Source organism: Pacificibacter marinus (genome assembly GCF_018860665.1).
Classification (GTDB): Bacteria; Pseudomonadota; Alphaproteobacteria; order Rhodobacterales; family Rhodobacteraceae; genus Celeribacter; species Celeribacter marinus_A.
Genome location: NZ_JAHKPK010000018.1, coordinates 170,337 through 228,007, shown reverse-complemented (window position 1 = coordinate 228,007; position 57,671 = coordinate 170,337). Strand labels below are relative to the sequence as shown.

Here is a 57,671-nt window from a genome sequence, read left to right as displayed (position 1 = left end):
TTTCGCGGGTGATTTCACCAGGGCAGCGGATCGCAAGGCCCGGACCAGGGAAAGGGTGACGCCCGATAAAGGAGGCAGGCAGACCAAGCTCAAGACCCAATGCGCGCACTTCGTCTTTGAACAATTCGCGCAGTGGCTCAACCAGTTTGAGGCCCATTTTTTCTGGCAAACCGCCCACATTGTGGTGCGATTTGATGGTCACACTTGGGCCACCAGAGAAAGACACAGATTCGATCACATCAGGGTAAAGCGTGCCTTGGGCCAAGAACTCTGCGCCCTCAATGCCATTGGCGTATTTTTGGAACACGTCAATGAACAGCTTGCCGATGATCTTGCGCTTGGTTTCAGGATCAGAGACGCCATCCAATTCGCCAAGGAATAGATCGGACTCATCCGCATGGATCAATTTGATGTTGTAATTGTCGCGGAACATTTTCACGACTTCCGCCGCTTCATTCAGGCGCAGCAAGCCGTGGTCCACAAACACACATGTCAATTGCTCGCCGATGGCTTCGTGCAGCAAAATCGCCGTGACCGAGCTGTCAACACCACCGGAAAGGCCACAAATAACCTGTTTGTCGCCAACCTGTTCGCGAATGGCTGCGATGGCTTGGTCTTTATAGCCCGCCATCGTCCAATCGCCGGTGAAGCCCGCGAGCTTGACGAAGTTTTCATAGAGTTTCGCGCCATTGGGCGTGTGGTGCACTTCGGGGTGGAATTGCACAGCATAGAAATGACGGCTGGCATCGGCAATGATGGCGCAAGGCGCGTTTGGCGAGGTGCCATAGACTTCGAAACCGGGGGCGATTTGTGACACATGGTCGCCGTGCGACATCCAGACCTGCTCTTTGCCATTTGCAAACCAGCCGTCCAAAAGATCGAGTTTGTGATCATTCGGGGTGACAAAGGCACGACCAAATTCCGCAGTGCCATGGCCGCTTTCGACCTTGCCGCCAAGCTGTTCCATCATGGTCTGCTGACCATAACAGATGCCCAAAATCGGCACGCCCATGTCGAACAGGCTTTGCGGTGCGCGGGGGCTGCCCTCGCGCGTGACGCTGTCTGGGCCACCAGACAAGATCACAGCTTTTGGCGCGAAATCGGCCAAAAATGCGTCTGTGACATTCTGATAGGGGTGAATTTCGCAATAGACATTGGATTCACGCAAACGACGCGCAATCAGCTGCGTCACTTGGGAGCCAAAGTCGATAATGAGGAGGCGGTCATGGGATGTGCTGGTCATAGTCCAGCGTTTAGGCTCAGTTGCGCTTTGAGGCAAGATGGTTTGAACACCCAAGCGTGAGTTTTGCCACTCGTGGCGTAGAAAAATCCCCCAAACAGCATGTTTGAGGGACTTAAGCGCGGCTCTAGATGAAATTTCTGTCTGCTCTACACCGCTTGGGGGCCGCGTGGTAACAGGCGGGCCTCGGCCATCAGGGCGATCAGAACTTCGATATGACGCGCGACGCTCTACCCCGCATCACCTTTTTTGCGGGTTGCTTCAAAATGAGCTTCTTTTTCGATCAAGCCGTCGATGACGCGGGCAGGGGCGAGACACGTGGATGTGCCCATAACGCGTTTGAGGTCACGTGTACGGTTGTAGTCGGTCAATCCAAACCGTGCGGCGCGGATCAACAAGCTTGGGCGGCGTAGGGATGCGAGAACTGTGTTGATATCTGTCATGGGTCTCTCCTTGGTATGTGGGCTGTGCCGTGGGGCGCAGCGTTGATTGCGGCGTTCATGTTGAATTTCGGCCGTATGAAGAGAGATAAGCACAACCTAAACGTGTGTTGCGTATTGTTTCCAAAATGCGAACGGTCTGTTCCTGCACCATTTATGAAATGTGGCGAAAGTAAGACTAAGGCGTGACAATTAACTTTTAGGTAATCAATGCAACCCAAGGTTGTTTAGAGATTCGATACAATTTTAAGTAAAAATTATGATTGTTTCCGAATTAGAAACTTTGGAGCACGATCTGTTGGTTCTGGAGCAGAGACATCAGGCTTAGGTCTGCGGGGAGAGAATGTTGGAATACGGTAACAGTATAGGCAAAACAAAGGGCGCTTTGCCCAATTGGGTGCCACAAGAAGCCAAGCGGTATCTGGATCATACCGAACACGGTCAAACCATTCGTGCTTTGGCTCGTAACGGCGGCTGCGCGCCCTCTACGGTCATGCGCCAAGTGCGCAAAATCGAATTGAAACGCGATGATCCACTGATTGATGAAGCTCTAAGTTCGCTCGGTCAGTACTCCACGATGCCCCCGTCATCCGACACCCCAGCGCGGCCTCTCATAAGATCGAAGGACACATCAGCTATGAGCAAATTTACAAACTTTTCGGACACTGAAGCAGCGACGCCCCCCGATGACGCGACGATTGAACGCGAGGCGCGCCGTATTTTGCGCCGTTTAAGTGAACCGGGGGCCTGTTTGGCCGTGGCTAAAGATATGGAAAAGGCCGTTGTCGTTCGCGATTTACCTGATGGGCGCACGACACGTACGGCTGTCTTGGATAGACCTATCGCGCAAGCTATGGCTCTTAAAGACTGGATATCGGCGCAAGAAAAAGGCAAAATCACCCGCTATACGATTACCTCTGCGGGGCGTGCCGCGCTGAAGCGTCTTGTCGCGGCGCATGAGAGTGCGCAGGCTGGATTTGCAGAAGCGCAGTCCAGTTTTGGCACGGCACAGCGTGTTTGGGCTGTCAAAGATATGGCTGGCGCGCAGACAGATAAGCCAAAACGTATGCGCTACAATGCGGCCGAGAGCTCTGTGATGACTCTGTCGCGGCGCCGCGATAAAGATGGTGAAATGTTCCTTAGTCCCGAACTTGTGGCCGCAGCCGAGCGTTTGCGCGAAGATTTTGAACTGGCGCAGATGAGTCCGCGTGCGACCAAAAACTGGGATCGGTTTTTAACGGAAGGCACGCGCAGTCCTTTTAATGGCGATGCGTCGGGCTTTGGTCCTGATGCTGCTAAAGCCCGTGTGGCTGCGGCTTTGATGGATTTGGGCCCCGGACTTGGCGATGTGGCGCTGCGCTGTTGTTGCTATTTGGAAGGTATGGAGAAGGCCGAGAAACGCATGGGCTGGTCTGCGCGCTCTGGCAAGGTGGTGCTGCGGATCGCATTGCAACGTCTTAAACGTCATTTTGATGAGGCTGGGTATTCAAACCTTATTGGGTAATGGCCTTATTGGTTAATGCTATCTGTCTAAAACCTGAGAGAAAACGCCCCTCGCTTGCGCAGTGAGGGGCGTTTTATGTTTAGGTCGGGCGCAAATTATGCGTTGTCGATTTCATCCAGCGCGCCGCGCACGCCAGCTTCATAGGCAGGGTGCACTTTGCCAAGCACTTCGAACCAACGCTCACGCACGGATGTGGAGCAAGGGGCCATCGCGCCGGCCATGGTCATGTGAAGACGCGAGCGTTCTTCATCGCCGATCACTTCGGCGTAGAGTTTGCGCGGCTGCACGTAGTCCGCATCTTCCATTTCAACCACATATTTATCCGCGTCGCCTGAGATTTTCAGCGGGGGCTCGGCCACGCTTGGATCAGCTTTGGCGCTGGATTCATATTGGTTGGGCTCATAGTAAGCCTCTGGGTGGCCTGTGTTTGGCGCGTTAAAGTTCATCGCGCCGTCCTTATGGTAGTGATGCACAGGGCATTTGGGCGCATTGGCTGGCAAAGATTCATAATGCGTGCCAAGGCGGTAACGATGCGCATCAGCGTAAGAAAACACACGCGCTTGCAACATTTTGTCAGGGCTAAAGCCGATGCCTGGGATTTTATTTGATGGCGAATAGGCCGCATTTTCAATCATTTGGAAGTAGTTGTCTGGGTTTTTGTTGAATTCCAACATGCCCACTGGGATCAATGGAAAATCGTCATGCGGCCAGACTTTGGTCAGATCAAACGGGTTGAAATCCTGCTTTTCAGCGTCTTCTTCGTTCATCACCTGAATGTTAAGTTCCCATTTCGGGAAATTGCCAGCTTCAATCGCGCCATACAAATCTTCTTGGTAGCTTTCGCGCGTCTTAGCAATCAGGTTTTCCGCCTCATCGTTCATGTAGTTCTTGATGCCTTGCTGATTGCGGAAGTGGAATTTCACCCAAACGCGCGACCCGTCGGCATTCCACATGGAATATGTATGTGATCCGTAGCCGTGCATGTGCATCGGGTTCACAGGGATGCCGCGATCAGACATCAAAATGGTCACTTGATGCACGGATTCAGGATGAGCGGCCCAGAAATCAAACATCGCTTCAGGAGAGCGCAGATTGCTTTTCGGGTGACGTTTTTGTGTGCGGATGAAGTCAGGGAATTTGAATGCATCGCGGATAAAAAAGATTGGCGTGTTGTTGCCAACAACGTCCCAGTTGCCTTCTTCGGTGTAGAATTTCACCGAAAAGCCACGCACATCACGTTCGGCATCCGCCGCGCCAAGTTCGCCCGCAACGGTGGACCACCGTGACAGGATTTCACAGGTGTTGCCCACTTTTGAAAACAACTTCGCTGTGGTGTAGTTCGAAATGTCATGGGTGACTGTGAACGTTCCTTGTGCGCCCCAACCTTTGGCGTGAACCACACGCTCAGGAATGCGCTCGCGGTTTTGATGGGCCAGCTTTTCAATCAACTGGTAATCATCAAGCATTACAGGGCCGCGCGGGCCTGCGGTTTTTGAGGTGTCGTTGTGCGAAACGGGCGCACCCGCTGTAGTGGTCAAACGTTTGGTCATTTTCATCTCCCTATTGGTTTGAAATCGGTTCGTTTGTTGATGTGACCATCATGGCAGAGCTTATTTATAAAATAAAATTGTATAAAACGATTATGTGTATTAGATTTTCTAATTGATTTAGGTTGAACGATCGCAAGGGCTGGGCAGAATGCTGACATTGAAACAGATGCGTTACTTTGTGGCGCTGGCTGAGACGCGTTCATTTTCCACCGCTGCTGAGCGGGTGCATGTTACGCAATCTGCTTTATCGCAGCAAATCAAAGAGATGGAGGTAAGCCTTGATGTTCAGCTTGTGGAGCGTTTGCCGCGCGATATGCGCCTGACCCGCGCGGGGCAGTTGGTTTATGAGCGCGCTCTCGTTCTTTTGGCGATGACGCGAGAAATGGAATCGGAGGTGCGTCTGCAAGATGGGCTATCGGGGCGTTTGTCGCTTGGGGTGATCCCGACAATCGCTCCCTATATGTTGCCACGCGCGCTGACGCGGATCAAATCGGCGCAGCTGAACTTAGATATACGCGTGCGTGAGGCGCAAACTGCTGATCTGCTTAAAGACGTCTCTTCAGGGCGGCTTGATGCTGCGATCATCGCATTGCCTTATAATATTGGTGGTCTGATCGCCGAGCCTTTGTTTACCGATTGTTTCTTGCTGGCAGGATCCAAGGCGCGGCTTGCGCATTTGAATCAACAAATGGTGCCCATGCGCCCGACAGATGTACCGCCCGATGGGCTGTTGTTGCTGGATGAGGGGCACTGCCTTGCCGATCAAGCCTTGGATATGTGCCAATTGACCCGCGCAGAGCAAACTGTCGATCTTGGCGCGTCATCGTTATCAACACTATGTGGGCTGGTGGCGCAGGGCTTTGGCATGACCTTTGTGCCAGAAATCGCACTGAAGGCAGAGCACGCGTCCAGTCCAGACTTAGCGGTGATGCGCTTTCCAGACCCGCAGCCCGCGCGCACCATCGCATTGATACGCCGCGCCAGCACGCCAGACGCCTCATGGTTTACGGATTTGGCGGCGCTTTTGGCCGAAGCGGGCAGTGAATTGTTGTATGAAGCACGTATGCGGGGCTAAATCAGTTTGAACAGAGGGATATTCAGCAAAGAAAAAGCCCGCGCTCAAGACTGAGGCGGGCTGATCTTTGACTTATGAGTGGCTGTGATTATTCAGCCGCAACATCCTGTGCCGCTGTTTTGAGATATTCCAAAACAGTTTCTGGTGAGGATACGCCGTAAGGGTCTTCGCCGTGGTTGTCGCACAGACCTGGCTCTTCGAACCAAGCCTCGATAACGCCGTCTTTGACCACAGCCGCATAGCGCCATGAACGTACGCCAAAACCGAGGTTGTCTTTGTGCACCAACATGCCCATGCGGCGGGTGAATTCGCCAGAGCCATCAGGGATCACGCCAACGTTTTTCAGGTCTTGCGATTGCGCCCATTTGTTCATCACAAAGCTGTCGTTCACAGACATGCAATAGATCGCGTCGATGCCAGCCGCTTTAAAATCGTCAAAGCCGTTTTCAAATCCTGGCAATTGGTATGTGGAACATGTTGGCGTGAAAGCACCAGGGAGCGAGAATAATACAACACGTTTGCCGCCGAAGTAATCAGCTGTTGTCTTATCTTCCCAACGGAAAGGATTGTCGCCGCCGATAGATTCATCGCGCACGCGGGTTTTGAACGTTACGTTTGGAAGTTTATGTCCAGCTTGCATATCATCACTCCTAAGGATCTTTTTGCGATGGGGTCGCAGATTTAAATACTATTGGGCGATACCTAGAACGATTCTAGTTTAGGTTCAATCGCTGGCATGCGACAAAAATGGTCGGAATAGTATAAGCTGGCATTTCGTCGTAAAATTGGGCAAAATCTTTGCCATAGCGAATGAGGTGTTCGCGATGCAAACACTATGCCTAGGCATGTGATTATATGTGTTGAGCAGGGAACATGGCAGCAATGCCACGTATCCACTTGCCCCGAAGCCTGTCTGGGATATAACCTAGAAAATCTGTTTCAGTATGGGGAAAACACGTGCGCGATCTCAAAATTCCGGCCCAGAGACACCCTGAAAAGCAAAAGCGCCCCGATAATGCGCAGCCTAAAAAGCCCGATTGGATTCGCGTCAAAGCGCCCACATCCGAAGGCTATAAAGAAACACGCGACATCATGCGTGAAAACAAATTGGTGACCGTGTGCGAAGAAGCGGGCTGTCCCAACGTGGGCGAATGTTGGTCGCAAGGCCACGCCACGATGATGATCATGGGCGAAGTTTGTACCCGCGCTTGTACCTTTTGCAACATCGCCACAGGCAAGCCGCCTGAGGATTTGGATGTGTTCGAGCCGGGCCGTGTGGCGGACGCTGTGGCCAAATTGGGTCTCAACCACGTTGTGATCACATCTGTTGACCGCGATGATATTGAAGACGGCGGGGCCGAGCATTTCGCGATGACCATCCGCGCCATCCGTAAAAAGTCACCCTCTACGACTATCGAAATCCTCACGCCTGATTTCATTCGCTGTGATCCAAAGGTTCTGGAGGTCGTGGTTGAGGCGCGCCCCGATGTGTTCAACCACAATCTGGAAACAGTGCCTGGCTTGTATCCAGAAGTGCGCCCCGGCGCGCGGTATTTCCATTCTTTGCGTCTTTTGCAGCGCGTGAAAGAACTTGATCCAACGATGTTCACCAAGTCGGGCATCATGGTTGGCCTTGGCGAAGATAAGCAATCCGTCACGCAAGTGATGGAAGACATGCGCGCCGCCGATATCGATTTCTTGACCATCGGGCAGTATTTGCAACCAACGCCAAAACACCACGCCGTTGATCGTTTTGTGACGCCTGAAGAGTTCAAAACCTATGAGAAAACCGCCTTTAACAAAGGGTTCTTGATGGTCTCGGCCACGCCTTTGACGCGTTCCAGCTATCACGCCGGTGATGATTTTGCCCGTCTACGTGAGGCGCGCCTTAAAAAGTTTGGCACAGCTTAAATCACGTCAAACCCTAACATTCAAACCGGCGGGGCAACTTGCCGGTTTTATTTTGTCTTGATCATAGCGCGCTGTGCGTGACACAAGCCGTAAACGCGATCCGCACCCCATCGAGGCCCAGCATGACCCAATCCACGCCAGCCAATGCCACTTTCGACATTTTCCTGTCGACTGTACCCGGACTTGAGCAGGTTTTGCTTGAGGAAGTGATCGAATCGGGGTTTCAAAATCCTGTGGCCACGGGGGGCGGTGTCACGATTCATGGCAATTGGACCGATGTTTGGCGCGCAAATCTGACCCTGCGCGGCCCGTCTAAGGTCTTGGCGCGTATCGGCGAATTTCGTGCCTTTCATCTGGCGCAACTCGACAAACGCGCGCGTAAATTCCCTTGGGGCGACATTTTAGGTCAAGCGATTTTGGATGAAGAGCTTTCGATCAAAGTCGAGGTGAACACCAATAAAAAGTCCAAAATCTATCACGCTGGCGCCGCCGTTGAACGTATCGAGCGCGCAATCCACGAAGAATTCGGCGCGAAAATTGCGGAAGGCTTAGAAGACGCCGATATCGTCATCAAAGTGCGCATTGACGACAACAACGTACATTTTTCCATCGATACCTCAGGCGAAGGTCTGCACAAACGCGGCCATAAACAGGCCATGGGCAAAGCGCCGATGCGCGAAACTATGGCGGCTTTGGCGCTGCGGGCTTGCGGGTATACGGGGCAAGAACCCGTACTTGACCCCATGTGTGGTTCCGGCACGTTTTTGATAGAAGCCGCTGAAATATCTCGAAATTTCATGGCCGGACGTGCGCGCAGTTTCGCCTTTGAAAAACTTGCGACCTATGATGAGGTTGCGGTGCGGCGCATGCGCGAGGCGTGGAAAATCAGGCCCAGTGAACAACAGTTTTACGGCTCTGACCGCAACGTCAATGTGATTGGTTTCGCCAAAGACAATGCCACGCGGGCAGGGGTCGACGCCTTGTGTCACTTTACGCCAACGCAAGTGTCCAGCTTGGAGCGCCCGGATGGCCCTGCGGGTCTTGTGATCGTCAATCCGCCATATGGTGCGCGGATCGGCAAGAAAAAAGACCTCTTTGCGCTTTACGGATCATTCGGTGATGTGATGCGCATGAAATTCAAAGGCTGGCGGGTGGGCATGATCACCTCGGACACGCAATTGGCCGAGGCGACGAAACTGCCGTGGTTGCCAACGGAAGCCCCCATCGCCCATGGTGGACTTAAGGTAAAACTGTTTAAAACCGATATCTTACGTTAGATATTTAAAGCGCCCCGTTCGATCTGTGCCGCTATTCAACAGGGGCCACTCGTTTTAGATAACTGGCGACTGCCGCGCGATCACTGGCGTCTAATGCGGCAAAATTATCAACCACATGCGCCATATGCCCGCCGACGGAGTCATACTCAGGTGTGAAACCACTTTCCAGATAATAGGCGATGTCTTCTTCTGACCATGTCAGCGTGCCGGGGGTGATATTGGGGATCGTGCCATTGCCCGATGGATTGGGCGCACCGCCAAGCCATTTTGCCGTGTCCATGCCACCCAAGGCGTTTCGTGGCGTGTGACATTCGCCGCAATGCGCCAGTGCTTCGACCAAATAACGCCCCTGTAGATCTTGCTCTGTCATATTCGGATCATTTACAATCCAATCGCCAGCACTGGTGCCAAACAGCAATTTCCAACCGCCCAAACTGCGGCGAATGTTGAACGGAAAGCCAACATCATGGGCTTTGCTCGGCACAGTTGATGCGGGCAGGGTCATCAGATAGGCGTGCAAAGACACAACGTCTGCGGGGTCCATTTTAGCGTAAGAAGTATAGGGAAAGGCGGGATATAGGTGTTCGCCTTCGGGAGAGGTGCCATGCAGCATCGCGTCAGCTAAATTAAGCGCCGACCATGTGCCAATGCCTTGATCAGGATCAGGCGAAATATTGGGCGCATAGAATGTGCCAAAAGCAGACTCAAACGCCATGCCGCCTGTTAAGGCTTCGCCATTGCCATCATCGCCCGCATGGCACGAGGCACATCCGCCCGCTGTATAAACAAACTCGCCACGCGCCAGATCGGGGGTCAGGCCTGCGATATCTTCCAAATCCGCATGGCGCGGCTCGGTCAAAACCCAAGCGACAGAGACGCCAAGAATAACTGTTCCAACAGAATAGGTTGCGAGCTTTAACATCTGTATCTCCGGCACTGTATGACGTGTTTGGCGTCAACCTAGCACAGTGTCAGTCGGGCGTGAATCAAATTAACGTGGTAAGCCAACGTTCAATCCATTCCGGCCTGAGCGTTCCAATTGCATCCATTCTGGAACGCCAATGAATTTCTCAATTCCCACCAAAACCAAGCAGAGCAACACCACCCCAAACACCAGCTTGATCCGCTGTGGACTTGGCGGGTTTTTGGCCCAGCGTTTGGCGCGCACGAACCACATCAAATTCATGCGGAGGCATCCACTGGGCCATCTTCGTCAAACACCACAGTTCCGATATAGGGCAGGTTGCGATTGGCTTGGGCAAAATCGATGCCGTAACCGACCACAAAAGCATCGGGAATTTCGAATCCTGTCCATGTGGTTTTAAACGCGACCTCGCGGCGTACGGGTTTATCAAGCAATGCAATGGTTTCGATTTTACGCGGATGACGTGATTGCAGCAATTCCATAACGGATGTCATCGTATGTCCTGTGTCGACGATATCTTCGACAACCAACACATCACGCCCTTCAATATCGCCACGCAAGTCTTTGTATATTTTCACATTTCGAGAGCTTTCCATGCCGTCGCCGTAAGACGATACTTCCAAAAAATCCACCTCGACGTTCATGTCCAATTCGCGCACCAGATCGGCAATAAACACGAATGATCCGCGCAGTAGCCCGATCACCACAAGCTTGTCGGTGTCGGCGTATTCTTTGCGAATGGTAAGTGCCAAATCTTCGATCCGAGCGGCGATGGTCTTGGCCGAAATCATAACATCGATGTGATAGGGGGCCTGCGTCATGGTAACCTCTTGCAATTTGCGCGCTTAGGTAAGACATATCACCCTGAAATAATTAGACCAGAGACTATGCCGACGCACCGAGAAATCAAAATCATGCCCTACACCGCTCAGCAGATGTACGATCTGGTGGGCGATGTGCAAAGCTATCCGAAATTCCTGCCATGGAACGCCGCCGCACGCATCAGATCGCGTGATGATATGGGCGATCACGAAATTATGTTGGCTGATCTGGTGATCTCGTTCAAAGTCTTTCGCGAAAAATTCGGCTCCAAGGTGGTGCTTTGGCCTGTGGATAAAAAAATCGACACCGAATATCTGGATGGTCCGTTTAAATATATGAAAAGCTGGTGGCAGTTCCGCGATCTTGAGGATGGCACCTGCGAGGTCGAATTTTTCGTCGATTTCGAATTTAAAAACGCGATTCTGCAGTCGGTGATCGGCGTGGTCTTTAATGAAGCCATGCGCCGTGTTGTCAGTGCTTTTGAAAAACGCGCGGCTGATCTTTACGGATAAGGGACTGGCTTAATGCGACCAAACGCATCGTTTGCCGCTGTCCCTATTCGCGCCCCAAGGCAGACCTTTCGACCCGCCTTGGTGACTTTTTCAAGGAATATACTGTGACGCTTACGAATTGTGGTCGTAGGCGCTTTCGCCGTGTTGGGCCAAATCCAAGCCTTGCTGCTCAGTCTCTACATCAACGCGCAAAGGCGTGACGAGCTGGCAGAGTTTGATCAAGGCAACGGTCACAACAAAGGTGAACACCCCAACGATGCCCAGCGCGCCGAACTGTGCAATGGCATTTGCGCCGTCAGCAAAAAAGATGATCATGATCGTGCCGAAAATACCGCCCACACCGTGCACAGCAAAGACGTCCAATGTGTCGTCAATGTTCAACTTGTTGCGGATCACGTTGACCATTTCTTGGCACAAAATACCCGCAACGCTGCCAATGATCAAAGCGACCACTGGACCAACAAAGCCAGAGGCGGGCGTGATCGAGGCAAGGCCCGCGATGGTGCCGGTGACGATGCCTACGAGAGAGGCTTTGCCATATTTGATTTTTTCCCAAATCGCCCAAGTGATCGAGGCCGCCGCCGCAGAGATATGCGTCACAGTGATCGCCATAGCCGCGCCGCCATCTGCCGCCAATTGCGACCCGCCGTTAAAGCCGAACCAGCCGACCCAAAGCATAGAGGCGCCGATCATCACATAACCGGGGTTGTGCGGGGGCTTGTTGTCCACCTTGCGACGCCCCAGCATCACGGCCAAAATCAAAGCCGCGATGCCAGCGGTTTCATGCACAACGATGCCGCCCGCGAAATCCATCGTGCCGGTTTCGCCGAAAATGCCGCCATCAGCCAAGAACCCGCCACCCCAAATCCAATGGGTGACAGGCGCGTAGCAGACCAGCATCCACAAGGATGAAAACAAGATCACAAAGGCAAAATTGATCCGCTCGACATAAGCGCCCACAATCAAGGCGGGGGTGATGATCGCAAAGGTCATCTGAAAGGCAAAGAACAGCACTTCAGGGATGGTGCCTGAGACAGAATTGGCATCCACGCCAGTCAGAAACATCTTGCCCAAGCCGCCCCAAAGCGGGCCACCATCTCCAAAAGCGATGGAATAGCCAAAGGCCAGCCACAGAATGCTCATCACGCAGGCAATGGCGTAGACATGCATAAAGACGCTCAGCACATTGCGCGCGCGCACAAGCCCGCCGTAAAACAATGCCAAGCCTGGCAGCGACATGAATAGGACCAGTGCGGTTGCAACCATGATCCACGCGGTATCAGCTCCGACCATTTTCCCCTCCTAAGGATATTTTTTAAGCGTTAGCGGCGCGTAAAGCGGCTTTGGCGTGATCAGGAAAGGGGATTTGGTTGCTTTTGCGTGGTTAAATATGAGGCGATTGTAAAAGTGATGCCTATTTGTGCGATATTTGCGTGTTGGGTTTAAAATTTAATCCAAAGTGAATCTCTTGCCGTATTTGCAGCGTTACAGCGCCTCGCGCAGCCATTCCAGTGCGGTTCGTATTGTTGCTATCCGCACATTAGACCGCCCCTGCGCACCAAATTCGACGGTTTTGACACGCGTGACCTGACCAGTTTGCGCCAATCCAAAACACACGCGGCCCTCAGGTTTGAACGCAGATCCGCCGGGGCCTGCAATCCCTGTCACGGATACCGTCAGGCCCGCACGTGAGCGCTCAAGCGCGCCATCAGCCATTTGCTGTGCGATTTGTTCAGACACCGCGCCATGAAGATCAAGCGTGTCTGGGCCAATGCCCAGCATTTCGATCTTGGCCTCATTGGAATAGGTAATGAACCCACGGTCCACCACGTCAGACGACCCAGCAATTTCTGTCAAAGCGCCAATGATCAACCCGCCAGTGCAGCTTTCTGCAGTAGCGATTATCACGGATTTTGCACGCGCCAAGGCAAGCACCTCTGTGGCCAAAGCTGTCAGGTCAGTGCTCACATCAACACTCCATGTGCGAGGCTCGCAAGGGCTATCACGCAAATGGCGGCAAAAACGCCAGCGATCACATCGTCCAGCATCACCCCCATGGCGTCACCGCGACGGTCCGCTTTGCCCACAAGGCTGGGTTTCCAGATGTCGAACAGACGAAACAGAACAAAGGCCGCCAAATAGCCGGGCCAAAGTCGCGCACTTTCCACGCCCATCATTTGTGCGCCAAAGGCCACAGGCCATAGCGCGATCCACTGACCGGCCACTTCGTCGATCACGATCTCGGAAGGGTCATGTTCCTCAGTGCCTGCGGTGGCGTCTTTGGTCATAATTTGCGTTGCCCAAAGGCCGACAACAAACACTATAAAGGTGGCAGCAATGCACAGGACAAATCCACCGACCTCATTGAGGGCCCAAAACACAGGCACGGCCGCAGCAGAGCCCCAAGTGCCGGGGGCGGGCTTTAAATAGCCAACACGGGCAAAGGTGGCGATGATTTCAGCAATATCTTTCATGGCGTGTCCTAGCGTTTGATCAAGGTTGCGGTGGCGAGCGAGGCGATGCCTTCTTCGCGCCCCGTGAACCCAAGACGTTCCGAGGTGGTGGCTTTGACCGAAATACGGTCGAAATCGACAGACATGATATCTGCGAGGGCAGCGCGCATTGCATCTGCATGTGGGCCGATTTTGGGCTGTTCACAGACCAATGTCACGTCGCAATTGGACATTTCATAGCCACGCGAGCGGGCCAAATCGATGGCGTGGCGCAAGAATATATGGCTGGCCGCGCCTTTCCATTGCATGTCTGAGGGGGGGAAATGACGGCCTATGTCTCCTTCGGCCAACGCGCCGTAAATCGCATCTGTCAGCGCGTGCATGCCCACATCTGCGTCAGAATGCCCTTGCAAGCCTCTGTTATGGGGCACTTTAATACCGCAGAGCCACACATGGTCGCCCGCGCCAAACCGGTGCACATCATAGCCGTTGCCAAGGCGAATATCCATTTGGGTCTTGTCCTTATCTTGTCTCAGGCGCGCAGCCAACACATGTTCGGCGCGGGCGAAATCATCGGGATGGGTTATCTTGAAATTGGCCTCATCGCCAAGGGTGATGGCAACTTGAATGCCTGCGGCACGGGCGACTTCGACATCATCGGCAGCCTCATGGGCATAGGCGTGATGTGCTTGTAAAATAGTTTCAAAGTCAAATCCTTGCGGCGTCTGCGCGCGCCACAGCCCTGTGCGATCTTGGGTGCCCTCAACAGTTGCGTCGCCACGCCAGAGCGCATCGATAACTTGCAACGCTGGCGCGGCTGCGGGCCCGTTTTCAAGGGCTGACAAAACATCTTTGATCACTGACTCTGGCACCAAGGCGCGGGCGGCGTCATGGATCAACACTTGGGTAACGCCTGAGTTCTTGATGGCCTTAAGACCCGCTTTGACCGAAGCACTGCGTGTTGCACCACCAACAACGGGCATGACATCGGTGAGGGTCTGCATGAGATCAGCGTCATCTTTGTGATGTACCACCACGATTTGATCCACAAAGGGGCGAAAGGCCGCGATTGTATGATCTATGACCCGCGGGCATGATGCATCCCGCCCAAGGGGGCGCCACTGTTTGGGGGTATCGCCGCCCGCACGGGTGCCGCGTCCTGCGGCAACGATCAAAGCTATCACTGTCATGCCGCGTGGATAATATGTGGTGAGGCTCAAAGCAATGGCCGCGTAAATCGTGTGGTGTGATTAAATTTTAGGCAAATACGTTTTTAAGCCATTTTTTTGCGCTCTACCCTTTGCGACTCTGTCGATACACAGATACCCATGATTAATATGCACAAGGATTAATCGCTTGCCCGTTCATTTGGCAGACATAACTCTAGACCCGCCGATCTTTCTCGCCCCTATGGCGGGGATTACGGATTTGCCGTTTCGCGATCTTGTCGCGTCCTTCGGCGCAGGACTTGTTGTGTCTGAAATGGTGGCGAGCCATGATATGCTGAACGCCCGCCCTGGTTCGCGCGAAAAGGCCGAGCTTGGCTTTGGGGTCGAAAACACCGCCGTGCAATTGGCGGGACGCGAGGCGCATTGGATGGGCGAGGCGGCCAAGATGGTCGAAGCCAACGGCGCACGCATTATTGACATCAATATGGGCTGCCCTGCGAAAAAAGTTGTGAGCGGCTATTCAGGGTCCGCATTGATGCGCGATCTGGATCACGCGCTGACCTTGATCGAAGCTGTCGTGGCGGCTGTCGATGTGCCTGTGACGTTGAAGACGCGTTTGGGTTGGGATGACGCTTTGCTCAACGCGCCGGAATTGGCCCGACGTGCAGAAGCCGCTGGCATTCAAATGATCACCATCCACGGACGCACACGCTGTCAGATGTATAAAGGATCAGCCGATTGGGCTGCGATCCGTGCCGTGAAAAATGCTGTTCGTATTCCTGTGATCGCCAATGGCGATATCACCTCGACCGACAAGGCCAAAGACGCGTTGGATCAATCCGGCGCGGACGGCGTGATGATCGGGCGGGGCGCACAGGGGCAACCTTGGCTTTTGGCGCAAGTTGCGGCGCATATTATGGGCGCGGCTGAACCGGTCGAGCCTGATGGACACGCATTTGCCGATATGGTTGCCGGTCATTTTGAGGCAGGCCTGTCGTTTTATGGCGTCGAAATAGGCGGGCGTGTGATGCGCAAACATCTGGGCTGGTACATGGATACGGCCAACACGCCAACTGGACTGCGTAAAGAAATTTTGACCCTCAAAGACCCGCGCAAAGTGTTTGACCACTTGCCGAGCGCTTTGTCTGAGAAAGGGAGAGCCGCATGAGCGCGACCTCATTTGAAACATTATGGCCCTCATTGCCGGTGCCATCGATCATCGTGTCAGATGATGATAAAATTTGTGAAGTGAATTCATCTGCCGAAGGGTTTCTCAACGCCTCCGCCAAATCGATGCGCGGCGTGCCAGTGATGGACAAGCTGGCGATTGATGCACCTTTGGAAGAGGCATTCGAGCGCGTGCGTCGTGATGATGCGCCAATGTTTATCAACAATGTCGATGTCTCAGGTGGCAACGCGGCACCTGTGCAATGCAATATCCAAATCGCGCCTTTGTCTGGCAAGCCTGGTTGGGTTTTGCTGTTGATGGAACCGCGCCAAATCGCAGATCGATTGGGGCGGTCGCATTCGGTGAAATCCTCTGCGCGCTCTGCCATTGGTATGGCCGAAATGCTGGCGCATGAAATTAAAAATCCTCTGGCGGGGATCACTGGGGCGGCGCAATTGTTGTCCATGGGGATTTCGGCCGAAGACCAAGAGCTGACCGATCTTATTGTTGAAGAAAGCCGCCGCATCGTCGCGCTTTTGGAACAAGTCGAGCAATTTGGCAACCTGCGCCCTCCGTCACGTCGCCCCATTAATGTACATGATCTGATTGATCGCGCGCGCAAGTCCGCGCAGTTGTCCTATGCGGCGTCGATGAAATTTGTCGAAGAGTTTGATCCTTCATTGCCGCCCACATTTGTCGATGGCGATCAGTTTATGCAGGTGTTTTTGAACCTGTTTAAAAACGCGGCAGAAGCATCTGACAAAAAAGAAGGCGGGGTGATCCGCATTCGGACGTTTTACGATTTGTCGCTCAGGTTGCGCCGCAAAGATGGCTCTGGCGCGGCCTTGCCGCTGCAAGTCGAAATCATAGACGACGGCCCCGGTTTGCCGCCTGAAATCGCTGGCGATATTTTCGAACCCTTTGTTTCGGGGCGTGAAAACGGCACCGGATTGGGCTTGGCGTTGGTGTCAAAAATCATATCGGATCACGAAGGTTGGATTTCGGTAGAGTCCAATCCTGGAAAGACTGTGTTCCGCATTTCACTTCCCGTGGCACCCAAAGAGCCGTCTTAGGGACGTGACTATTTCGTAATAAAAGGCTCGCGTTGCGGGCACCGTGTTAAGATCGATACGGGTACTTAAGGAGAGTTTAAAATGGACGGCACAATCCTCGTCGCAGATGACGACCGCACAATTCGCACGGTGCTGACGCAGGCTTTGACGCGGGCGGGATGTAAAGTACATGCAACCTCGTCCTTGGTGACATTGATGCGTTGGGTGGAAGAAGGCAAAGGGGATTTGGTAATCTCTGATGTGATGATGCCTGATGGCAATGGCTTGGAAGCCCTGCCCAAGATTGCCAAAGTGCGCCCTGGCTTGCCGGTGATTGTGATCTCGGCGCAGAACACGATTATGACCGCGATTCAGGCGGCCGAAGCCGAAGCTTTTGACTATCTGCCCAAACCTTTCGATCTGCCTGATCTGATGAAGCGGGCTGCCAAAGCGTTGGAAGTCAAACGCCGCGCCAACCCAGCGCCCTCGACCGCAAAAGCCCCCAGCGAAATCCAAGAAGATTTGCCTTTGGTTGGACGTACACCTGCGATGCAGACCCTGTACCGTTTGGTGGCGCGTGTGATGAACACGGATTTACCAGTCTTGATCACTGGAGAAAGTGGCACAGGTAAATCGCTGATCGCCCGTGCCATTCACGATTTTTCCGACCGACGGTCTTTGCCGCTGGTGGTGGTCACCGCCACGGAATTGGCGACGATGGAAGGGCCGGCTGCCGTGATTTCACGCGCTAAAAATGGCTCTATTTTGTTTGATGAAGTCGGTGATCTGGACGAAGAAGCTCAAGCGCGCATTGTGCGCATGTTGGACAGCTTCACCGATCATTCGCCTCGTATTATGGCGACATCTCAGGCCGATTTGAGCGCCAAAATGGAAAGCGGTGCCTTTCGCCAAGATCTGTTCTATCGCCTTGGTGGCGTGACCTTGTCGGTGCCAAGCCTGCGCGAACGTGTGGATGACATTCCTTTGTTGGCCGAATATTTCTTTGGCAAAGCCGACAGAGATGGCATGGCCTTGCGTCGCTTTACGGCGGAGGCCACTGAATTGGTGCGCGCTTATAGTTGGCCGGGCAATGTACGCCAGCTTGAAAACACCATTCGCCGCTTGATTGTCACAGCTCCTGAAGAAGAAATCACCCGCGCAGAGGTCGAGCTTGTCTTGGGCAACCAGCCTGCGATTGAACCGCTGCAGGGCGGCGGCGATGGTGAAAAGCTGGCGGCTTCTGTGAACAAACATCTGCGTCGTTATTTCGATTTGCATGGCGGTGTTTTGCCACCTCCCGGTCTATATCAGCGCATTTTGAAGGAAGTTGAGGGGCCGTTGATCGAAATCGCCTTGGATGCCGTCGGTGGAAATCAGGCTAAATGTGCTGATTTGCTAGGGATCAACCGCAATACCTTGCGTAAAAAGATCAATGACCTCGATATTCAGGTGACACGCCGCCGCAAATTGATGTAAAACCGCCACACCCGTGTTGATTTGGGCGCAGTGACAGAATCGTCACGCTTCTTGCGCTTCAAAAATACAGGGGGGTGGGGGAACGCCCCACGGTTTTGATATCAGTCTGGGGGCAGCTTTGCGCAAGCCTATAGCGAAAACAAGCTTGAACAAGCTGATGCGTCTGCGACGTGTGCGACGTCTTCAAAATTGGGCGACCATCGCCTTGTTTGCGCTGGGGCCTATCCTTGCTGTTGCCACATTCGTGGTTGTCGGACCGCTTGATATTTACGCCTCTTCGACCGCTTTGCGTGGCGTTCTTTTGTCAGATCTGGTCTATGTTCTTCTTGTCGCCGGATTGGTGGCGCAGCGTGTTGTTAAAATGATTGCGGCGCGGCGCGCCCATTCTGCGGGATCGCGTTTGCACCTGCGCTTGACTGGCGTTTTCGTGCTTTTGGCGCTTATTCCCACAGTGACGGTCGCTGTCTTTGCCGTCGTCTCGTTGAATTTCGGTCTAGAGGGCTGGTTTTCGGATCGTGTGCGCAATGTTGTTGGCTCATCTTTGGCCGCGGCTGAGGCCTATGAGGGCGAACATCGCGATGGTCTGGCCTCTGATACCCGCAGCTTGGCTGTCTTCATCACTGAACGCCGCCGTGCAGTGACGATTTTACCCGATGGCGCGCTGCGCGAAGTGCTTAATCAAGGGCAAGGGTTGATCCAGCGCGGCTTACGCGAGGCTTATGTTATCAACGGCGAGGGCGAGATCAAAGCGCGCGGCGAACGGTCCTATCTGTTCGACTATGAACAGCCCACGCCAGAACAATTGTTGCGTGCCGAAGCAGGTGAATTGGTTTTGATTGATGACTGGGACATCAATGAAAGCCGCGCTTTGCTGCGCTTGGCAGGGTTCTCTGATCGCTACCTTTATGTCACCCGCGATGTGGATGGGGCGATTCTAAGCTTGCTGGACGAAACCCAAGAAACGGTGACTTTGTACAATCAGCTTGAAAGCGAACGCGGGCGGCTGCTGTTTGAGTTTGGTCTCATTTATTTGGCTTTTGCGCTTATCTTGATTTTGGCCGCCACATGGGTTGGTTTATGGTTCGCCGAACGGCTTGCGCGCCCTGTCGGGCGTCTTGTTGAGGCGTCAAACCGTGTGAAAGAGGGCGATTTGACCGCACGCGTGTCCGAAGAGCAAGGCGATGACGAGATCGCCATTTTGGGCCGTGTATTCAACCAAATGACCCGCGAATTGAAAGTCCAACACGACACGTTGTTGGAGCGTAACGTTCAAATTGAACGTCGTCGCCGCCTGTTTGATTCCGTTTTGGGCTCTGTGACTGCCGGTGTGATCGCATTGGATTCCAAGGGCTGCATTTCATTGCTCAACCCATCCGCCGAAGGGTTGCTCTCGGTGGTTGACAGCGATGTGATCGAGGCGCCGTTGAGTGTTGCCGTGCCAGAATTTGGACCATTGTTCCAATCCTTGCAGGATCATGGACGCGAGGTCGTTCAAGATGAAATTCGTTTGATCCGGTCTGAGGCACAAGAAAGCCTGTTGGTACGGATCGCGCGCAGGCGGGATGTCGATGGCGCGCTTGAAGGCTATGTTGTGGCCTTCGACGATGTGACTGATTTGGTCAGTGCACAACGCATGGCGGCCTGGGCCGATGTGGCGCGGCGCATCGCGCATGAGATCAAGAACCCTTTAACGCCCATTCAATTGTCCGCAGAGCGTATTTTGCGAAAGTTTGGCAAAGGCATGGGCGAAGTGGATCGTGAGGCGTTAGAGCAATACACTTCTGTGATTGTGCGCCAGACCGGTGATTTGCGCCGTATCGTTGACGAGTTTTCGAAATTTGCCCGTATGCCAAGCCCAGAGCGGCGCGAGCAAGATTTGGTGGAATTGATCAATGGCGCTGTGCTGTTGCAGCGCAATGCGCAAGCGGGCGTCTCGATCGAGACCCAGATCGAACCTGCTATCGCAGTGGCCGAAGTGGACGCCACGATGATCGGACAAGCGCTCACGAACCTGATCAAGAATGCAGGGGAAGCGATTGAAGGTCTTGGCGAGCGGGGCCTGCCAATGGGGTATAGGCCGGTTATTCGGGTGGCGATGTCAGAGGACAACGGCCAAGCGGTCATCACAATCACCGACAACGGCATTGGCTTGCCTGAGGACCGATCTCGCCTGTTCGAACCTTATGTGACGACACGCGATAAGGGCACAGGGTTGGGATTGCCGATTGTGAAAAAGATTATCGATGAACACGGGGGGACGCTCACGTTAAGTGACGGCGTGCCTTTGGACCCGTCGGGGCGTATAGGAGCCTGCGCCACCGTAAAATTGGATTTGCTGGTTCCAGAAATAAATCAAGTAAAAGAAAAGCTTGCAGTGTGATTGAAGAGTGGGAGTAGGGCATGTCTGATATTTTAATCGTCGACGATGAACGCGATATTCGTGAGTTGATTGGGGACATTTTGCGTGATGAAGGGTTTGAGACCCGTTTGGCCGCGAATGCAGAAGCCTGTATGGCCGAAATCGATGCAGCCGTGCCGTCTTTGATGGTCTTGGACATCTGGTTGAAAGACAGCCACATGGATGGGATCGACATTCTGAAACATGTCAAACGTGAACATCCTGAGGTGCCGATTATTATCATCTCTGGCCACGGCAATATCGAAATTGCGGTGGCTGCGATCAAGCAGGGCGCTTATGACTTTATCGAAAAACCGTTTAACATCGACCAGTTGATGGTTGTTGTTGGCCGTGCGATGGAGACCTCGCGTTTACGTCGCGAAAACACCGCTCTTAAACGCAAAGATGGCGGTGAAATTGATATGATCGGCGGATCGGCTGCGTTCAAACAGTTGAAATCCAATCTTGAGAAAGTCACCAAATCCAATGGCCGTGTGATGCTCACAGGGCCTGCAGGCGTTGGTAAGGAAGTGGCGGCGCGGTTCATTCACAGCCATTCTGATCGCGGAGGCTATCCTTTTGTGACGGTCAGCTCTGCGACGATTGAACCCGACCGGATGGAAGATGTGTTGTTTGGGCGCGAAACGCCCGAAAAAGGTGTTGAAAAAGGGTTGTTGGAACAGGCCAACGGCGGCGTGATCTATTTCGATGAAGTGGCCGATATGCCTGCGGGCACCCAATCCAAAATACTTCGGGTTTTGGTGGATCAACGGTTCACACGTGTTGGGGGGACTGAAAAAGTCTCAGTCGATTTGCGGGTTATTTCGTCCACAAGTCGTGATTTGGCCCAAGAAATCGCTTTGGGCAATTTCCGCGAGGAACTGTTTCACCGCTTGAATGTGGTGCCGATTGAAGTGCCCGCACTGGAAAAACGCCGCGAAGATATTCCGGTTTTGGCCGAAGCCTTTATCGAGCAGTTCAACAAATTCCAAGGTCTGCCTTTACGCAAATTGTCCAGCGATGCCACAGCTATGCTGCAAACATTGGCTTGGCCGGGCAATGTGCGTCAGTTGAAAAATGTGATCGAACGTGTGTTGATTTTGGGCGATAGCACCGAAGATATTTCAGCGGACGAGTTGCCAGAACAATCTGCGCAAGGCGAAGACGATGGACGGTCTATCTTGTCACCAAGCATCGCCACCTTGCCGCTGCGCGAAGCGCGTGAATTGTTTGAACGCGAGTATTTGTTGACCCAAATCAATCGCTTCGGTGGAAATATTTCACGCACAGCGACCTTTGTTGGTATGGAACGCTCTGCGTTGCACCGCAAGTTGAAATCCTTGGGTGTGGTCACTGGTAATAAATCAGGCGGTCGTGTGGCTTATGTGCCTGAAGAGGTCGAATAACCCTCAGGTTCGATTGGATCGCGTTACGGGGACCGGACAAGCGTTGACCATGCGCGACAGGTGTGAGAACCAAGGCGTGAACAACAAGGGATGATGCGATGAAAGTCATCATTTGCGGCGCTGGCCAAGTGGGCTGGCAAATCGCACGCCAGCTGTCTGGCGAAAAGAACGATGTTACGGTTGTGGATAACAATCCCGACTTGGTGCGCCGTGCCACGGATACGTTGGATGTCCAAGGGATCGAGGGCTTTGCGTCTTACCCCGATGTGCTTGACAAAGCAGGGGCGCGCGATGCGGATATGATCATCGCCGCCACCCATTCGGATGAGGTCAATATGGTCACCTGTCAGGTGGCGCATTCGGTGTTCAACGTGCCGCGAAAAATCGCACGATTGCGGGCGCAATCTTATTTGACAGCGATCTATTCTGATCTGTATCGCCGCGATCACATGCCCATCGATGTGGTGATTTCACCCGAAAAGGAAGTGGCCGAAGCCGCCTTGCGTCGCCTAGCAGCACCTGCCGCCTTTGACACACAAGCGTTCTTTGGCGGCGTGGCGCAGTTGATCGGGATTTCGCTGGATGAAAGTTGTCCCGTTCTCAACACCTCTTTGCGCGAATTGACCGATCTGTTTTCGACCCTGCGGGCCATCGTGGTCGGCGTGCGGCGTGAAGGTTCTTTGTTTTCGCCCAACGCCGACGATCAGCTCTATGCAGGTGATGATGTCTATTTGTTTGCCCATTCCGAGGATCTAAAACGGTCCTTGGAAATTTTCGGCAAAACCAATCGCAAACAAGAGCGCGTGGTGATTTTGGGCGGTGGCAACGTTGGTCTGGGTGTGGCTCAAGCGCTTGAGGCACGGACTGAACGTGTGCGCGCGAAGGTGATTGAGAAAAACCGCATCATCGCAGAAAAAGCCGCCGATGCCCTTGAGCGCACGATTGTGTTGCACGGGGACGCTTTGGACAACGAGGTTTTGACCGAAGCAGGTATCGCGCGTGCAGATGCTGTTTTATGTGTGACCGACGATGATAAAGTGAACATGTTGTCGGCTGTGCGCGCCAAACAAGCGGGCTGTGCCATGGCGATTTGTCTGGTGAATGATCCGTCTTTGGTGCCCGTTTTGACGGCGCTCGACATTGACGCCTATATCAACCCACGCGCCACAACTGTATCGTCCATTTTGCGTCACATACGCCACGGCCGTGTGCGCAACGTCTATTCCATCGGGGACGGCGAGGCTGAGGTCATCGAGGCGCAGGTATTATCGACGTCGCCTTTGTCGGGGCGTCGCATTCGTGATATCGATTTCCCAGAGGGCGTTTTGATCGGGGCGGTTATGCGAGGCGACAAATACATGAAGCCCGCATCAGAAACCCGCATTGAAGAGGGCGATGTGATTACGTTATTCTCATTGGTCGCAGATGTTCCCGAAGTGGAACGCCTTTTGCAAGTTTCGATCGACTACTTCTAATGAACCGTTTCTCGCGAATGCCGTTCTTTGTTCAACTGATGTTGATCTGCTCTGGCGCGATGATGCTGCCGGCCATTTATGGCGGGCTGGTATCACAGTTCTTGGCCTCGCGGTCGTTCTTTTACTCTGGCATCTTATTTGGGACTTTGGCCTGTTTGGTCGCGATAACGCGGTTTCGCGGCGAGGACACAGAAGACCGTGACACCCGCAAGGACCGTGACCGCGAAGGGCGCAACCAGCTTTTGGTGCTCATAGCGGCCTACACTGTGCTGCCCGTGATGTTGGCTGTGCCATTCTCAGAAGCCATTCCCAACACCACCTTTTTCAACGCCTATTTTGAAATGGTCTCCGCGTTGACCACAACAGGGGCCACCGTGTTTGAAGACCCCAACCGCCTGCCGACAACGGTGCATCTTTGGATTGCAATTGTGGGCTGGCTTGGGGGATTGTTCGCTTGGGTGACGGCCATCGCCGTGCTGGCGCCACTCAACTTGGGTGGTTTCGAAGTCATTTCTGCGCGGGCGCCGACCACAGGAAATGTGGTCACATCAGGGGCCTCGCAAATCGTGCGTGTGGCCGCTGGACCTGAGCGGTTGTCACGCTACACACAACGACTTTTTCCTGTCTATTTAGGCCTGACTTTGGTGTTGTGGTTTGCTTTGGCGATGACGGGGGCCACGCCTTTTGTGGCACTGTGTCACGCGATGTCTACGATGGCGACCTCTGGTATTTCGCCTGTCGGTGGCTTTGTCGAAGGCCACTCTAATTTCGGGGCCGAGCTACTTGTCTTTGCTTTTTTAAGTCTGGCCTTGTCGCGCAAGACCTTCACTGTTGATCAAGTTGGCAATGACGTCAAACCGCTGCGCCGCGATTCAGAAATGAAGATCGCCTTGGTGTTGCTGGTTGGATTGCCGATTGTTTTGTTTCTGCGCCACTGGGGCGGCGCTTTGGGCGTGTCCGAGCAAAACAATGCGATTGCGGCACTGCAAGCCCTGTGGGGCAGCGCGTTTATGGTGATGTCGTTTTTGACCACCACAGGATTTGAAAGCAGCAGTTGGGATGCCGCGCGGCTGTGGTCTGGGCTGCAAGCGCCTGGGGTATTGCTGTTCGGTTTGGCTGTGTTTGGCGGCGGTGTTGCCACAACGGCGGGAGGCGTGAAATTGCTGCGTCTGTATGCTTTGGTACGTCATGGTGAACGTGAGATTGAAAAGATGATTTCGCCAAACTCTGTTGGTGGCGCAGGGGCAACGGCGCGTAGATTGCGCCGCCAAGGCGCCTATGTGGCTTGGGTCTATTTCATGTTGTTCGCGCTGACGATTGCCGTTGTGATGATGGCGCTGTCCTTGTTTGGTCTGCATTTTGAAGCCGCGGCTGTGTTCACGGTGTCCGCGTTGACGACCACCGGACCGCTTGTCTATTTTGCTGCCGAAGTTCCCCTCAGTTATGCAGACTTGGACTCGATCCCAAAAGCGATTTTGGCGGCCACTATGGTGCTGGGACGGCTTGAAATGTTGGCGATTGTTGCCCTGCTGAACCCTGAATTTTGGCGGCGCTGAGCTTTGAAATCTTCATGATTTGTTCCAAGTGGGCAATAATTGCGACGATTTGGGAACAGGTTAACGATTTAGGCGGGCTGAAATCTTGACATTCGGCTCAACATATTGCGAACGTACGCCAAAGTGCTGTCGTCAGAGAGGCAGTTCGCAACAAAAGCGCAAGAAAAAAGGCAAATAGATATGGCCGCCGATAAGCAAAACCTGCAAGACGCATTTCTAAACAATGTTCGTAAAGCTAAAGTTCCAGTGACAATTTTTTTAATCAATGGTGTGAAACTTCAAGGGGTGATCACTTGGTTTGACAATTTCTGTGTACTTTTGCGCCGCGATGGCCAGTCTCAGCTTGTGTACAAACATGCCATTTCGACCATCATGCCATCAACGCCTATTAGCCTTTACGACGGCGAAGAGTAAACCTTGCTAGAACATGATAAGCCGCTCACGCGGGCTTGGGTGATCCACCCAGACATTCAATCTGACCGCAATCGGCGTGATCCAGCATCTGGTCTAGCCGAAGCCGTATCCTTGGCCGCTGCTTTGCCATCCCTTGAGACCATCGGGGGTGAAATTGTGCGCCTGCCCAAGCTGCAGCCCGGTTGGCTGTTTGGCAAAGGCAAGATCGAAGAATTACGCCTGCGTTTGGAAGAAAACGAAATCGACCTCGTTCTTGTGGACGGACCTGTCAGTCCAGCCCAGCAGCGCAATCTTGAAAAAGAGTGGGGCGTCAAGCTGCTGGATCGCACCGGCCTGATCCTTGAGATCTTTTCGGATCGTGCGCGTACCCGCGAGGGTGTGTTGCAGGTCGAGATGGCGGCGTTAAGCTATCAGCGCACGCGTCTGGTGCGTGCTTGGACCCACTTGGAACGTCAACGTGGTGGTCTTGGTTTTGTTGGCGGTCCGGGGGAAACCCAGATCGAAGCCGACAGACGCGCCATTGATGATCACTTGAACCGATTGCGCAAACAGCTTGAAAAGGTTGTGAAAACCCGCGAATTGCACCGCGCTTCGCGTGCCAAAGTGCCGTTCCCGATTGTCGCTCTTGTGGGCTATACCAACGCTGGCAAATCGACCTTTTTCAATAAGGTCACAGGCGCAGATGTATTTGTCAAAGACATGTTATTCGCCACGCTTGACCCGACCATGCGTTCTGTCGTTTTGGACGCCCCGCAGGGTGGCACAGATCGCGAGATCATTCTGTCAGACACTGTGGGGTTCATTTCTTCGCTGCCGACACAGTTGGTGGCCTCGTTCCGTGCGACGCTGGAAGAGGTGCTCGACGCTGACCTGATCATTCACGTGCGCGATATTGCCCATGAAAAGACCCACGAGCAGGCCTTGGATGTGCGTACGATCTTGAACGATCTGGGCATCAAGGAAGATGCGCCGATGTTCGAGGTGTGGAACAAAATCGATCTGTTGGACGCTGAATCCCGTGAGGCCCGTTTGGCCCGTGCTGAAGTTGAGGACGACAAATTCGCGATCTCTGCCATCACTGGCGAGGGAGTGCCCGAACTTTTGGCTGCGATTTCGGGATTTTTCGAAGAAGAGAAAATCCGTCGTGAATTTGTGATCCCTTATTCTGAAGGCAAAAAACGCGCGTGGTTGTTTGAACAGCAAATTCTTGAAAGCGAAGAAGCCACAGAGCAAGGTTACGCAGTCACCGTTCTGTGGACGCCACGTCAAGAACAAGAATACCGCGAAATGTAAGGTCAAGCGCCCCTGTCATTTATGGCTGGGGCGCGGTCCATCTTTGCTGGATTAATGGGTCTAAAAGAACCCCGTGCGCCACACCCAAACACAGGTGCCAACTGCTGCCGCCAAAGCCAGTCCCATGATGCCGTGGCCGACTATGACGTGGCCATAGCTGTCGGACAACAACTCTGCGCCCTCGGCCGCCCAGCTAAATAGAATAAAGCGACTGGAGGATCCGATGGAACCGCCCGCGCGAATGTCATAGCCCCAATAGCCAATGAAACCAAACAGCAGACAGATGGATATGAAAGTGCTGGCGTAGTATCTGAGTTTGCTCCAAGCACTGTCGAACATTGCAGTCTCTTTGGTGTAATTGGTGGTTATCTTTAGAACGGATAGGTCAGCTGTCAAACATCTTCATCAGTTTGAACAGCCAAATTTGCCCCGCGCAGACCACGCCCAAGATGACGCAGACAATGGCAAAGCCCCAAGGGTTTTGCGCCAAGGGAATTCCACCAACATTGACGCCCAAAAGACCCGTAAGCAACCCCAGCGGCAAGAAAATTGCCGCCACGATCGATAGCAACAACATCTGCCGGTTCATGGCTTCGGCGCGTTGATCCATGATCTGATCTTGTACGATTTGCGCGCGATCTCGAATGGCGTCCAATTCTTCGGCCATGCGTGTCACGCGGTCTGCGGCCTCGCGGATACGGCTGCGATCTTGCGGCAAAAGCCACGAGACATCTTCGATTTCAAGTGTGGTCAGTGCATCGCGCTGCGGGAACATATAGCGCCTAAGCACCGTTGCTGTGTGGCGAATATCGGCCAGCGTGCGGCGCGCCTCGGACAGGGTTCCATCCGCGAGCGTGTCTTCTAAAGTGTCGATTTCTTCGTTCAGTGCTGCAACGATCGGTTCGGCGCGATCAGACAGGCGCAACGACAGTTTGGCGATGAAATCCCCCGGAGTCTCTGGCGCTTTGCCGCGATCCATGGCGTCAAACATATCGGCGATGGCTTTCAATGGGCGCTTCCAAACGCCGATGATGCGGCCTTGTTCGACCCAAAGACGCACGGAAATCATGTCTTCTGGGTCTGAGCCCTCGTTCAGATTAACACCACGCAGGTTGATAATCACGCCATCCCCGTGGACCGTGCTGCGTGGGCGGGTTTCATCAGCGGTCAACGCATCGATGACAAAATGGTCCAGATGAAACAGCGCCAACTCAGCCGCTGCGGCGTCACGATCTGTCCCGCAATGCACCCATGCAAACCCAAATACGCCTGCATCAGTGGACTCTGGCGTGACAGAAAATTCTTGCAACTCAGCAGCGCGCGCGGCGCCGTGACCGTCTAGGGCAAAAAGCTGCACCTTGGGTGAGGTGTGTGTCATGAGCGGTTCCAGACTTTGAAAAAGCGCGCCGGTTGGCGTTCTTTACGGATTGACGGTATCTTCGGGCAAAATATGCGTGATGCCGACACCTGCGGCGCGTGCGAGGGTCGGGTCCAATGTCATCGGCACATATTCCCCCCGCCGCCACAGCTCGCCCAGATCATCATAGTGACGCGACAGCGGATGCCCCGATTGACCTGTCGCGGTGATAAACACAGAACTGTCAGGATCGGCGAAATCATACACACCACGATACGCCGCCCCATGCACATTGGCAAAAGGTTGATCGCCTGTGCCAGCCGTGACGCCGCGCATCAGCGTGTTGTCGCCGCCAGAGGTGGATTGGCGAATGTTGACGATCCATTTGACGAAGGGCACTTTGCCAAGCACAGGATGTGAATGCTGCGCCGTGTGTGCATCGCCCCAACGCAGGGATTCCAAAGCCGTGCCATAGGTCTCGCCCACCCAAAGCAAGGCGTCATCCAAGGCAAGACTGGCAATGTTGGCGCAGGTCTCGGTGGCGGCAGATTGCAAAACATCACACCAGACTGAGGCCCCTCCGATGTCGCGGTAGACGCGTTCAATGAACAAAGGCTCAACATGGGTATAGGCATGCGCAAGCGGGCCAAGTTCGTCGCGGATCAAACGATCTTGCAACGCGCGCATCCAAGCGTAATAGATCAAGGGTTCGGGCAAATGTTCATTCATTTCGCCGTTCCATTCGGCCAACAGATTCAACGCGCGTTGACGTTGGCGTTCTGGTGTGCCCTCAGGGGCGGCTTCGCCCGTGAACCACAGATCGGCGGCAATCAGCGGCAAAAGTGAGCGCGCAGAATAAGACACGATATCGTTTTGCGCTTCGATAAAGCTTTCGCGGGTATGGACTTCGCGGTTTTGCATCAAACGTTTCCAGCGTTCAATGCGCTGCGTGTCGCCCCAGTGAAAACTCAAATGATCCGGAAAGGCCGCGTCGGTGGTTTTGTTATTTGTATTGCCAATGATCCCGCCAGAGGTCGGAGAGAACAACGGCAGATCGTCATAGGCACGAAACCCTTGCCATTGGTTCTCAGTGACCCAGCCTTGTGACGGAATACGGCCTTGGCTTTGGTGTGCCGCATCACGAATGGGCGCGCGGCCGATGGTTTTTTGCGCGATGTGATCAGGGTCCGCCAAGGCCAGATTGAGGGCAGGGGCGACAAAGTCACGACCCGCTTCGATCCCTTGGCGCACGGTGTCCGATTTCATCAGTTGCATTAAGGCAGACAGTGAGGTGTCGTCATGCGCCAAAGGCGTCCATGACACCGACACGACATAGCCCTTAGGGGTGACCGTGTTCAAATCAAAGGCCGTTTGCGGCAACACTGGTCCGTTGTCTGTCCATTGTAGCGTCAAGGTTTCGGGCGCTTGGTCTTTGATCCGCAAAATCGATTGTTTGCTGATCATCTTTTTGTAACCCTGAGGCGTCATAACTTCGTTTGGTGCGCTTGGGTTCACCTGTTCGATGAACAGATCCGCGTCATCGGTATAGGCCGAGGTGATGCCCCATGACAGCGCCTCTTTGCGCCCAGCCACAACAAACGGAATGCCAGGAATAGTCGCGCCGATGACGCCGCCGGTTTGCAATTCAACACGCGCCAAATACCACGCACCTGGGGCGCTGAAGCCCAGATGCGGATCATTGGCCATCAAAGACGCGCCAGATGCTGCGCGGTCTGGCGAGGCGGCCCAAACGTTTGAGGCCCCACCAAGGGGGGCTGCATTGAAACCTGCCATAGCATAGTCAACGCCAAGCTCAGGTGTGAAAGGCGCCACATCGGGGAACAGGCTCGCAAAGCTGTCCAGCAGTGCTGTTGGCGTGCCGGGAGCATCGGGCAAGATGTCTTTGACCCGCTCAGCCGGCAGCATCAAAGACGTGCGCGCACGCAGAACTTCGGTTGGAATATGATCCGACAACCGCAGCGCCACAAGTTTCAACAAAGCAATGGAATCCTCGGGGCGCCAATATGAGATTTCAGATGGAAACAAGAAAAACTCAGGCGCGCCGCGTCCCATTGCGCCTTTATTCACTTCGCCGATCCACGCATTCACGCCGCGCGCATAGGCGGTGAGTGCAGCTGTGGTTTCGGGCGTTTGCAAAGGGGCAGAGGCAACGGCAGCCTCATAAACCCCTAAGCGACGCATCAAAATATCGGTGTTTTTTGTCCGCTCGCCAAAAACTTCGGACAGTTTGCCTTGGGCGGTGCGGCGCAACAGCATCATCTGAAACAGGCGGTCTTGGGCATGGGCAAAGCCAAGGCCATAAAACACATCCGCGTCATTTTCGCCAAAAATATGCGGTACATTGGCGGTGTCGCGCGCAATCTCAATCGGACCTGTGATGCCGCTGACCTGATAAGAGGCGCTGTAATCGGGCAGGGATCGTGATCCAAGATAATAGGTCATATATCCGGCAAGCAGAGCCAGAATTGTAACGCCTGTGACGATGCGAAAAAGCCATTTGAAGAAAAGTGCCATGGGCTGTGCAGACCTGCTTATTGTGAACGCGGCGGTCCTGTGGTTTAGGACTCGTGACGCGTTAAATCACATATAGTCAGAGGAAAAAAGCCATGGCGACTGTAGCATTTTTGGGACTTGGGGTTATGGGATATCCGATGGCGGGGCACTTGGCCGCCGCCGAACATTCCGTAACCGTTTTCAATCGCACCCCCGCAAAAGCGCAAACATGGGCGGACACCCATAAAGGGGCCGCACAACCGACACCACGCGAAGCAGCAGCAGGTTGCGATTTTGTGATGGCCTGCGTGGGCAATGACGAGGATCTGCGCTCTGTCTGTTTGGGTGAAGATGGTGCTTTTTCTGGCATGTCCAAAGGGTCGATCTTTGTCGATCACACAACAGTTTCTGCCAAGGTGACCCGTGAATTGGCGTCTGTAGCGGCTGAGATGGGCATTGGCTATGTCGATGCGCCTGTCTCTGGTGGCCAAGCTGGTGCTGAGAATGGCGTCTTGTCTGTGATGTGTGGCGGCTCGGATGCTGATTACGCTGCCGCAAAGCCAGTGATGCAAGCCTACGGTAAAATTGTTAAACGTTTGGGCGAGGTTGGCGCAGGGCAAACCGCAAAAATGTGCAACCAAATCGCCATCGCGGGTTTGGTGCAAGGCCTGTCAGAGGCGCTGCATTTGGCGGAAAAATCTGGTCTTGATGGTGAGGCTTTGGTCGACGTTATTTCTGGTGGCGCGGCTGGCAGCTGGCAGATGGTCAACCGTCACAAAACCATGTTGGCCGATCACTATGAGCACGGATTTGCTGTCGATTGGATGCGCAAAGATTTGGCGATCTGTTTGGAAGCAGGCGATGACGTTGGCGCAAGCCTGCCGGTTACGGCTTTGGTTGATCAGTTCTACAAAGACGTGCAGAAAATGGGCGGTGGTCGTTGGGACACCTCTAGCTTGCTCAAACGTCTCAAAGCTTTTGATTAACTGATCTGCGTCACCCTTGTTCGATTTTGGGCCTGTTTGGTTTCGAGACATGGGTGACGCCACATCACATGAGCGACATTTTGCTCGCATGATCTGCGGCGCGCTGATAGCGTGGCATCATCATTGAATTGGAAGACGCATTATGTTCGAAAACCTGCTCTCGCTTCTTGGTCATGCGAAAACCTATCAAACACCACTGCCAGAGGCAGATGCCCAACATGCTATGGGGGCGCTTTTGGTGCGGGCGGCCAAGGCTGATAAAAAGATTCTATTTGAAGAAATTCAAGTGATCGATAAGGTCTTGGCGCAGCGTTTTGGTTTGAACCCTATTGAGGCTGCTAAACTGCGGGCGTCCTGCGAAAAGCTGGAATCCCAGATGCCAGACACGGCCGAGATGACAGGGATCGTCAAAGACGCAATCAGTGCGCATGAAAAAGAAGCCACATTGAGCGCGCTTTGGGCTGTGGTCTATGCTGATGGTGTCAAACATGATGAAGAAGACGAGCTCTTGCATCAAATCGAAGCCGTCCTCGGTGTCTCGCCTAAGCGCGCGAAGGAATTGCAAGTCGCGGCCCGTGGCTAGGCTTTCACGCCAGCCCGATTAAACCTATTCAATTTGGTTCATCGGTGTTGGGGGCAACAAAATCGACGTTTATGCCTTGATACGTGATCTTTGTGGCAAAGCCTGTACTTTCCTATTGGTCTGCGTTGCTGCTATAAGGCTTCCAAATACGGGAATTTATGAACATGGCTGACAAGAAATCATCCGGGCGCGGCCAACGTGACCTGCGGGTGAAAGTGAAATCCGCACGCGGGCGCAAGCTGTCGTCGACGCTTTGGCTAGAGCGCCAATTGAACGATCCATATGTAAAGCGCGCCCAGACCGATGGCTATCGTGGCCGTGCGGCATATAAAATCCTTGAGCTGGACGACAAGTTCCGCTTTCTCGTGCCGGGTGCGCGGGTGGTAGATTTGGGCTGTGCGCCGGGTGGCTGGTGTCAGGTCGCTGTCAAACGTGTGAACGCTTTGGGCGAAAAGTCGGGCAAACGCATCGGCTTTGTTTTGGGGGTCGATTTACAACAGGTCGAACCGATTGCTGGCGCTGAAATCCATCAACTCGATTTCATGGAAGACGACGCCGATATCAAAACCAAAAAATGGCTTGGCGGCGCGGCGGATGTTGTGATGTCCGACATGGCGGCTTCTGCATCAGGTCACAAACAAACCGATCACAACCGCATCATGGCCCTATGTGAAGCCGCGGCTTATTTCGCCTTCGACGTGTTGGAAGAGGGTGGAACGTTTGTTGCCAAAGTGCTTGCGGGCGGGGCTGAGGGCGATTTGCAAAAGGTTCTTAAACAGCGTTTTACCAAAGTGATGCACGTTAAACCGCCAGCGTCACGGTCGGACAGTTCCGAAAAATTTGTTGTTGCAACTGGGTTTAAGGGCTGAGGTTATGGATGATTGGGTGCGCATCGGGGCAGGCGACGTCTCTGTCGCACTGGATGCTTCTATTGGCAATATCCGCACGTTTTCTGTGGCAGGACGCGATATTTTACACACGGCGCATTGGGTCGGCACGGATGCCGCACACAAGGCCGAAGCCCCAGTAGACGCGCATCTTGCGGGCGATTTCTTTTGTGCGCCTTTTGGTGGTTCCGGGATCGCAGATATTCCGCCCCACGGCTGGACTGCAAATTCAGAATGGTCACCTGTGTTGCGCGCTGAAAACGAAGATATGGCGGTGCTAAAGCTTGCGTTGAACCGTGACGTCTTTGGTGCCCGTGTCACCAAAGAATTGCGCGTGATATCCGGGCATTCTGTTTTATATCAAGCCCATGTCATCACCGGCGGGCAGGGGGCTTTGACGTTTTCGCATCATCCCATGCTGCGTCTGTTGGCGGGTGGGCATATTGGATTTTCATCCAAGAAGGCCGCGATCACGCCGCAAACCCCGTTGGAGATGGCGCATCGTTTCGCATACCCCGCACGCGCCACGGATCTGTCCGCGTTTCCCAGCACGGATGGTGGCCATATTGATTTGCATCGTTACCCGTCTGAGTCTGGTCACGAGGATTTCGTCACGCTGGTTGAAGCGGATGACGTGCAATTGGGGTGGACCGCAGTGACCCGTTTTGCCGAAGATGACATCGTGTTGTTCATCAAAGACCCCCGCGTGATGCCTGTCACGATGATGTGGCAGTCCAACGGCGGGCGTGATTACGCGCCATGGAGCGGGCGGCACACGGGCGTTCTTGGGATTGAGGATGGCTGTTGCGCTGGGGCTGCAACGCTTGATGAGGCGGCTAGTGATAATCCGATTGCGCGCGAGGGCGTAGCGACCACTTTGACATTGCGCCCGGATTTGCGCACCCAAGTCCGTCATGCGATTGCTGTTGTACCGCGTCCCGTTGGATGGGCTGGCGTTGTTAAGGTGTCGCCGTCCAAGGCGGGGCTACTGTTGACGTCTTCGGATGGCGCTGTACTGGATGTACCTTTTGATCTGGCGTTCTTTGACCTGTAAGTCTTTTCCTACGGTTCCTGATCCATACCTTTTAGTTTAATCATTTTTGATGATTTCTCTCGCTTTGCATGGACAAGATTGCGGTGATCTGATTATCTCGCTTTGAAAATGGTATACCAAAGTTAAGCATCACGGAGCGAAGCCTGTAGTGCGTTTTGAATAAGGGAGGATTCTATGAATTTACAACACCGTTTGAGCGGCAAGCGCGTGATCATGACCGCTGCAGGGCAAGGGATCGGGCGTGCTTCGGCTGAACGTATGGCCGCTGAGGGTGCAACTGTGATCGCGACCGATATCAATCCCGATCTTGTCGCGGACTTGAACACTGTTGATGGTATAGATTCACGTGTTTTGAATGTGTTAGATGGCGAAGCTGTTGCAACACTTGCACAAGACTTAGGCGCGGTTGACGTGTTGTTCAACTGCGCTGGCATCGTGCATTCCGGCGATATTTTGAACACACCCGAAGACGAATGGGACTTTGCTTTCGAATTGAATGCCAAGGCGCAATTTCGCATGATCAAAGCCTTTTTGCCTGCGATGCTGGCGAACGGCGGTGGATCAATTATCAATATGTCTTCAGTCGCGGGCCCGATCACTGGCCCAGCAAACCGATTGGCCTATAGCGCATCTAAGGCAGCCGTCGCAGGCATGACGCGCGCCATTGCCACGGATTACGTGACACAAGGCATTCGCTGTAATTCGATTTGCCCCGGCACAGTGGACAGCCCGTCTTTGCACCAACGCCTGAAAGATACCGGCGATTATGAGGGCGCATTGGCCGCATTTATCGGACGCCAACCTATGGGACGTATCGGCAAGCCCGAAGAAATCGCAGCTCTCGTGGCCTATCTCGCATCGGACGATTCGAATTTCACCACAGGGCAAGAGCACATCATCGATGGCGGCTGGACCGCTTAAAAGACGACTATTTGAGATTTGAGAAAGGAAGATTATGAAACTTGTACGTTACGGGGACCGCGGTTCTGAAAAGCCTGGGATGATTGACGCAGATGGCGCGTTGCGTGATTTGTCGGCGCATGTGGCTGATATTGCGGGTGACGTTTTGGTGAACCTCAGCGCACTCAAAGACATCGATCCAACCACATTGCCGCTTGTTGAAGGCAACCCGCGTTATGGTGCTTGCGTTGGCGGCACTGGAAAATTCATTTGTATCGGTCTGAACTATGCCGATCATGCCGCTGAATCCGGTCTGGAAGTGCCGCCCGAGCCAGTGATTTTTGCGAAATATACTTCGGCGATTTGTGGCCCGAACGATGAAATCATCATTCCGCGCGCCTCGACCAAGACAGATTGGGAAGTCGAACTGGGCTTTGTGATCGGTAAAAAAGCCAAATACGTGGACGAGGCTGACGCGATGGATCACGTTGCAGGTTTCTGTTTGATCAATGATGTGTCTGAACGCGAATACCAGATTGAACGGTCCGGTCAGTGGTCCAAGGGCAAATCGTCAGATAATTTCGGCCCAACAGGCCCTTGGTTGGTCACGCCTGACGAAGTTGGCGATTTTGACAATTTGCACATGTGGCTCGACGTTAATGGCGAACGTATGCAAGATGGTTCGTCGTCCACGATGGTTTACCGCGTACCGTTCTTGGTGTCTTACCTGTCACAATTTTTCACGCTGCACCCCGGTGACATCATTTCCACGGGGACGCCTCCCGGTGTTGGTTTGGGGTTTAACCCACCTAAATACCTTAAAGAAGGCGATGTCGTTGAGCTTGGCATTGAAAAGCTGGGCACGCAAAAACAAGTGTGTGTCAAAGACATCTAAGTTTTTATCAGCATCACATGAAAAGGTCGCAGGTTTCTGCGGCCTTTTTGTTTGCGCATAAATCATGATTAGAGCGGATATATTTGGGCGTCGTTATGCCCAGATATGTTTTGCATTGTATTTGCCAAATTTGCTGCGCAAAGTTCGTTAGATGAACACACTTGATCCTCGCCAGACTGAATGTTTCCTTGCTGCCGTGCAAACAGGGACCATCCGGTCTGCCGCCGAACAATTGGGCTTGGAGCCTTCGACTGTTAGTCGCAATATTTCGGCTTTGGAAACGGCGACAGCAACGACACTTATTGAGCGTGGTCGTAATGGTGTGCGGTTGACTGAGGCTGGGACGCTTTTGTTGGGGTATATCCACAAACAGGCCGCAGCGCTGGAAGTTTTACAATCAGAATTTGATGCGCTGGCTCATATGAAGCGGGGCAATATCTTAATTGCTGTTGGCGAAGGCTTTGTAAGCGACTTGATTGATCACGCGATGAGCGCGTTCAACAAGCGCTATTCAGACATTACATTTAGTCTGTCCGTCGGATCCACAGAATACGTGAGCCATTTGGTCGCAACAGAAGAGGCTCATCTTGGCTTGGCTTACAATGTGCCCAGCGACCCACGATTGCGGGTCGAAATGTCGGCGCGCCAGCCCCTAGTGGCTTTGGTGCGTAAAGAAGGTGCCTTTGATACTGGCGCCGCATTCGATTTGAAGAGACTGGCGTCACTGCCCTGTGCGGTGCCACCAAAGTCGTTTGGTGTCGGCACGATGATTGCCGCCTCCGAGGCGCGCCATGGTGTGCGTATGCAGGCGTTGGTTGAAACAGGGTCTATCGCAGCCCTTACGACATTCGTGCGCAACGATATGGGATATACTATTTTACCACGGTTTGTTGTTGAGGCTGAGTTGGCGTCTGGATTGTTTTCGGCCTATCCGATCATCGCTGATACGTTTCAAGGTGGTGTTGCTGCACTTGTGCGTAAAGAAGGGCGGCGACTGCCTCAGGCGGCGCAGTTGTTTATCAAACAGCTGGCGGGCATGGCGGCATTTCGGTAAATTTTCGTTGCATCTGGCGCAACGAAGTTCGTAATTCAACGACATTCTATATCTAAGGGCGCGGCTTTATGCTGTCCTAAATCGAACAAATTAAAGGGCAGAGATATGCAAGTCGGTGTGATCGGATGTGGAAATATGGGGGGCGGCATGGTGCGCCAATTGGTGGCGGCTGGGATGTCTCCGATTTGTTTTGACCCAAATCAAGCAACCTGTGACCTTATGCGCAGCGCGGGTGCGGAGGTTGCGACCTCTGCGTTGCAATTGGCCTCAAAGGCGCAAATCATCATCTTGTCACTGCCAAAAGCCGCTGTTGTCGAAGAGGTGATGGGGCAGATCATGACATCCATTCAGCCAGAGTCTATCATTTTGGATACCTCGACGTCCGACCCTGCGACATCACAAAAAATGGCGGCATTGAGCATCGCACAGGGGTCACAGTTTATCGACGGCCCTGTCAGTGGTGGGCCTGAGGCCGCGAATGCAGGCACGATGACGATGCTGCTTGGCGGGGATGTACAAGCGATTGATGCGTTGCGCCCTGTTTTAGATGTCATAACGGCGAAAACCGTTGTTGTGGGCGGATCTGGTGCTGGCCATGCCGCCAAAATCGCCAACAATATGCTATGTGCCGCGAACCTTGTTTTGGTCGCCGAAGCCGTGCGCTTGGGCGAAGCGTCAGGTGTCAGTGCCAAAGACTTATTGGCGGGGATCAACGCAGGTTCAGGGCGCAGTGGGGTCAGCGAAGTGAATTTCCCTAAATGGGTGCTGAGCGATGCGTTTGATTCCGGTTTTACCATGGGTTTGATGCGTAAAGATGTTGGGCTGGCGCTTGATCTGGCCAAAAGTTCTGGCGTTGATGTGACAGGCTTTTCGGGCATCGCTGATATTTGGCTTAATCAATCGGATCATGTGGCGGATACAGCTGATTTTAACGAAATCGTAAAATACGCAGATAAGGACCGCACAGATGTCTGATCGCATAAATATACTACAGGCCGCTATGAAATCTGTTGGCTTGGGGGGGGGGCCTCAAAGCCTTGTTGCAGGTGAATTATGTGATGGTACGGGGGCTGAGATCACTTTGATCGATCCTTACACCGAACAGGTTTTGGCCCGCTATAAAGATGCCGACATGGCCTTGTCGCAAGCAGCGTGCACGGCGGCAAAGACCGCGCAGATCGGTTGGGCAAAAGGCATATCTGCTGCTGCGCGTGGCTTGGTGATGCAAGATATCGCACGCGCCGTTTTGGCCCATTTAGAACCGCTGGCGCAGATCGAATCCTTGATCGCAGGCAAACCGATCCGTGATTGCCGTGTGGAAGTGGCAAAAGTTGCTGAGATGTTTACCTATTATGCAGGTTGGGCCGACAAACTGCATGGCGAAGTGATCCCTGTGCCATCGGGCCATTTGAATTATACGCTGCGCGAACCGCTGGGCGTTGTGTTTCAAATTACGCCGTGGAACGCGCCTATTTTTACAGGGGGCTGGCAAATTGCGCCTGCTATCGCGACGGGAAACGGCGTGGTGATCAAGCCAAGTGAGCTGACGCCCGTGACCACAGTTGCGCTTGTGAAAATCGCAGAAGAGGCGGGTTTGCCGCGCGGGCTTGTGAATGTGCTATGTGGTCTTGGGCCAACATCAGGGCAGGCCGCGATTGAACATGACGCCGTGCGCAAAGTCGTCTTTGTCGGCTCGCCTGAAACGGGGCGTAAGGTCGCCATCTCGGCGGCTGCGGCTTTGAAGCCTGCGGTGTTGGAACTTGGTGGTAAATCAGCCAATATCGTTTTTGAAGATGCCAATCTTGAACACGCCTGCCTTGGCGCACAGGCCGCAATTTTTTCTGGCGCGGGGCAAAGCTGTGTCGCAGGATCACGCCTTTTGGTGCAAAAGTCTATCCATGCAGAGCTGATCGATATGTTGTCTCAAGGAATGGCCAACATCACCTTGGGCGATCCGCTGTCAGAGGCCACTGAAGTCGGCCCGATCAGCAATGCAAAACAGTTTTCCCATGTCACAGGTATGATTGATCAAGCGCGCGATGCGGGGGCGTCAGTTCTGTCGCGAAACGATCGTTTGGACCAAGGCTATTTCGTGCCACCCACTGTTTTGAACGGATTAAGCAATACAGCGAAAGCGGCCCAAGACGAAATCTTTGGTCCCGTGGTTACAGCCATCCCGTTTGAGGACGAAGCCGAAGCCATTGCTTTGGCCAATGCGACCAACTTTGGCTTGGCTGGGGCCGTTTGGACCGCAGATGTGGGACGCGCCCATCGCATGGCCGAAGCCGTGCGTGCAGGGACGTTTTGGATCAACAGTTATAAAGCTATTCACGTTTCATCGCCCTTTGGCGGGTCTTTGAATTCGGGGTTTGGCCGTTCAAGTGGCACAGATGCCTTGATGGAATATACCGCTGCCAAAAGCGTTTGGCTGGACAGCGCGCCCATCCCAAGAATAGCCTTTGGGTATGTGTCCTAGGGGGAGGGGCTGATGCAGCTTATCAAAGACGTGCAAAATATGCTGGATAGCGCGCCTGCGGTGAATGCCATTTTAGGGGTAGGCCCCTTTGATGATTTCGCCAGTTTGGCGGGGGCCTTGTTCGCAAGTCTGACTGGCAATCATGCCATTGGTCAGACCGTTGCTGAAACCTATTGTGCCGACAAAACACTGGCTGAAATGTCGTGTTACGATATCGAAGAAACCGCACGGCGCAATTTTGAACCGGGTGGGGCATCTGCAACAGTGTTGTTTTCGCGCGGGATTCATGCCGTTATGGCGCACCGTGTGGCGCATAAAATTTGGACAAATGGCAATCCGGCACTGGCCTTGGCGCTCAAAGCGACTTGCGGTCGATCTTTCGACACAGATATCCACCCCGCCGCTCGTATCGGTGCTGGGGTGTGGCTTGATCATGGCTTGGGCTGTGTTATTGGCGAAACAAGCGTGATCGAAGAAGACGTATCGATCTGGCACAATGTCACCCTTGGCAGCACGTTGAATGATGACGGCCCGCGTCGCCACCCGCATGTGGGGCGCGGCGCTGTCATCGGCGCTGGAGCTATTTTGCTTGGGGGAATCCTGATCGGCAAAGGCAGCAATATCGCTGCGGGCGCCATTGTTGTCGAAGATGTGGCTGACAACAGTTTGGTTGTGGGCTGTAAAGCGCAGTTGCGCGGCAAAGCCCGCGTGTCTTTCACCCCATCTGAGGCCAAATCATGACTGCATCCTTCGGAATAGATCATCCGCTTTTGGCAACATACGATATTGAAAAACTTCGGGCGCATTTGATCGATATGGGATTTAATATGACGGCCGTTGGCAAGCATCCGTGGGGCACAAGCACCAGTCTTGCGATGTTTAACGGTTGCTTACTTGAGATCATGGGCATTTATGACGATAGGCTGATTGATGAGGTGCCTGCGGGCAAGTTTCGGTTCGGGCGTCATGTATACGAACATCTACAAACGCGTGAAGGTGTGGCCTTAACCGCCCTGCATAGCACGGATTCACAAGCGGATGCGGCAACGGCGCAACGCGCTGGGTTCTCTGTGGCAGGGCATCTGGAATTTGGCCGTGATGTCATCTTGCCAGATGGCACGGCGGGTCGTACGAAAACCACTTTGGCTTTGTTGCCTGATCAGGATTTCCCACGCTTGTCATTTTTTCTTTGCCAACAGCATCGCCCCGACCTGATTTATGTGCCAGAATGGTTGGAACACCCCAACACTGTATCGGGGATTTGCGGGGTCACGATTGTGGCTTTGCCGAGTCATCACGTTGCGTTGCAAGAAAAGTTTGGCGGGCTATATGGCCAGATCACGCAGATCGAGGGTGGGTTTGAATGTACTACAGCCAATGGCATTTTGCGCGTTGTGGATGCTGTCACCTTTGACAAGACAATAGGCCCTTTGGCGAAAGCATCGGCCAAAGATTTTGCTGACACCCAAACGCCATTCATTGCAGGAATGGATTTTTCGGCCGCCAGTTTAACCCGTCTGTGCGGCATTTTAGATCGGGCGGGGATCTCGTGGACAGGTCAGGATATTGTGACTTTGGATTTTAGCGATGCCACAGCCAATACGGTTTTCCGTTTTTTCGCAGCTTGAGCGAAAAATTGGGGAAGGCGTGGTCAAAAATGAAGGGGCGCGCCGTCTTTGACCTCTTTCATGACAAAAAACGTCCGCGCTTGACGCACTTCGGGCAGGGTGATCAACACCTCTCCGTGGAACCGATTGAAGTCGGCCATATCAGCCACGCGGATTTTAAGCAGGTAATCAAAATCCCCAGCGACCAGATGGCAATCTAAAATCATAGGCAGATCAAGCACCGCACTTTCAAAGTTGGCAAAGCTTTCCGGTGTGGAACGGTCCAAAACCACACCGACCATAACCACAGCCCCCAGTCCGACAGTTTCGGGGGCGACAAGGGCGCGCACGGACTGGATGTAGCCTTCCTCAAAAAGCCGTTGAGTGCGTCTGTGGCAGGTTGCGGGGCTGACATTGACTTGCGTCGCCAGCTCTGCATTCGTCAGGCGACCGTTGCTTTGCAGCAGCCTGAGCATACGCTTATCAATTCGGTCCAAAGTCATTATGAGGGATTCTTTCTCAATTTGGCTACTTTATGGGGTTTATATACCTTAATCTTCCTTGAGTATTACCTGAATGTAAAGGTTCGGGCCCAAACTTGAAATCGCCTACCACGAAATCAAACCGCAGAAATGTCTAATACTGGATGCAATGAAATCTGCTGCGGATACGTTTGTGTCCATCGGCTGATCAAAACCCTATGCGCCCCGCTTGGTGGGCATCTCGCGCTGATCGGTGATCATTATCGCTATATAAAAGGGCATAGCTACAAGAATGGGTGGCTTATTTTCGGCGCTCGTTCAAAGCGGGGATATCTTGTTCGGATAGTATTTTTTTCGCAAATTCAATGAAGTCCCGAGATAGGCTGGCATTCTTTGACTTTGGGTCAAAACAAACGACAAATTGATATTCCAGCTTGGGGATGAATGGGCGGATATGAACCCCCTGTGCAGCCCATATCTTGGCCGAGAAAGGATCCAAAAGTCCGATCCCAAGGCCGTTTAAAACCAGTGCATATCCAACGTTTGACACTTGGGTCGTTACATTTGCGTTTTGCCACCAATCATGCTTTTCGATGAGGCTGCGATGCTCTGTAAAATCCAGATTGTCAAAGTCCCTAAGCAAAATAACTTTTTCACCTTTGAGATCGGTGTCGTGTATGACGTCCAGCTCTGCCAGCCGGTGCCCTGGCGGAAGGGCGCAAACATAGCTTTGGGTGATGAGGTCTGTCTGGAGATGTTCTTTCAGGCCACCGAGCTTGATTGAAAAGGCTAAATCCACTTCAGAGCGCTGAAGGGACTCGAACAGTTCTGGAATGGATTGTGTTAGCAGATCGACCTGCACATCTGGATATTTTGCGCAGAAGTCCTTTAGGACGTTGGGCAAAAATAATGTCATCAATGCGGGCGATCCTGCAATGGTCAGGTGTTTATTGCTATCGCGTTTGATCAGCTCTGCGGCACGCTTCAGACGCGAGAGAGCACCACTGACTTCGCTCATTTTTTCGTAAAATAAGATGCCATCTGCAGTCGGGCTGATCCGTCCTTTTTTGCGCTGAAACAGAGCAAAACCAACGCTTTCCTCAAGTTCTGTGAGCATACGGCTTAGGGTGGGCTGCGATGTCTTGAGGCGTGCCGCCGCGGCGGTCACCGATCCCTCAAGTACAGTCGCGCGAAAAGCCTCTAAATGTCTTAGCCGCATGCGAGCATCCTTTGCGATATCAATTGGTATATCAAAAGTGAATACTATCACTCAACATTTTCTATTGCGTAGAAAGGCCAGTCGGTCAACGATTAAGTGTCATTACAAACAAAGCGAGACTGCAACCTTATGAAATCTATAGATGTGTTAAAAAAGCTGGTTGCATTTAATTCAGAACCATCACGGTCGAATCTTGATTTATTGGATTGGGTTGAATCCTATTTGGCCGACTACGGCATCACGGCGACACGGGTTTACGATGCTGGGGGAACCAAGGCTAATATTTATGCAAGGGTGGGCCCATCTTGTGCGGGGGGGATCATTCTCAGTGGCCATACTGATGTGGTGCCTGTCGATGGACAAACATGGGATACACCGCCGTTCGAGCTGACTATACGTGATGGGCGCGCTTATGGGCGTGGGACCTGTGACATGAAAGGGTTCGTGAGCACTGCACTTGCTGCCTTGCCTCAAATGGTCGCGGAAAATTTGACGCGCCCGATCTATTTCGCATTGTCGTATGACGAAGAACTGGGCTGTGTCGGGGCGCCATCAATGATTGCAGAACTTGTGAAAAAATTGCCCCCTGTGGATGCGGTCGTGGTCGGTGAACCGACGAATATGAAAGTGATCGAAAACCACAAAGGCATGATGGCGGGACATGTGTCGATTGTTGGCCGTGATGCACATTCCAGCATGCCGCAGCTTGGCGTGGATTCCAATTTGGCAGCGCATGCCTGGATGACGGACATCATTGCTGTGACCGAGAAACTTCGGGCAGGACGCCAGGTAGACAGCCCGTTTGATCCACCGTATTCGACGATCAATATCGGAACACTTCAGGGGGGGGCGGCGACCAATATCGTCGCTGGAACCTGTAAAATCGGTTGGTCCGCCAGAGTGATGGATCATGATGACCCTGCGGCGATGATTGCAGAGCTTCAGCGCGCCACTGACAAAATCGACGCGCAGTTGAAAGCGCAAGACGCAACTTGCGGTGCGGTGTTGACGATAGACACGCAGGTGCCCGCTTTGACTTCAGAACCCAACCCTGTGGCTGCCGATCTGGCGCGCAGTATCACAGGCGATAATGGCCGCAATCAAGTGGTGTCCTTTGCGACCGAAGGCGGCCAATTCCAAGACGGTGGATATTCGGTTGTTGTCTGCGGGCCTGGTTCTATCGAACAAGCGCATAAGCCAAACGAGTTTATTGAACTGTCGCAGCTAGAGGCTGGTGACGCGTTTATCCAAAAAATAATCGAAAGGCAGAGGATGTAATCTGTCTCAAGTGACAGCCTGACGCCGGTTTTAAGCGCAAATTTGCATAAGACAAATCTAAACGCAAAGCCGTTGTCATCAAAGACCCCAACATAGGAGAGTGTTATGAAAACGAAGATGTCAAAAACATTGATCAGACTGATTTCAACCTGCGCGATAACGATCGGGTTGTCAGGTGCAGCCCAAGCCGAAATCCTGCGGGTGGCCTCGCAAGGGGATGCATCCAGCCTTGATCCACACAGTCACAACGAGAGTTTTACCAACTATTTTTTGGCGAATGTGTATGAAGGATTGGTGGCCCGCGACGTAAATTTTGAAATTACGGGACAGTTGGCGGAAAGCTGGGAACAGATCGACGCGAACACATGGCATTTCAAATTGCGCCCCAATGTGACGTTTCATGATGGGGCGGCTTTCGCGGCTGATGATGTGGTCTTCAGCATGACCCGTGCTTTGGCTGAGACGTCCAATTTCAAACATGTTCTGGCCTCTGTTGACAGCTTTCGCGCGATTGATGATTTGACTGTCGAAATCATCACCAAAGCGCCAAACCCCATTCTTTTGAATGATCTGTTGGATCTTATGATCTTGGATAAAGACTGGGCCGAGGCCAATGGCGCGCAAGAGCCGATCAATCTACAAGCTGAGGAAAAATCATTCAGCGCCACAAATGCGAACGGCACCGGCCCGTATCAAATTGTGTCGCGGGCGCAGGGTGAAAGAACAACCATGGCCGTCAATGAGGCCTATTGGGGAGAAATCGGCAATGTAACCGAAGTCGATTTTACGCCGATCAATAATGCCGCGACATTGGTGTCTGCTTTGTTGTCAGGTGAAGTGGATGTCGTGATGCCGCTGCCATTGCAAGACATCGCGCGGGTTGAAAGCGCTGAGGGGGCGAAAGTCGTTTCCAGCGCCGAGGCGCGGACAATGTACATCGGCATGGATCAATGGCGCGATCAAATCATCGAAAGCCCTGTCGAAGGCAACCCGTTTCTTGATCTGCGCGTGCGCCAAGCTTTTGCCCATGCCATTGACGCGCAGGCAATTATTGATCGGGTGATGCAAGGCCAAGCCACGCTTGTTAGCCAATATGTGATGGATAAGGTGAACGGCTTTAACCCTGATCTGAAGCAGCTGGAATACAACATCGAGACAGCGAAATCGCTGCTGGCCGAGGCGGGATATCCCGATGGGTTCGAGTTGACCATGGACTGTTCCACAGACCGCTATGTCAATGATGGCCAAATTTGTCAGGCGGTGGTCAGTTTGTTGGCGCGGGTGAACATCAAGGTGAACTTGATCGCGCAATCTAAAGCTCAGTTTTTCCCAAAAGTTGTGGCGCCTGAATTTGGCACTTCCTTCTTTTTGCTCAGCTGGACGCCGTCCACGATGGACAGTTTGAACGTGTTCCAAAACGTCCTTGGTACACGTGACTTGGAAGGGGGCACTGGCGCATGGAATATTTCAGGGTGCTCTGTCCCTGAGGCTGATGCAATCGTAGCCAAAGCGGCCACGACGATGGATCCTGAAGCTCGTGAAGCCATGTTGCAACATGCGATGCAGCTGATGGTTGACGATGTGTGCCTTATCCCCTTGCATGCGCAGCAACTTGTCTGGGGCACCGGTGCAAATATTGAAGCGGTTCAACATCCGACATCCGAATTCCCGTTAGAACTTTTTAACGTGAACTAACCCCTAGGTGCCGCCCGCTTTTGTGAGTGGGTGGCACAGTCTCTAGTTTCGGAAATCATATATGCAGTTTCTAATCGCCAGACTTTTTCAGGCGGCCATCGTGATGCTTTGCGTCGCTTTCATTGGCTTTCTTGTCTTTCAATATATCGGTGATCCCGTGCTGGCACTTGTCGGACAGGAAACCACCGTCGCTGAACGCGATGCGTTGCGCGAAAGTCTAGGGCTTAACGACCCTATCATTGTCCAATATTTTCGCTATGTCGCCAATGCGATTCAGGGTGATTTTGGCATTTCCTATAGTTTCAATCGCGAGGTCAGCGAAATGATTGCCGACCGTTTACCGGCCACGATTGAACTTGTGCTATTGTCTGGTGTTTTGTCGCTTTTGCTGGCTGTTCCGGCTGGTATTTACACAGGGATCAAACGCAAAGGCGGTATTGCTCAGACCATCATGGCGCTGTCAGTCATTGGTGTCTCTGTACCTTCATTCTTGTTGGGGATCTTGTTGATCCTTGTTTATTCGGTATGGCTGAACTGGTTGCCATCCTTTGGACGCGGGGATGTGGCTTCGGTGCTCGGCTTTGAGACAAGCCTGTTCACCTTGGATGGCTTGCGACATGCGTTGATGCCGGCTGCGGTGTTGTGTCTGTTCCAATTGGGCGTGATCTTACGCTTGATACGTGCCGAAATGCTTGAAGTATTACGCACGGATTACATTCGGTTCGCATGGGCGCGCGGACTTCCGGCGCGCCATGTATATCTTGGGCACGCTTTGAAAAATACCTTGGTGCCTGTGGTGACGGCCATTGGTTTGCAACTGAGTTCGTTGTTTGCCTTTTCGATCATCACCGAACGGGTTTTCCAATGGCCGGGCATGGGGTCTTTGCTTTTGCATGCAATCGGCCAAAGCGACATTCCGTTGCTGGCCGCTTATCTGATTTTCGTTGGGCTTATTTTTACAATCTCAAATCTTCTCGTTGATGCGATCTATGTTCTGATCGATCCGCGTATTCGTCACGGAGCCCGCTGATATGTTTGAAAAAATACGCTCTGATTTTTGGTACGAATTGCTGAATTCACCCGTCACCGTCATATCTTCGCTTATCATTGGAATGATTGTCATCGGATGCGCATTCGCGCCGATATTTGCACCGCATACGCCGTTTGATCCTGCCACAATATCGATCATGGACAATAACTTGCCGCCCGTTTGGCAAGATGGAGCCGACGCGCGGTTCTTGTTGGGCACTGATTTGCAAGGACGTGATGTGTTGTCCGCGATGTTATATGGTGGCCGTATTTCCTTGATCGTCGGCTTGGGGGCTGTGCTTCTATCCGTGCTGATTGGCATGGCTGTCGGGTTGCTGGCTGGCTATTTTGGGGGCTGGACAGACGCGATATTGATGCGCGTTGCCGAAGTTCAATTTGCCTTTCCACCCATTTTGATTGCATTGCTGTTCAACGGCATCCTTAAAACCACATTGCCCGCAGAGGTCTTTGCGGCTGCGGCGGTTCCGATCATGGTTTTGGCCATTGGGCTGGCCGGCTGGGTGCAGTTTGCGCGTATTGTGCGGGCGTCTGTTATGGTCCAGCGGCGGCAGGATTATGTGACATCTTGCGAGGCTATTGGCCTACCAACGCGGACAATCATTTTGCGTCACATCACGCCTAATATTTTGGGACCGGTGCTGGTGTTGGCGATGCTGCAGATTGCCGTGGCCATCGTGACCGAGGCGACGTTGTCGTTTCTGGGATTAGGCACGCCGCTTACCGAACCATCTCTGGGTGCGCTTATTCAAATCGGCAGTCAGTATTTGTTCTCCGGTATTTGGTGGGTGGTTATTTTTCCCGGCACGATGCTGCTTGTGATGGTGGTTGCTTTCAATCTTGTTGCTGACTGGGTCCGCGACTATTTAAATCCGAGGTTACGATGACAGATTTTTTATGCAAAGTGGAAGGTCTGCAAGTGACCTTTCCTCATCGAAATGGTGATTTCGTCGCGGTTCACGGATTTGATATGCATGTCAAACGAGGTGAAATTGTTGGCCTGATTGGTGAAAGCGGGGCAGGGAAATCCACCATTGGTAACGCTATTATGGACCTGTTGTCCCATCCGGGCAAAGTCACTGGCGGGCGTGTTTTGCTAGACGGCGATGACATTGTTCAAAAGACCGACAAGGAAATGGCCTATCTGCGCGGTCGGCGGATCGGGATGATTTTTCAAGACCCTATGACATCGCTCAATCCGTTGATGACCGTGGGGGATCAACTTAGTGAAACCATTTCTGTGCTGCAAAATGTGACGATGCAACAGGCCCGTGTCATGGCCGTTGAACGGCTAAGCGGCGTAGGTATTCCCGAAGCTTCGGATCGCATGAATCAATACCCACATGAGTTTTCAGGTGGCATGCGGCAAAGAGTGGTGATTGCGCTGGCGATGGCAGGCGATCCTGATCTTTTGATCGCAGATGAACCCACAACGGCGCTGGATGTATCCGTGCAAAAACAGGTGTTGGATTTGATCCGTAGCATTTGTGTTGAACGGTTTCTTGGGGTGATCCTTGTGACCCATGATATGGGCGTCATCGCGCAAACGACGGATCGTGTTTATGTGATGCGGCATGGGAAACTGATCGAAACAGGCGCTTCTGCGCAGGTGATCGAGGCGCCGAGCAATCAATATACCCAAGATTTGATTGCCGCGATCCCACGCATTGATCTGCGCGAAGAACGGTTTAGAAATCCGCCCAAAAAGACGGGAGAAATCGATAAGTGGCTGCTTGAAAACAAGCCCAGTGCGCAGACTGGCGACTTTTTAACAGCAACAGCTTTGGAAATGGATTTCGCCACCCGTAAAACGACCTTTTGGGGCAAGGGCAGTGGGTTTCGTGCTCTTGAGGTGCCGGATATTTCCATCGCACGCGGCGAAGTTTTAGGGCTTGTGGGGGAAAGCGGCTCTGGCAAATCAACGCTTGGGCGTATTTTGACTGGCTTGATGCAGCCCACACATGGAACTGTGTCCTTCACCGATCACGGCCCGCTGACACAGGTCAAATCTGCCGCCGCGCGAAAGGCTTTGCGTCGGGATGTGCAAGTGGTGTTTCAGGATCCATATTCGTCATTAAACAGTCGCATGCGCGTTGATCAAATTCTTGCCGAACCCATTCGGTTTCATGGGTTGGCAGAGCGTGGTCAGATTAATCATCTTGTCGGGGCGCTTTTAGAGCGTGTGGGGTTGCCTGCAGATGCGGGGCGAAAATTTCCGCACCAGTTTTCGGGCGGCCAGCGTCAGCGAATTTGCATCGCCCGCGCGCTTTCTGTGCGGCCAAGATTCTTGTTATGTGATGAACCGACTTCAGCACTTGATGTGTCTATTCAGGCTGACATGCTGGCACTGTTAATGGAATTGCGGCGCTCCTTGGGGCTTACAATGTTGTTTGTCAGCCATGATTTGGCGGTTGTGCGTCAGGTGTCTGATCGTGTTGCCGTGATGAAAAAGGGTGTGATTATTGAATGCCGCGAGTCTGAGGCTTTGTTCGATGCACCTGAGAATGATTACACGCGGATGTTGTTGGAAACAGCGCCGCGCGCAAGGGTGTGCTCGTAATCACATAGCTTAAAAACATGCGAAAAGGCCCAGCTTTCTTTTGCGAAGGCTGGGCTAAAATCCTGTATGTTTATGCTGTTTTTGAACAAGGCGAGCGACCAAGTGTTGGCGTCAGGTTTCGACCACGTTCAGACTGTGCAACCGCAAAGCTGTCCGCAATAGTGGGAGACATCAAAACGGGACTGGGTGGTCAATCTTTTCAAGTGATAAAATGTCCGAGATCAATCCTGATTGAGCTCCGCGAGCCCATGTGAACAATGTGACAGCTCCTGGTTCCAGCGCGAGTGAATGGATGGCCTCTTTACGTTGGTCACGATGCACGGAGTGACACGTGCTAGGCGAAATCTGACACAAAACACTGCCAATTTGACCTGTAACCGCACGATGGACATGTCCCGATATCATGCGGGTTGGGCCGGAATAGTGTTCCAGCCGTTCCATCAGTTTTGCGCCATTGCGCAGATTATCGGCGTCCATTTCTGTAATTCCACAATGCATCCACGGATGATGTGTGGCGACAATCAAGGGCTTTCCTGCAAGTTTGATCAGCTGTTCGTCAAGGAAAGCGAATGCAGGGGCCGACAGTTCTCCGTGATGCGCGCCCTCCAGCAAGGTATCAAGCCCCAAGACCGCGAAGGGACCAAAATCACGCAACCATTGGATCGGGCCAGAGGATGGCATCCAGTCTTGTTGCGCAAAAGCTGTGCGCATCGTCTCGCGATGATCATGATTGCCCGGAATGGCGATCCACGGCAAGTCAAGGTCAGCCATGATTTCGGAAAAATGCGCATACTCTTCGAGGGTGCCATTGTCTGTCAGATCGCCCGTGACAATCGCGCAGTCTATCTGTCCCAGCGCAGGCAAACGGTTATTGATCGATAGTATAGCCTTGCGAAGCGCCGCATTTGTATCAGACGCATCACAGACCAACCGGCCTTTTTCGACGATATGAGTGTCGGTGATTTGAATAAATGCAGGCATTAGGCGGCTTTCTTATCAGAGGGCAACATCAATATTGCAGCAGGATTGATGGCAACGCCCACTGTGTCGCCAACTTTGGGGGCGCTGAGTGCGCTGTGCAAGGCAAAGACTGGATCTGGGGCCAAACCTGCAAGAGCGATGCGGTAATGCGTGCCTAAGAATGTCACCGATATGACCTTGGCTCGTAGCGGGCCAGTGTCGTCCAGACGGACATCTTCGGCACGTATGAACGCTTTTTTGCCTGCTTGTGAGCCCGCTAGATTGAGAGACCCCGTTTCAAAGTGCAACGTGTTGTCATCGATGTGACGCCCCAGCGGCATGGCGGCCCCTATGAAGCGTGCGACGAATTCAGACTGGGGCGCGCGGTAGAGCACTTCAGGCGTGCCGATTTGAGCGATTTCACCATGAGACATCACAGCAACGCGATCTGCGATGGCCATGGCTTCGTCTTGATCATGGGTCACAAATATCGCCGTTATACCAAAGCTGCGCAAAAGCTGTGCCAATTCATCACACAATTGCCCGCGCAAGGCGGCATCCAATGCCGACAGAGGTTCATCCAACAACAACAGTCGCGGACGCGGTGCAAAGGCGCGGGCCAAGGCGACCCTTTGGCGCTGGCCGCCTGAAAGCGCATTGATGGGGCGGGCCGCATAGGGTTCAAGTTGGCACAGCGTGATGACCTCATCCACACGTCTGTTGATTTCGGTTTTGGGTAGTTTTTGCATTTTTAGGCCGTAGCCTATGTTGCCGCGCACCGACATATTCGGGAACAGCGCGTAAGATTGGAACACCATGCCGACTTTGCGTTTTTCAACGGGAAATCGGGTAAAGTCTTCGCCATCAAACAAAAGCTTTGCGCCCTCATCAGGCGTTTCTAGCCCTGCGATTATGCGCAGCAAGGTGGATTTGCCGCAACCCGACGGACCGAGCAGCGAGACGATCTCGCCTTGAGCAATATCCAGTTTTGTGGGCTTCAAAGCACGCGTGCCATCGGCATAGGTTTTTGCGGTATTGGTTAGCGAAAGTGTCATGACATGATCCTTTGGGCGCGGGCGGTGGCCCATTGCATGGCCAGCAAAAGGGGAACGATCATCACAAAGAAGATCAGGGTATAAGCGGATGCGATTTCCAACCGCATAGAGGCATAGCTATCGGCCAGCCCGACAGGCAGGGTTTTCAAAAACGGTGTGTGCAGCATCCAAGTCAGATTGAATTCACCGATGGATAGGGTCACCACGGTCAGCGCCCCAGCCAGAATACCGGGCAGCGCATTTGGAACCACGATGTCCAAGAACCTGCGATGGGGCGGCGCGCCCAAAGAGGCAGCGCCTTCTTCGAGGGTTTTCAAATCTATCGCGGCCAAAACGGACATGACTGAGCGGACCATAAATGGCAGCGTATACAGAACGTGACCGACCAGAATGAATGTCCAGCTCATACGAAATTCACGCCAACCACCATACAGTTGCAACAGCGCCAATGCCAGTGCAAGGCCGGGAATGGCGAGTGGAAGCGAGATGAATTCTTCGAGCATGCGTGACAGGCGGCCCGGATTGCGTGCAAGCGCATAGGCCGCAGGCACGCCGATGATCAGGGTGCACATAAGACAGGCCAGCGCCAGCCAGATTGATAAAAAGATGCTGCCCGAATAGAGCGCCCAAACCTCGATGATCCATTTGAACGTGAGACCTGAAGAAACCCCTCTAAAGTAGTTCACGGTGACGCCCGCCAGCGCGGATTGCAACGTGGGGATTAAAAGAAATGCGCAAGCCAGTAATGTGATGACGAGCTGGAATAGCTTTGCGGGTGATTTGAACATCTCAACCTCCTGCCGCGACAGTTGTGCCGGAAAAACTGCGCGCAATTAAAAGTAAGGCCCAAGTGATCACGCCTAAAACAACCGACAATGCCGCCGCCATGGCGATATTGGCCGATAAGGTGAATTCAGTGTAAATGACCATCGGCAAGACATCGATATTGGTGGCCAGTGTGAATGCAGTCCCAAAAGCCCCCATGGCCGTGGCAAAGGCAATCGCCCCTGCCGCGATCATCGCAGGCGCCAAAGCGGGCAGGATCACATCCAGCACAACACGGTGCGGTGGGGCACCTAAAGTGAGTGCGGCTTCTTCGAGTGCGGGATCGATCTTTTCTGCGGCGGCCATCACGGTCAGTAAAACGCGCGGGATCGAGAAATAAAGATACCCAAGAAATAACCCAAAGGCAGAATAGGCAAACACCCAATGACCGGGCAGGATTTGGTTGACCAAGCCCTGACGTCCCCCCAAGAGTATGATCATAAACCCGACCACCACGCCGGGAAAGGCAAGGGGCAGGGTCAGAATGGACAATAACACGCCGCGCCCCGCAAATCGGTTCCGCACAAGGAACAATCCGGCGGTTGTTGAAATGCCCAATGCAGTGATTGTGACCGCGATTGAGATCAAAACCGTTTGCAGCAAGGTTGTATAATAGCGCGGGGTTTGCAGAATTTTCAGGTAAATGCCCCAGCCAAATTCTCCTTCGCCCGAGGCAAGGATCAAGCGGGCCAAGGGTAAGGCCAAAAAGGTCAGTGTGAAGACTGCCAGCGGCAGCAAGCACAGCTGGACGAAGGTTCGAGAGGTCATTTGAATGCCTTTGGTTGACGCAAGTGGAGGGCGCGGTGACGCACCCTCCTTGTGTGAAAATGGCGTTATTTTACGTCTGACAAATACCGTTCGCCAAAGGCAGCTTGCACGGCGGCCATGTCGCTGTAGTCAACAGATGCGGCGCGGTCATATTCGCTGGCAGGCAGGAATTTGGCAGCCACATCGGCAGGCAATTCCACAGGGCGCGCTGGTTGCAAGTAAGCATTGGTCCAGATCGCTTGGCCTTCATCAGACAAGATGAAATCCAAAACGCGTTTGCCTGCATCCGAGTTCGGTGCGTCTTTTACAAGGCTCATGACATAAGGCACGCGCAAAGACCCTTCGCAGGGCAGTACAAATTCGAAATTGCCGTCTTCTTCATATTTGCCGCGATAGGCGTTGAAATCGTAATCAACCAAGATTGGAATTTCGCCAGATACGACACGCGCAAAAGACGTTTGTTTTGGTACGATAGGATCATTTTTTGCCAGATCGTTGAAATATTCGATGGCTGGATCGAAGTTGTTCAAATCACCACCAAAGGCTTGGTTCACAGCAACCGCACCCGTGTAGCCGACAAAGGCGGATGACGGATCAAGATAGCCAACCATGCCGCGGTATTCAGGTTTGGTCAGGTCCGCGAAACATTGCGGCACAGGCGCGCCGGCCAATGCGTCGACGTTTACGAAAAAGCCGATTGTGCCATAGTGAATAGCAAACCAATTGCCGTCAGCGTCTTTTAATCCGTCAGGGATGTCGTCAAAACCGGTTGGTTTATAAGGTTCAACAAGCCCGTCTTGGCCCGCTTTGATGCCCGTTGTGACACCGTAGTAGGCAACATCGGCCACAGGGCTTGCACGTTCGGCAATCAACTGGCTGATGGTTTGACCAGAGTTTTTGTTGTCATGTGGCATCTGGATATCAAGTTTTTCGTCAATCGCCTCTAACATAGAAGCCCAGTCTGCCCATTGGGGTGGGCAGTTGTAACAGATAGCATCATCCGCAAATAGAGGCGTGGCAACTGCGGTAAGTGCGGTTGCAGCCAAGGCAGCAAAAAGTGTATGTTTCATGGGTTCGTCCTTGATTGATTTTGATCTTGAGCGGGGTGAACAGACGACGGTTGGGCGGCGACCCGATCGTCGTCAGTCCTTTTCGGGTTGGGAGCCGCAAGGGTTTCGCCCTCCCGAAAAGAAAAGGGCAGGGGCGGGCGTTGTTTCAATCCAAGCCCCTGCAATGCGTTTAGAAGCGACTGAGCGGCCTGCCGCCCCATCGCTTCGGGGGATGTTTCAATGGTGCTTAAGGGCGTTTCCAGCAACCGTCCGACTTCGATCCCGTCAAACCCAACAACAGAAAGATCCTGAGGCACCTGCCACCCCAAATGCCGCGTTGCTTTTTGGACAGCGATGGCAAGGAAATCATTCGATGCAAACAACGCTGTGACATCAGGGTAACTGGCAAGAATGGCGGCCAATCGTTCGGGATGGTGCGCATCCTCTTCGCTAATTTCGATCAAGCTCGGTTGGGCCAATCCGCTTGTTCTACATTGTTTGTAAAATCCTGCATATCGATTGCGCGACCGATCCGAGGTCGAAAAACGCAGCGCCAGAAAGCCGACGCGTGTGTGGCCAAAGGCTGCAAAACGGCGTGCGACCTCTGCTGCGGCGACAAAATTATCAACGTAGGCCGTCACCATGCCGTCTATCGGATCATGAAACATGAGCGACACAGGGATATCGCGCTGTTTTGTTTGCATCAATGCCGTGCTGCGGTTTGGGGCGACCATGGTGGCTATGATCCCGTCCACATTGTTTTCCAGCAATGTGGTGATTGCTGCGTTGTCTGCGTCATCGTCGTAGTTCGAACATGAAATCAACAGTTGGTAGCCTGATCCCAAAAGTTCGGATTGCACCCCTTGCACGGCTTCGGCAAATACTGGATTTGCCAAAGAGGGCACCAGGCAGCCGATGGTCATTGATTTCCGGCTCTGAAGGGCGCGTCCTGCCGCGTTGAAATTAAACCCTAAATCACGTGCAGCACGTTCGACCCGTTCTCGCATTTCCGTGCTTGCTGGGCCGGATTTATTCAACACCCGACTGGCGGTCGCTATGCCACAGCCCGCAAGCCGAGCAACGTCTTTGATTGTAGCGGGGGCTGCGGGTCGCATGTCATATGTCTCATTGGAAACGTTTCCATTTACATATTTGAGATTCGTTACAGGATTATGACGGCAGAAAAACCAGTGGCCCCTTTGCATAAAAAAATGAAAAGAGACCACCCCAAGGTCGATATATAGCGCTGTAAATTCGGGTGAAATGGTCACTCAAATCACGGGCTTGGAAATCAGTTTTCTCTAACACCGATCAGATATTGGCCAAAGTGCCTTTTGGCAGACGATTACAATGTTGCAATGCAACGTCCTGAAATTTGGCACCGACAATTTGGCACAGCGTTTTCTGTCGTTAAACGTTTGATAAACGCAAGATCGGCGCCAGCTCATGATCTGCGCGCGCTAAGGCCAGAAAAGGGGCGGGCGATTTGAGATTAGGCGTAAAGTCAGGCGCCTCCACGGTCCCGCCTGCCGCACGAATAATTGCGATCCCCGCAGCGGCATCCCATAGGTTCAATTCGCGCTCGACATAGGCATCAACCCACCCGCACGCGACGCCGATTAAGCCGATTGTGGCGGCTCCTGAACGGCGATATTCACCACCTTGTGCGACGATCTGAGCAAGGAAAGCTGCATGATCAGTGAAGGCCGTCCGTGGGGACCACCCGACGGCGATCAACGCCTCTGTGGCCGTGCGACTGGTTGCGGGCTGCACGGCCGCTCCGTTTTTGCGTGCGATTGGTGTGTCCGCCAACAGACCTTCGAGCATCAGATCGTGGTCGGGCGCAAATATCACCCCGAGGACGATCTCCCCCGCAGTTGCACAGGCAATGGACACGGCCCAATCGGGCAATCCGCGCATGAAATTTGTCGTCCCATCGATGGGATCAATGATCCACACCTCACCAGAGGATGTATCCCCGTGACGCCCTTCTTCCTCGCCGATGATGGCGTCGTTGGGGAAGGCCTTGGCTATACGATCACGGATCAAGGTTTCCACGGCAAGATCCGCGGCGGTCACAAAATCTTGCGGGCCTTTGGCGTCGATTGTTAGCCCCTCTTGCGATGCGCGCATCGTGAGAGCGAGGGAGCCTGCCTCTTTTGCGAGAGATACGGCAAAGGACAGTCGGTCGTGCAGGGTCATGTGAAATCAGGCTTTCCAGTGGTGCCGCGCAGGATCGGTTTGAGCGGCGGATGTTTCAAAAGTGTCGGCGCGTCGGGCATTTGCAAGCGATATAGCATGACCTCGACGGCTGTGCCGGCTTGCTTTTCTGGGTCTTGTCGTACGGTGCTGAGATCATAAGACGCCCAGCTTGCCTGTTCTATATCATCAAATCCCACAACGTGAATATCTTTGGGCACCTGCATATTGAGATCAAGGCGCAGCCCATCTAAGGCCCCGCAGGCCAGTAAATCTGACGTGGCAAAAAGACCGTCGCAGGTTTGCAAAATATCTGCGTATTGGCGCATTGCGTCGCGCCCTGCGCCATAGGATTGGCTATCACAGGGCAACTGATGACAGGTCATACCTTTGGCACGCACAAGCGCGTCAAAGGCATGAACGCGCCCCATCACAGTATAGGTTCGATCTTCGGGGCGCAGCACGGCAAAGCGGCGCGCACCTGCTTGGTACAATATATCAAAAACAACCTCGGCGGCAGCCGTGGTATCAAGCTCGATCCGATCCCCTCCGTTGGGTTCTGGGTTTCGGTTGATCAGCACCAATGGCACCCGCAATCGTTTGCATTCCTCAATCACGGCAGTGGGTGGCGTGTCCGAGGTGACGATCATGCCCGCAAGATTATAATCAAGCATGGACGACAGCAACGGCTCCAGATCATCACTGCGCTCGGCGGTCAGTAGCAGGGGGCGAAACCCCTGCGCAATCAGCGCCCGAGAGAGATATTTCACCTGCCGCGCACGAAACGGTGTATCCAAACGTGAGGCGAGGATCGCGACCAGTTGTGATTGTTGTGACTTTAGGTTGCGCGCTAACGCATTGGTGCGATAGCCCAGTTCTGCCGCGGCTGTCATAATTTTTGCACGGGTCTCGTCTGCAATGCTGGCTCCGGGCGTGAAGCAACGTGACACGGCAGAGCGTGAGACACCTGCCAATCGTGCCACGTCATGCGATGTGGGGCGGCGATGTTCATTCACCGTGTGATCGTTCATCCGCGCACCTGTCGGGCAAGATCAAAGGGATGATCAACATTGGCGATGTCAGGGGCTGCGGCTATGACCTGCGC

General features: G+C 53.3%; 54 protein-coding genes and 1 pseudogene (2 of these 55 cut by a window edge). 30 read left to right on the top strand and 25 right to left on the bottom strand.

The genetic code is table 11. The annotated features are described in order from the left end of the window. Both guaA and KO497_RS05620 read right to left on the bottom strand, forming a co-directional pair. Positions 1-1,243 carry the 5' portion of a glutamine-hydrolyzing GMP synthase gene (guaA, locus tag KO497_RS05625; protein ID WP_215942983.1) on the bottom strand. Its footprint begins 320 nt before the window's first position, so the window shows 1,243 of its 1,563 coding nt (coding positions 1-1,243); it begins with the start codon at positions 1,241-1,243; its stop codon lies off the left edge, out of view. A gap of 146 nt (positions 1,244-1,389) precedes the next feature. Then, a pseudogene (locus KO497_RS05620) lies at positions 1,390-1,683 on the bottom strand (DUF6477 family protein). Between the two features lie 340 nt (positions 1,684-2,023). Here KO497_RS05620 and KO497_RS05615 point away from each other — a divergent pair. Continuing rightward, positions 2,024-3,184, top strand: a complete 1,161-nt coding sequence (locus tag KO497_RS05615) for a DUF6456 domain-containing protein (RefSeq protein WP_215942982.1) — start codon at positions 2,024-2,026, stop codon at positions 3,182-3,184. A gap of 95 nt (positions 3,185-3,279) precedes the next feature. On the opposite strand, the gene KO497_RS05610 is transcribed toward KO497_RS05615, so the two are convergent. Continuing rightward, positions 3,280-4,734, bottom strand: coding sequence for a catalase (locus KO497_RS05610; RefSeq protein WP_215942981.1), 1,455 nt, complete (start codon positions 4,732-4,734; stop codon positions 3,280-3,282). Between the two features lie 148 nt (positions 4,735-4,882). Here KO497_RS05610 and KO497_RS05605 point away from each other — a divergent pair, with 148 nt between their 5' ends. Then, positions 4,883-5,809, top strand: coding sequence for a hydrogen peroxide-inducible genes activator (locus tag KO497_RS05605; RefSeq protein WP_215942980.1), 927 nt, complete (start codon positions 4,883-4,885; stop codon positions 5,807-5,809). 88 nt (positions 5,810-5,897) lie between these two features. Here KO497_RS05605 and KO497_RS05600 read toward each other — a convergent pair whose 3' ends face one another. After that, the gene (locus KO497_RS05600) at positions 5,898-6,449 is read right to left on the bottom strand and encodes a peroxiredoxin (protein ID WP_215942979.1); all 552 of its coding nucleotides are present in this window, start codon (positions 6,447-6,449) and stop codon (positions 5,898-5,900) included. Between the two features lie 317 nt (positions 6,450-6,766). Between KO497_RS05600 and lipA the strand changes: the two genes are divergently transcribed. Then, on the top strand, positions 6,767-7,720 hold the full coding sequence (gene lipA, locus KO497_RS05595) for a lipoyl synthase (RefSeq protein WP_215942978.1): 954 nt from the start codon (positions 6,767-6,769) through the stop codon (positions 7,718-7,720). Positions 7,721-7,842: 122 nt separating this feature from the next. Then, positions 7,843-8,997 (top strand): THUMP domain-containing class I SAM-dependent RNA methyltransferase, encoded by a 1,155-nt coding sequence (locus KO497_RS05590; protein WP_215942977.1) that lies wholly within the window; start codon positions 7,843-7,845, stop codon positions 8,995-8,997. 31 nt (positions 8,998-9,028) lie between these two features. Here the strand turns inward: KO497_RS05590 and KO497_RS05585 are convergent, their stop codons facing one another. The 3 genes from KO497_RS05585 to hpt form a co-directional block, all read right to left on the bottom strand. Next, positions 9,029-9,919, bottom strand: coding sequence for a cytochrome c (locus tag KO497_RS05585; protein WP_215942976.1), 891 nt, complete (start codon positions 9,917-9,919; stop codon positions 9,029-9,031). Positions 9,920-9,988: 69 nt separating this feature from the next. Further along, complete coding sequence (locus tag KO497_RS05580; RefSeq protein ID WP_215942975.1) at positions 9,989-10,183, bottom strand: hypothetical protein; 195 nt, start codon at positions 10,181-10,183, stop codon at positions 9,989-9,991. Beyond that, positions 10,180-10,743 carry a hypoxanthine phosphoribosyltransferase gene (gene hpt / locus KO497_RS05575; RefSeq protein WP_215942974.1) on the bottom strand — a complete coding sequence of 188 codons (564 nt, stop codon included), beginning with the start codon at positions 10,741-10,743 and terminating at the stop codon, positions 10,180-10,182. The genes KO497_RS05580 and hpt overlap by 4 nt, the downstream gene beginning before the upstream one ends. 66 nt (positions 10,744-10,809) lie before the next feature. On the opposite strand from hpt, the gene KO497_RS05570 reads away from it, so the two are divergent. Then, positions 10,810-11,256, top strand: a complete 447-nt coding sequence (locus KO497_RS05570) for a type II toxin-antitoxin system RatA family toxin (protein WP_215942973.1) — start codon at positions 10,810-10,812, stop codon at positions 11,254-11,256. A gap of 111 nt (positions 11,257-11,367) precedes the next feature. On the opposite strand, the gene KO497_RS05565 is transcribed toward KO497_RS05570, so the two are convergent. The 4 genes from KO497_RS05565 to KO497_RS05550 all read right to left on the bottom strand — a co-directional run bounded on the left by KO497_RS05565 (position 11,368) and on the right by KO497_RS05550 (position 14,899). Then, positions 11,368-12,549 carry an ammonium transporter gene (locus KO497_RS05565; RefSeq protein ID WP_215942972.1) on the bottom strand — a complete coding sequence of 394 codons (1,182 nt, stop codon included), beginning with the start codon at positions 12,547-12,549 and terminating at the stop codon, positions 11,368-11,370. A 192-nt stretch (positions 12,550-12,741) separates the two neighbouring features. Then, positions 12,742-13,224, bottom strand: a complete 483-nt coding sequence (locus KO497_RS05560) for a CinA family protein (protein WP_354668091.1) — start codon at positions 13,222-13,224, stop codon at positions 12,742-12,744. Further along, positions 13,221-13,730, bottom strand: coding sequence for a phosphatidylglycerophosphatase A family protein (locus KO497_RS05555; protein ID WP_215942971.1), 510 nt, complete (start codon positions 13,728-13,730; stop codon positions 13,221-13,223). The genes KO497_RS05560 and KO497_RS05555 overlap by 4 nt, the downstream gene beginning before the upstream one ends. Positions 13,731-13,738: 8 nt before the next feature. Then, positions 13,739-14,899, bottom strand: coding sequence for a bifunctional 2-C-methyl-D-erythritol 4-phosphate cytidylyltransferase/2-C-methyl-D-erythritol 2,4-cyclodiphosphate synthase (locus KO497_RS05550; RefSeq protein WP_215943034.1), 1,161 nt, complete (start codon positions 14,897-14,899; stop codon positions 13,739-13,741). Positions 14,900-15,065: 166 nt separating this feature from the next. Between KO497_RS05550 and dusB the strand changes: the two genes are divergently transcribed. The 9 genes from dusB (at position 15,066) to hflX (ending at position 27,116) form a co-directional block, all read left to right on the top strand. Next, positions 15,066-16,046, top strand: a complete 981-nt coding sequence (gene dusB, locus KO497_RS05545; RefSeq protein WP_215942970.1) for a tRNA dihydrouridine synthase DusB — start codon at positions 15,066-15,068, stop codon at positions 16,044-16,046. Then, a complete protein-coding gene (locus KO497_RS05540; protein WP_215942969.1) occupies positions 16,043-17,119 on the top strand; it encodes a two-component system sensor histidine kinase NtrB in 1,077 nt (358 codons plus the stop codon). The genes dusB and KO497_RS05540 overlap by 4 nt, the downstream gene beginning before the upstream one ends. Positions 17,120-17,200: 81 nt before the next feature. Continuing rightward, positions 17,201-18,574: a response regulator gene (locus KO497_RS05535; RefSeq protein WP_215942968.1), complete on the top strand. Its 1,374-nt coding sequence runs from the start codon at positions 17,201-17,203 to the stop codon at positions 18,572-18,574. A gap of 157 nt (positions 18,575-18,731) precedes the next feature. Beyond that, positions 18,732-20,954, top strand: coding sequence for a sensor histidine kinase NtrY-like (locus KO497_RS05530; protein ID WP_215943033.1), 2,223 nt, complete (start codon positions 18,732-18,734; stop codon positions 20,952-20,954). Between the two features lie 20 nt (positions 20,955-20,974). Beyond that, entirely contained in the window at positions 20,975-22,378 is a 1,404-nt protein-coding gene (ntrX, locus tag KO497_RS05525; protein WP_215942967.1) for a nitrogen assimilation response regulator NtrX, read from the top strand. A gap of 98 nt (positions 22,379-22,476) precedes the next feature. After that, a complete protein-coding gene (gene trkA / locus KO497_RS05520; RefSeq protein ID WP_215942966.1) occupies positions 22,477-23,853 on the top strand; it encodes a Trk system potassium transporter TrkA in 1,377 nt (458 codons plus the stop codon). Continuing rightward, positions 23,853-25,409: a TrkH family potassium uptake protein gene (locus KO497_RS05515; RefSeq protein ID WP_215942965.1), complete on the top strand. Its 1,557-nt coding sequence runs from the start codon at positions 23,853-23,855 to the stop codon at positions 25,407-25,409. The genes trkA and KO497_RS05515 overlap by 1 nt, the downstream gene beginning before the upstream one ends. A gap of 180 nt (positions 25,410-25,589) precedes the next feature. Beyond that, positions 25,590-25,823, top strand: coding sequence for an RNA chaperone Hfq (gene hfq / locus KO497_RS05510; protein WP_085849467.1), 234 nt, complete (start codon positions 25,590-25,592; stop codon positions 25,821-25,823). Positions 25,824-25,826: 3 nt separating this feature from the next. Next, the gene (gene hflX, locus KO497_RS05505; protein WP_215942964.1) at positions 25,827-27,116 is read left to right on the top strand and encodes a GTPase HflX; all 1,290 of its coding nucleotides are present in this window, start codon (positions 25,827-25,829) and stop codon (positions 27,114-27,116) included. A gap of 60 nt (positions 27,117-27,176) precedes the next feature. Here the strand turns inward: hflX and KO497_RS05500 are convergent, their stop codons facing one another. Genes KO497_RS05500 through KO497_RS05490 form a run of 3 tightly spaced genes read right to left on the bottom strand, consistent with a single transcriptional unit; the run spans position 27,177 to position 31,008 of the window. Then, entirely contained in the window at positions 27,177-27,455 is a 279-nt protein-coding gene (locus tag KO497_RS05500) for a hypothetical protein (RefSeq protein WP_215942963.1), read from the bottom strand. Positions 27,456-27,501: 46 nt separating this feature from the next. Next, on the bottom strand, positions 27,502-28,494 hold the full coding sequence (locus tag KO497_RS05495) for a zinc transporter ZntB (protein WP_215942962.1): 993 nt from the start codon (positions 28,492-28,494) through the stop codon (positions 27,502-27,504). Positions 28,495-28,536: 42 nt separating this feature from the next. Continuing rightward, positions 28,537-31,008, bottom strand: coding sequence for a penicillin acylase family protein (locus KO497_RS05490; RefSeq protein ID WP_215942961.1), 2,472 nt, complete (start codon positions 31,006-31,008; stop codon positions 28,537-28,539). Between the two features lie 92 nt (positions 31,009-31,100). Here KO497_RS05490 and KO497_RS05485 point away from each other — a divergent pair, with 92 nt between their 5' ends. From KO497_RS05485 to KO497_RS05435, 11 genes are all read left to right on the top strand, one after another. Next, positions 31,101-31,973 carry an NAD(P)-dependent oxidoreductase gene (locus tag KO497_RS05485; protein ID WP_215942960.1) on the top strand — a complete coding sequence of 291 codons (873 nt, stop codon included), beginning with the start codon at positions 31,101-31,103 and terminating at the stop codon, positions 31,971-31,973. A gap of 142 nt (positions 31,974-32,115) precedes the next feature. Beyond that, entirely contained in the window at positions 32,116-32,556 is a 441-nt protein-coding gene (locus KO497_RS05480; protein ID WP_215942959.1) for a TerB family tellurite resistance protein, read from the top strand. 164 nt (positions 32,557-32,720) lie between these two features. Then, on the top strand, positions 32,721-33,425 hold the full coding sequence (locus KO497_RS05475) for an RlmE family RNA methyltransferase (RefSeq protein WP_215942958.1): 705 nt from the start codon (positions 32,721-32,723) through the stop codon (positions 33,423-33,425). Between the two features lie 4 nt (positions 33,426-33,429). Beyond that, a complete protein-coding gene (locus tag KO497_RS05470; RefSeq protein ID WP_215942957.1) occupies positions 33,430-34,497 on the top strand; it encodes a hypothetical protein in 1,068 nt (355 codons plus the stop codon). Positions 34,498-34,671: 174 nt separating this feature from the next. Further along, the gene (locus KO497_RS05465; protein ID WP_215942956.1) at positions 34,672-35,418 is read left to right on the top strand and encodes an SDR family oxidoreductase; all 747 of its coding nucleotides are present in this window, start codon (positions 34,672-34,674) and stop codon (positions 35,416-35,418) included. A gap of 34 nt (positions 35,419-35,452) precedes the next feature. Next, complete coding sequence (locus tag KO497_RS05460) at positions 35,453-36,292, top strand: fumarylacetoacetate hydrolase family protein (protein WP_215942955.1); 840 nt, start codon at positions 35,453-35,455, stop codon at positions 36,290-36,292. Between the two features lie 151 nt (positions 36,293-36,443). Further along, complete coding sequence (locus KO497_RS05455) at positions 36,444-37,346, top strand: LysR family transcriptional regulator (RefSeq protein ID WP_215942954.1); 903 nt, start codon at positions 36,444-36,446, stop codon at positions 37,344-37,346. A 105-nt stretch (positions 37,347-37,451) separates the two neighbouring features. Continuing rightward, a complete protein-coding gene (locus KO497_RS05450; RefSeq protein WP_215942953.1) occupies positions 37,452-38,321 on the top strand; it encodes an NAD(P)-dependent oxidoreductase in 870 nt (289 codons plus the stop codon). Beyond that, positions 38,314-39,822, top strand: a complete 1,509-nt coding sequence (locus tag KO497_RS05445) for an aldehyde dehydrogenase family protein (RefSeq protein WP_215942952.1) — start codon at positions 38,314-38,316, stop codon at positions 39,820-39,822. The genes KO497_RS05450 and KO497_RS05445 overlap by 8 nt, the downstream gene beginning before the upstream one ends. Positions 39,823-39,834: 12 nt before the next feature. Then, positions 39,835-40,563: a serine O-acetyltransferase gene (locus KO497_RS05440; protein WP_215942951.1), complete on the top strand. Its 729-nt coding sequence runs from the start codon at positions 39,835-39,837 to the stop codon at positions 40,561-40,563. Beyond that, complete coding sequence (locus KO497_RS05435) at positions 40,560-41,450, top strand: VOC family protein (protein WP_215942950.1); 891 nt, start codon at positions 40,560-40,562, stop codon at positions 41,448-41,450. Before KO497_RS05440 ends, KO497_RS05435 begins: the two co-directional genes overlap by 4 nt. Before the next feature lie 23 nt (positions 41,451-41,473). Here KO497_RS05435 and KO497_RS05430 read toward each other — a convergent pair whose 3' ends face one another. Then, the gene (locus tag KO497_RS05430) at positions 41,474-41,932 is read right to left on the bottom strand and encodes an Lrp/AsnC family transcriptional regulator (protein ID WP_252729526.1); all 459 of its coding nucleotides are present in this window, start codon (positions 41,930-41,932) and stop codon (positions 41,474-41,476) included. Positions 41,933-42,212: 280 nt separating this feature from the next. Continuing rightward, complete coding sequence (locus KO497_RS05425; RefSeq protein WP_215942949.1) at positions 42,213-43,130, bottom strand: LysR substrate-binding domain-containing protein; 918 nt, start codon at positions 43,128-43,130, stop codon at positions 42,213-42,215. Between the two features lie 129 nt (positions 43,131-43,259). Here KO497_RS05425 and argE point away from each other — a divergent pair, with 129 nt between their 5' ends. From argE to KO497_RS05400, 5 genes are all read left to right on the top strand, one after another. Further along, the gene (gene argE / locus KO497_RS05420) at positions 43,260-44,408 is read left to right on the top strand and encodes an acetylornithine deacetylase (RefSeq protein ID WP_215942948.1); all 1,149 of its coding nucleotides are present in this window, start codon (positions 43,260-43,262) and stop codon (positions 44,406-44,408) included. A gap of 105 nt (positions 44,409-44,513) precedes the next feature. After that, positions 44,514-46,103, top strand: a complete 1,590-nt coding sequence (locus KO497_RS05415; RefSeq protein WP_215942947.1) for an ABC transporter substrate-binding protein — start codon at positions 44,514-44,516, stop codon at positions 46,101-46,103. Between the two features lie 61 nt (positions 46,104-46,164). Next, positions 46,165-47,133 (top strand): ABC transporter permease, encoded by a 969-nt coding sequence (locus KO497_RS05410; protein WP_215942946.1) that lies wholly within the window; start codon positions 46,165-46,167, stop codon positions 47,131-47,133. A gap of 1 nt (position 47,134) precedes the next feature. After that, complete coding sequence (locus tag KO497_RS05405; RefSeq protein WP_215942945.1) at positions 47,135-48,037, top strand: ABC transporter permease; 903 nt, start codon at positions 47,135-47,137, stop codon at positions 48,035-48,037. After that, on the top strand, positions 48,034-49,710 hold the full coding sequence (locus tag KO497_RS05400; protein WP_215942944.1) for a dipeptide ABC transporter ATP-binding protein: 1,677 nt from the start codon (positions 48,034-48,036) through the stop codon (positions 49,708-49,710). Before KO497_RS05405 ends, KO497_RS05400 begins: the two co-directional genes overlap by 4 nt. Before the next feature lie 171 nt (positions 49,711-49,881). Here KO497_RS05400 and KO497_RS05395 read toward each other — a convergent pair whose 3' ends face one another. The 9 genes from KO497_RS05395 to KO497_RS05355 all read right to left on the bottom strand — a co-directional run. Further along, complete coding sequence (locus KO497_RS05395) at positions 49,882-50,691, bottom strand: phosphodiesterase (protein ID WP_215942943.1); 810 nt, start codon at positions 50,689-50,691, stop codon at positions 49,882-49,884. Then, positions 50,691-51,725 carry an ABC transporter ATP-binding protein gene (locus KO497_RS05390; RefSeq protein WP_215942942.1) on the bottom strand — a complete coding sequence of 345 codons (1,035 nt, stop codon included), beginning with the start codon at positions 51,723-51,725 and terminating at the stop codon, positions 50,691-50,693. The genes KO497_RS05395 and KO497_RS05390 overlap by 1 nt, the downstream gene beginning before the upstream one ends. Continuing rightward, a complete protein-coding gene (locus tag KO497_RS05385) occupies positions 51,722-52,513 on the bottom strand; it encodes an ABC transporter permease (protein ID WP_215942941.1) in 792 nt (263 codons plus the stop codon). Before KO497_RS05385 ends, KO497_RS05390 begins: the two co-directional genes overlap by 4 nt. 1 nt (position 52,514) lies before the next feature. Further along, positions 52,515-53,318, bottom strand: coding sequence for an ABC transporter permease (locus KO497_RS05380; protein ID WP_215942940.1), 804 nt, complete (start codon positions 53,316-53,318; stop codon positions 52,515-52,517). Positions 53,319-53,383: 65 nt separating this feature from the next. Next, positions 53,384-54,388 (bottom strand): ABC transporter substrate-binding protein, encoded by a 1,005-nt coding sequence (locus KO497_RS05375; RefSeq protein WP_215942939.1) that lies wholly within the window; start codon positions 54,386-54,388, stop codon positions 53,384-53,386. Next, positions 54,385-55,482 carry a LacI family DNA-binding transcriptional regulator gene (locus KO497_RS05370; protein ID WP_215942938.1) on the bottom strand — a complete coding sequence of 366 codons (1,098 nt, stop codon included), beginning with the start codon at positions 55,480-55,482 and terminating at the stop codon, positions 54,385-54,387. The genes KO497_RS05375 and KO497_RS05370 overlap by 4 nt, the downstream gene beginning before the upstream one ends. Positions 55,483-55,777: 295 nt before the next feature. Then, positions 55,778-56,569 (bottom strand): inositol monophosphatase family protein, encoded by a 792-nt coding sequence (locus tag KO497_RS05365; RefSeq protein WP_215942937.1) that lies wholly within the window; start codon positions 56,567-56,569, stop codon positions 55,778-55,780. Further along, positions 56,566-57,597, bottom strand: coding sequence for a LacI family DNA-binding transcriptional regulator (locus KO497_RS05360; RefSeq protein WP_215942936.1), 1,032 nt, complete (start codon positions 57,595-57,597; stop codon positions 56,566-56,568). The genes KO497_RS05365 and KO497_RS05360 overlap by 4 nt, the downstream gene beginning before the upstream one ends. Beyond that, positions 57,594-57,671, bottom strand: partial view of a glycerophosphodiester phosphodiesterase gene (locus tag KO497_RS05355; protein WP_215942935.1) — the 3' end only. The gene runs 1,338 nt beyond the window's last position; 78 of the gene's 1,416 nt are visible here — the last part of the coding sequence; its start codon lies off the right edge, out of view; it ends in the stop codon at positions 57,594-57,596. Before KO497_RS05355 ends, KO497_RS05360 begins: the two co-directional genes overlap by 4 nt.

What these genes read in the sequence shown, in the direction of transcription:
- KO497_RS05615 (WP_215942982.1), top strand. Translation starts at nt 2,024, where the DNA reads ATGTTGGAATACGGTAACAGTATAGGCAAAACAAAGGGCGCTTTGCCC.
- KO497_RS05610 (WP_215942981.1), bottom strand. Translation starts at nt 4,734, where the DNA reads ATGACCAAACGTTTGACCACTACAGCGGGTGCGCCCGTTTCGCACAAC.
- KO497_RS05605 (WP_215942980.1), top strand. Translation starts at nt 4,883, where the DNA reads ATGCTGACATTGAAACAGATGCGTTACTTTGTGGCGCTGGCTGAGACG.
- KO497_RS05600 (WP_215942979.1), bottom strand. Translation starts at nt 6,449, where the DNA reads ATGCAAGCTGGACATAAACTTCCAAACGTAACGTTCAAAACCCGCGTG.
- KO497_RS05590 (WP_215942977.1), top strand. Translation starts at nt 7,843, where the DNA reads ATGACCCAATCCACGCCAGCCAATGCCACTTTCGACATTTTCCTGTCG.
- KO497_RS05585 (WP_215942976.1), bottom strand. Translation starts at nt 9,919, where the DNA reads ATGTTAAAGCTCGCAACCTATTCTGTTGGAACAGTTATTCTTGGCGTC.
- KO497_RS05580 (WP_215942975.1), bottom strand. Translation starts at nt 10,183, where the DNA reads ATGAATTTGATGTGGTTCGTGCGCGCCAAACGCTGGGCCAAAAACCCG.
- hpt (WP_215942974.1), bottom strand. Translation starts at nt 10,743, where the DNA reads ATGACGCAGGCCCCCTATCACATCGATGTTATGATTTCGGCCAAGACC.
- KO497_RS05570 (WP_215942973.1), top strand. Translation starts at nt 10,810, where the DNA reads ATGCCGACGCACCGAGAAATCAAAATCATGCCCTACACCGCTCAGCAG.
- KO497_RS05565 (WP_215942972.1), bottom strand. Translation starts at nt 12,549, where the DNA reads ATGGTCGGAGCTGATACCGCGTGGATCATGGTTGCAACCGCACTGGTC.
- KO497_RS05555 (WP_215942971.1), bottom strand. Translation starts at nt 13,730, where the DNA reads ATGAAAGATATTGCTGAAATCATCGCCACCTTTGCCCGTGTTGGCTAT.
- KO497_RS05550 (WP_215943034.1), bottom strand. Translation starts at nt 14,899, where the DNA reads ATGACAGTGATAGCTTTGATCGTTGCCGCAGGACGCGGCACCCGTGCG.
- KO497_RS05540 (WP_215942969.1), top strand. Translation starts at nt 16,043, where the DNA reads ATGAGCGCGACCTCATTTGAAACATTATGGCCCTCATTGCCGGTGCCA.
- KO497_RS05535 (WP_215942968.1), top strand. Translation starts at nt 17,201, where the DNA reads ATGGACGGCACAATCCTCGTCGCAGATGACGACCGCACAATTCGCACG.
- KO497_RS05530 (WP_215943033.1), top strand. Translation starts at nt 18,732, where the DNA reads ATGCGTCTGCGACGTGTGCGACGTCTTCAAAATTGGGCGACCATCGCC.
- ntrX (WP_215942967.1), top strand. Translation starts at nt 20,975, where the DNA reads ATGTCTGATATTTTAATCGTCGACGATGAACGCGATATTCGTGAGTTG.
- trkA (WP_215942966.1), top strand. Translation starts at nt 22,477, where the DNA reads ATGAAAGTCATCATTTGCGGCGCTGGCCAAGTGGGCTGGCAAATCGCA.
- KO497_RS05515 (WP_215942965.1), top strand. Translation starts at nt 23,853, where the DNA reads ATGAACCGTTTCTCGCGAATGCCGTTCTTTGTTCAACTGATGTTGATC.
- hfq (WP_085849467.1), top strand. Translation starts at nt 25,590, where the DNA reads ATGGCCGCCGATAAGCAAAACCTGCAAGACGCATTTCTAAACAATGTT.
- KO497_RS05500 (WP_215942963.1), bottom strand. Translation starts at nt 27,455, where the DNA reads ATGTTCGACAGTGCTTGGAGCAAACTCAGATACTACGCCAGCACTTTC.
- KO497_RS05495 (WP_215942962.1), bottom strand. Translation starts at nt 28,494, where the DNA reads ATGACACACACCTCACCCAAGGTGCAGCTTTTTGCCCTAGACGGTCAC.
- KO497_RS05490 (WP_215942961.1), bottom strand. Translation starts at nt 31,008, where the DNA reads ATGGCACTTTTCTTCAAATGGCTTTTTCGCATCGTCACAGGCGTTACA.
- KO497_RS05485 (WP_215942960.1), top strand. Translation starts at nt 31,101, where the DNA reads ATGGCGACTGTAGCATTTTTGGGACTTGGGGTTATGGGATATCCGATG.
- KO497_RS05480 (WP_215942959.1), top strand. Translation starts at nt 32,116, where the DNA reads ATGTTCGAAAACCTGCTCTCGCTTCTTGGTCATGCGAAAACCTATCAA.
- KO497_RS05475 (WP_215942958.1), top strand. Translation starts at nt 32,721, where the DNA reads ATGGCTGACAAGAAATCATCCGGGCGCGGCCAACGTGACCTGCGGGTG.
- KO497_RS05470 (WP_215942957.1), top strand. Translation starts at nt 33,430, where the DNA reads ATGGATGATTGGGTGCGCATCGGGGCAGGCGACGTCTCTGTCGCACTG.
- KO497_RS05465 (WP_215942956.1), top strand. Translation starts at nt 34,672, where the DNA reads ATGAATTTACAACACCGTTTGAGCGGCAAGCGCGTGATCATGACCGCT.
- KO497_RS05460 (WP_215942955.1), top strand. Translation starts at nt 35,453, where the DNA reads ATGAAACTTGTACGTTACGGGGACCGCGGTTCTGAAAAGCCTGGGATG.
- KO497_RS05455 (WP_215942954.1), top strand. Translation starts at nt 36,444, where the DNA reads ATGAACACACTTGATCCTCGCCAGACTGAATGTTTCCTTGCTGCCGTG.
- KO497_RS05450 (WP_215942953.1), top strand. Translation starts at nt 37,452, where the DNA reads ATGCAAGTCGGTGTGATCGGATGTGGAAATATGGGGGGCGGCATGGTG.
- KO497_RS05445 (WP_215942952.1), top strand. Translation starts at nt 38,314, where the DNA reads ATGTCTGATCGCATAAATATACTACAGGCCGCTATGAAATCTGTTGGC.
- KO497_RS05440 (WP_215942951.1), top strand. Translation starts at nt 39,835, where the DNA reads ATGCAGCTTATCAAAGACGTGCAAAATATGCTGGATAGCGCGCCTGCG.
- KO497_RS05435 (WP_215942950.1), top strand. Translation starts at nt 40,560, where the DNA reads ATGACTGCATCCTTCGGAATAGATCATCCGCTTTTGGCAACATACGAT.
- KO497_RS05430 (WP_252729526.1), bottom strand. Translation starts at nt 41,932, where the DNA reads ATGACTTTGGACCGAATTGATAAGCGTATGCTCAGGCTGCTGCAAAGC.
- KO497_RS05425 (WP_215942949.1), bottom strand. Translation starts at nt 43,130, where the DNA reads ATGCGGCTAAGACATTTAGAGGCTTTTCGCGCGACTGTACTTGAGGGA.
- argE (WP_215942948.1), top strand. Translation starts at nt 43,260, where the DNA reads ATGAAATCTATAGATGTGTTAAAAAAGCTGGTTGCATTTAATTCAGAA.
- KO497_RS05415 (WP_215942947.1), top strand. Translation starts at nt 44,514, where the DNA reads ATGAAAACGAAGATGTCAAAAACATTGATCAGACTGATTTCAACCTGC.
- KO497_RS05410 (WP_215942946.1), top strand. Translation starts at nt 46,165, where the DNA reads ATGCAGTTTCTAATCGCCAGACTTTTTCAGGCGGCCATCGTGATGCTT.
- KO497_RS05405 (WP_215942945.1), top strand. Translation starts at nt 47,135, where the DNA reads ATGTTTGAAAAAATACGCTCTGATTTTTGGTACGAATTGCTGAATTCA.
- KO497_RS05400 (WP_215942944.1), top strand. Translation starts at nt 48,034, where the DNA reads ATGACAGATTTTTTATGCAAAGTGGAAGGTCTGCAAGTGACCTTTCCT.
- KO497_RS05395 (WP_215942943.1), bottom strand. Translation starts at nt 50,691, where the DNA reads ATGCCTGCATTTATTCAAATCACCGACACTCATATCGTCGAAAAAGGC.
- KO497_RS05390 (WP_215942942.1), bottom strand. Translation starts at nt 51,725, where the DNA reads ATGACACTTTCGCTAACCAATACCGCAAAAACCTATGCCGATGGCACG.
- KO497_RS05385 (WP_215942941.1), bottom strand. Translation starts at nt 52,513, where the DNA reads ATGTTCAAATCACCCGCAAAGCTATTCCAGCTCGTCATCACATTACTG.
- KO497_RS05380 (WP_215942940.1), bottom strand. Translation starts at nt 53,318, where the DNA reads ATGACCTCTCGAACCTTCGTCCAGCTGTGCTTGCTGCCGCTGGCAGTC.
- KO497_RS05375 (WP_215942939.1), bottom strand. Translation starts at nt 54,388, where the DNA reads ATGAAACATACACTTTTTGCTGCCTTGGCTGCAACCGCACTTACCGCA.
- KO497_RS05370 (WP_215942938.1), bottom strand. Translation starts at nt 55,482, where the DNA reads ATGCGACCCGCAGCCCCCGCTACAATCAAAGACGTTGCTCGGCTTGCG.
- KO497_RS05365 (WP_215942937.1), bottom strand. Translation starts at nt 56,569, where the DNA reads ATGACCCTGCACGACCGACTGTCCTTTGCCGTATCTCTCGCAAAAGAG.
- KO497_RS05360 (WP_215942936.1), bottom strand. Translation starts at nt 57,597, where the DNA reads ATGAACGATCACACGGTGAATGAACATCGCCGCCCCACATCGCATGAC.